50 protein-coding genes and 1 pseudogene are annotated in these 56,650 nt (G+C 61.5%); 34 read left to right on the top strand and 17 right to left on the bottom strand.

Annotation, left to right across the window (positions count from 1 at the left end; translation table 11 throughout):
- The first annotated feature begins 178 nt into the window (after positions 1–178).
- Positions 179–670: a VOC family protein gene (locus tag Q8S60_RS10515; RefSeq protein WP_305277312.1), complete on the top strand. Its 492-nt coding sequence runs from the start codon at positions 179–181 to the stop codon at positions 668–670.
- A 14-nt stretch (positions 671–684) separates the two neighbouring features.
- On the opposite strand, the gene Q8S60_RS10510 is transcribed toward Q8S60_RS10515, so the two are convergent.
- Positions 685–2,553 carry an alkaline phosphatase gene (locus Q8S60_RS10510; RefSeq protein ID WP_305277315.1) on the bottom strand — a complete coding sequence of 623 codons (1,869 nt, stop codon included), beginning with the start codon at positions 2,551–2,553 and terminating at the stop codon, positions 685–687.
- A gap of 217 nt (positions 2,554–2,770) precedes the next feature.
- Here Q8S60_RS10510 and Q8S60_RS10505 point away from each other — a divergent pair, with 217 nt between their 5' ends.
- Entirely contained in the window at positions 2,771–3,691 is a 921-nt protein-coding gene (locus tag Q8S60_RS10505) for a carbohydrate kinase family protein (protein ID WP_305277316.1), read from the top strand.
- On the opposite strand, the gene Q8S60_RS10500 is transcribed toward Q8S60_RS10505, so the two are convergent.
- The 4 genes from Q8S60_RS10500 to Q8S60_RS10485 all read right to left on the bottom strand — a co-directional run bounded on the left by Q8S60_RS10500 (position 3,663) and on the right by Q8S60_RS10485 (position 9,575).
- On the bottom strand, positions 3,663–6,065 hold the full coding sequence (locus tag Q8S60_RS10500) for an acetamidase/formamidase family protein (protein WP_305277318.1): 2,403 nt from the start codon (positions 6,063–6,065) through the stop codon (positions 3,663–3,665). The genes Q8S60_RS10505 and Q8S60_RS10500 overlap by 29 nt on opposite strands.
- A gap of 183 nt (positions 6,066–6,248) precedes the next feature.
- Positions 6,249–7,328, bottom strand: coding sequence for an acetamidase/formamidase family protein (locus Q8S60_RS10495; RefSeq protein ID WP_305277320.1), 1,080 nt, complete (start codon positions 7,326–7,328; stop codon positions 6,249–6,251).
- 221 nt (positions 7,329–7,549) lie between these two features.
- A complete protein-coding gene (ygiD, locus tag Q8S60_RS10490; RefSeq protein ID WP_305277322.1) occupies positions 7,550–8,341 on the bottom strand; it encodes a 4,5-DOPA dioxygenase extradiol in 792 nt (263 codons plus the stop codon).
- A 28-nt stretch (positions 8,342–8,369) separates the two neighbouring features.
- Positions 8,370–9,575 (bottom strand): aromatic ring-hydroxylating dioxygenase subunit alpha, encoded by a 1,206-nt coding sequence (locus tag Q8S60_RS10485; protein ID WP_305668508.1) that lies wholly within the window; start codon positions 9,573–9,575, stop codon positions 8,370–8,372.
- Positions 9,576–9,878: 303 nt separating this feature from the next.
- Between Q8S60_RS10485 and Q8S60_RS10480 the strand changes: the two genes are divergently transcribed.
- Complete coding sequence (locus tag Q8S60_RS10480; protein WP_305277326.1) at positions 9,879–10,487, top strand: NADPH-dependent FMN reductase; 609 nt, start codon at positions 9,879–9,881, stop codon at positions 10,485–10,487.
- Positions 10,488–10,621: 134 nt separating this feature from the next.
- Positions 10,622–11,437 carry a TauD/TfdA family dioxygenase gene (locus tag Q8S60_RS10475; protein WP_305277328.1) on the top strand — a complete coding sequence of 272 codons (816 nt, stop codon included), beginning with the start codon at positions 10,622–10,624 and terminating at the stop codon, positions 11,435–11,437.
- Positions 11,438–11,488: 51 nt separating this feature from the next.
- Here the strand turns inward: Q8S60_RS10475 and Q8S60_RS10470 are convergent, their stop codons facing one another.
- Together Q8S60_RS10470 and Q8S60_RS10465 are read right to left on the bottom strand one after the other, a co-directional pair.
- The gene (locus Q8S60_RS10470) at positions 11,489–12,340 is read right to left on the bottom strand and encodes an oxidoreductase (RefSeq protein ID WP_305277330.1); all 852 of its coding nucleotides are present in this window, start codon (positions 12,338–12,340) and stop codon (positions 11,489–11,491) included.
- A gap of 32 nt (positions 12,341–12,372) precedes the next feature.
- Positions 12,373–13,227 carry a TauD/TfdA family dioxygenase gene (locus tag Q8S60_RS10465; protein WP_305277332.1) on the bottom strand — a complete coding sequence of 285 codons (855 nt, stop codon included), beginning with the start codon at positions 13,225–13,227 and terminating at the stop codon, positions 12,373–12,375.
- 574 nt (positions 13,228–13,801) lie between these two features.
- Between Q8S60_RS10465 and Q8S60_RS10460 the strand changes: the two genes are divergently transcribed.
- The 16 genes from Q8S60_RS10460 to Q8S60_RS10385 all read left to right on the top strand — a co-directional run bounded on the left by Q8S60_RS10460 (position 13,802) and on the right by Q8S60_RS10385 (position 32,913).
- Positions 13,802–16,279, top strand: coding sequence for a TonB-dependent siderophore receptor (locus tag Q8S60_RS10460; RefSeq protein WP_305277335.1), 2,478 nt, complete (start codon positions 13,802–13,804; stop codon positions 16,277–16,279).
- A gap of 52 nt (positions 16,280–16,331) precedes the next feature.
- Positions 16,332–17,642 (top strand): CynX/NimT family MFS transporter, encoded by a 1,311-nt coding sequence (locus Q8S60_RS10455; RefSeq protein WP_305277337.1) that lies wholly within the window; start codon positions 16,332–16,334, stop codon positions 17,640–17,642.
- 60 nt (positions 17,643–17,702) lie between these two features.
- Complete coding sequence (locus tag Q8S60_RS10450; RefSeq protein WP_305277339.1) at positions 17,703–18,770, top strand: LLM class flavin-dependent oxidoreductase; 1,068 nt, start codon at positions 17,703–17,705, stop codon at positions 18,768–18,770.
- A complete protein-coding gene (locus tag Q8S60_RS10445) occupies positions 18,767–19,435 on the top strand; it encodes a cysteine hydrolase (protein WP_305277341.1) in 669 nt (222 codons plus the stop codon). The genes Q8S60_RS10450 and Q8S60_RS10445 overlap by 4 nt, the downstream gene beginning before the upstream one ends.
- Positions 19,428–20,798: a peptidase M20 gene (locus Q8S60_RS10440; RefSeq protein WP_305277343.1), complete on the top strand. Its 1,371-nt coding sequence runs from the start codon at positions 19,428–19,430 to the stop codon at positions 20,796–20,798. Before Q8S60_RS10445 ends, Q8S60_RS10440 begins: the two co-directional genes overlap by 8 nt.
- Before the next feature lie 16 nt (positions 20,799–20,814).
- Positions 20,815–21,339, top strand: coding sequence for a flavin reductase family protein (locus Q8S60_RS10435; RefSeq protein ID WP_305277345.1), 525 nt, complete (start codon positions 20,815–20,817; stop codon positions 21,337–21,339).
- A gap of 84 nt (positions 21,340–21,423) precedes the next feature.
- A complete protein-coding gene (locus tag Q8S60_RS10430) occupies positions 21,424–22,041 on the top strand; it encodes an energy transducer TonB (protein ID WP_305277347.1) in 618 nt (205 codons plus the stop codon).
- A 52-nt stretch (positions 22,042–22,093) separates the two neighbouring features.
- Complete coding sequence (locus Q8S60_RS10425; RefSeq protein ID WP_305277349.1) at positions 22,094–22,975, top strand: MotA/TolQ/ExbB proton channel family protein; 882 nt, start codon at positions 22,094–22,096, stop codon at positions 22,973–22,975.
- Between the two features lie 39 nt (positions 22,976–23,014).
- Positions 23,015–23,440, top strand: coding sequence for a biopolymer transporter ExbD (locus Q8S60_RS10420; RefSeq protein ID WP_305277351.1), 426 nt, complete (start codon positions 23,015–23,017; stop codon positions 23,438–23,440).
- Positions 23,441–23,454: 14 nt separating this feature from the next.
- Complete coding sequence (locus Q8S60_RS10415; protein WP_305277353.1) at positions 23,455–23,883, top strand: biopolymer transporter ExbD; 429 nt, start codon at positions 23,455–23,457, stop codon at positions 23,881–23,883.
- 552 nt (positions 23,884–24,435) lie between these two features.
- The gene (locus Q8S60_RS10410; protein ID WP_305277355.1) at positions 24,436–25,620 is read left to right on the top strand and encodes an efflux RND transporter periplasmic adaptor subunit; all 1,185 of its coding nucleotides are present in this window, start codon (positions 24,436–24,438) and stop codon (positions 25,618–25,620) included.
- 50 nt (positions 25,621–25,670) lie between these two features.
- Positions 25,671–28,808, top strand: a complete 3,138-nt coding sequence (locus Q8S60_RS10405; protein WP_305277357.1) for an efflux RND transporter permease subunit — start codon at positions 25,671–25,673, stop codon at positions 28,806–28,808.
- On the top strand, positions 28,805–30,253 hold the full coding sequence (locus Q8S60_RS10400; protein ID WP_305277359.1) for an efflux transporter outer membrane subunit: 1,449 nt from the start codon (positions 28,805–28,807) through the stop codon (positions 30,251–30,253). The genes Q8S60_RS10405 and Q8S60_RS10400 overlap by 4 nt, the downstream gene beginning before the upstream one ends.
- Positions 30,250–30,921 (top strand): TetR/AcrR family transcriptional regulator, encoded by a 672-nt coding sequence (locus tag Q8S60_RS10395; protein WP_305277361.1) that lies wholly within the window; start codon positions 30,250–30,252, stop codon positions 30,919–30,921. Before Q8S60_RS10400 ends, Q8S60_RS10395 begins: the two co-directional genes overlap by 4 nt.
- A 131-nt stretch (positions 30,922–31,052) precedes the next feature.
- The gene (dusA, locus tag Q8S60_RS10390; RefSeq protein WP_370867304.1) at positions 31,053–32,024 is read left to right on the top strand and encodes a tRNA dihydrouridine(20/20a) synthase DusA; all 972 of its coding nucleotides are present in this window, start codon (positions 31,053–31,055) and stop codon (positions 32,022–32,024) included.
- A gap of 55 nt (positions 32,025–32,079) precedes the next feature.
- A complete protein-coding gene (locus Q8S60_RS10385) occupies positions 32,080–32,913 on the top strand; it encodes a sulfite exporter TauE/SafE family protein (protein ID WP_305277365.1) in 834 nt (277 codons plus the stop codon).
- On the opposite strand, the gene Q8S60_RS10380 is transcribed toward Q8S60_RS10385, so the two are convergent.
- The 3 genes from Q8S60_RS10380 to Q8S60_RS10370 all read right to left on the bottom strand — a co-directional run bounded on the left by Q8S60_RS10380 (position 32,914) and on the right by Q8S60_RS10370 (position 36,456).
- Positions 32,914–34,011 (bottom strand): phospholipase, encoded by a 1,098-nt coding sequence (locus Q8S60_RS10380; RefSeq protein ID WP_305277367.1) that lies wholly within the window; start codon positions 34,009–34,011, stop codon positions 32,914–32,916.
- Positions 34,012–34,150: 139 nt separating this feature from the next.
- Positions 34,151–35,650, bottom strand: a complete 1,500-nt coding sequence (locus Q8S60_RS10375; protein ID WP_305277369.1) for a phosphomannomutase/phosphoglucomutase — start codon at positions 35,648–35,650, stop codon at positions 34,151–34,153.
- 110 nt (positions 35,651–35,760) lie between these two features.
- Positions 35,761–36,456 (bottom strand): TIGR02281 family clan AA aspartic protease, encoded by a 696-nt coding sequence (locus tag Q8S60_RS10370; RefSeq protein ID WP_305277371.1) that lies wholly within the window; start codon positions 36,454–36,456, stop codon positions 35,761–35,763.
- Between the two features lie 173 nt (positions 36,457–36,629).
- Between Q8S60_RS10370 and cobA the strand changes: the two genes are divergently transcribed.
- On the top strand, positions 36,630–37,487 hold the full coding sequence (cobA, locus tag Q8S60_RS10365; RefSeq protein ID WP_305278268.1) for a uroporphyrinogen-III C-methyltransferase: 858 nt from the start codon (positions 36,630–36,632) through the stop codon (positions 37,485–37,487).
- Between the two features lie 537 nt (positions 37,488–38,024).
- Positions 38,025–38,240 (top strand): alkylphosphonate utilization protein, encoded by a 216-nt coding sequence (locus Q8S60_RS10360; protein WP_305277372.1) that lies wholly within the window; start codon positions 38,025–38,027, stop codon positions 38,238–38,240.
- A 6-nt stretch (positions 38,241–38,246) separates the two neighbouring features.
- On the opposite strand, the gene Q8S60_RS10355 is transcribed toward Q8S60_RS10360, so the two are convergent.
- On the bottom strand, positions 38,247–38,486 hold the full coding sequence (locus tag Q8S60_RS10355) for a DUF1289 domain-containing protein (RefSeq protein WP_305277373.1): 240 nt from the start codon (positions 38,484–38,486) through the stop codon (positions 38,247–38,249).
- A gap of 82 nt (positions 38,487–38,568) precedes the next feature.
- On the opposite strand from Q8S60_RS10355, the gene Q8S60_RS10350 reads away from it, so the two are divergent.
- Complete coding sequence (locus tag Q8S60_RS10350) at positions 38,569–39,546, top strand: nicotinate-nucleotide--dimethylbenzimidazole phosphoribosyltransferase (protein ID WP_305277374.1); 978 nt, start codon at positions 38,569–38,571, stop codon at positions 39,544–39,546.
- Between the two features lie 3 nt (positions 39,547–39,549).
- Here Q8S60_RS10350 and Q8S60_RS10345 read toward each other — a convergent pair whose 3' ends face one another.
- A complete protein-coding gene (locus Q8S60_RS10345) occupies positions 39,550–40,104 on the bottom strand; it encodes an inner membrane-spanning protein YciB (protein ID WP_305277375.1) in 555 nt (184 codons plus the stop codon).
- Between the two features lie 353 nt (positions 40,105–40,457).
- On the opposite strand from Q8S60_RS10345, the gene Q8S60_RS10340 reads away from it, so the two are divergent.
- A complete protein-coding gene (locus Q8S60_RS10340) occupies positions 40,458–41,651 on the top strand; it encodes an acyl-CoA dehydrogenase family protein (RefSeq protein ID WP_305277376.1) in 1,194 nt (397 codons plus the stop codon).
- Between the two features lie 38 nt (positions 41,652–41,689).
- Positions 41,690–42,820: an acyl-CoA dehydrogenase family protein gene (locus Q8S60_RS10335; RefSeq protein ID WP_305254239.1), complete on the top strand. Its 1,131-nt coding sequence runs from the start codon at positions 41,690–41,692 to the stop codon at positions 42,818–42,820.
- 65 nt (positions 42,821–42,885) lie between these two features.
- Here the strand turns inward: Q8S60_RS10335 and Q8S60_RS10330 are convergent, their stop codons facing one another.
- Positions 42,886–44,391: a HAMP domain-containing sensor histidine kinase gene (locus Q8S60_RS10330; RefSeq protein ID WP_305254240.1), complete on the bottom strand. Its 1,506-nt coding sequence runs from the start codon at positions 44,389–44,391 to the stop codon at positions 42,886–42,888.
- Between the two features lie 236 nt (positions 44,392–44,627).
- Here Q8S60_RS10330 and Q8S60_RS10325 point away from each other — a divergent pair, with 236 nt between their 5' ends.
- From Q8S60_RS10325 to Q8S60_RS10315, 3 genes are all read left to right on the top strand, one after another.
- A complete protein-coding gene (locus Q8S60_RS10325; protein WP_305254241.1) occupies positions 44,628–45,428 on the top strand; it encodes a crotonase/enoyl-CoA hydratase family protein in 801 nt (266 codons plus the stop codon).
- A gap of 138 nt (positions 45,429–45,566) precedes the next feature.
- Positions 45,567–45,863: a putative quinol monooxygenase gene (locus Q8S60_RS10320; protein WP_305254242.1), complete on the top strand. Its 297-nt coding sequence runs from the start codon at positions 45,567–45,569 to the stop codon at positions 45,861–45,863.
- A 23-nt stretch (positions 45,864–45,886) separates the two neighbouring features.
- Positions 45,887–47,095: an acyl-CoA dehydrogenase family protein gene (locus Q8S60_RS10315; protein ID WP_305254243.1), complete on the top strand. Its 1,209-nt coding sequence runs from the start codon at positions 45,887–45,889 to the stop codon at positions 47,093–47,095.
- A 68-nt stretch (positions 47,096–47,163) separates the two neighbouring features.
- Here the strand turns inward: Q8S60_RS10315 and Q8S60_RS18970 are convergent, their stop codons facing one another.
- The 3 genes and pseudogenes from Q8S60_RS18970 to Q8S60_RS10305 form a co-directional block, all read right to left on the bottom strand.
- Complete coding sequence (locus Q8S60_RS18970; protein WP_305254397.1) at positions 47,164–47,973, bottom strand: proline/glycine betaine ABC transporter permease; 810 nt, start codon at positions 47,971–47,973, stop codon at positions 47,164–47,166.
- 144 nt (positions 47,974–48,117) lie between these two features.
- Positions 48,118–48,960: pseudogene (locus Q8S60_RS18965) on the bottom strand (ABC transporter substrate-binding protein); the annotation flags it as partial.
- Between the two features lie 181 nt (positions 48,961–49,141).
- Complete coding sequence (locus Q8S60_RS10305) at positions 49,142–50,047, bottom strand: SDR family oxidoreductase (protein WP_305254244.1); 906 nt, start codon at positions 50,045–50,047, stop codon at positions 49,142–49,144.
- Positions 50,048–50,268: 221 nt separating this feature from the next.
- Here Q8S60_RS10305 and Q8S60_RS10300 point away from each other — a divergent pair, with 221 nt between their 5' ends.
- The 6 genes from Q8S60_RS10300 to Q8S60_RS10275 all read left to right on the top strand — a co-directional run bounded on the left by Q8S60_RS10300 (position 50,269) and on the right by Q8S60_RS10275 (position 55,499).
- The gene (locus tag Q8S60_RS10300) at positions 50,269–51,537 is read left to right on the top strand and encodes a NupC/NupG family nucleoside CNT transporter (protein ID WP_305254245.1); all 1,269 of its coding nucleotides are present in this window, start codon (positions 50,269–50,271) and stop codon (positions 51,535–51,537) included.
- Positions 51,538–51,562: 25 nt separating this feature from the next.
- Positions 51,563–52,174 carry a glutathione S-transferase family protein gene (locus tag Q8S60_RS10295; RefSeq protein ID WP_305254246.1) on the top strand — a complete coding sequence of 204 codons (612 nt, stop codon included), beginning with the start codon at positions 51,563–51,565 and terminating at the stop codon, positions 52,172–52,174.
- A 246-nt stretch (positions 52,175–52,420) separates the two neighbouring features.
- Complete coding sequence (locus Q8S60_RS10290) at positions 52,421–53,836, top strand: MFS transporter (RefSeq protein WP_305254247.1); 1,416 nt, start codon at positions 52,421–52,423, stop codon at positions 53,834–53,836.
- Between the two features lie 59 nt (positions 53,837–53,895).
- A complete protein-coding gene (locus Q8S60_RS10285) occupies positions 53,896–54,285 on the top strand; it encodes a helix-turn-helix transcriptional regulator (RefSeq protein ID WP_305277378.1) in 390 nt (129 codons plus the stop codon).
- 32 nt (positions 54,286–54,317) lie between these two features.
- Positions 54,318–54,677, top strand: coding sequence for a DUF1428 domain-containing protein (locus Q8S60_RS10280; protein WP_305254249.1), 360 nt, complete (start codon positions 54,318–54,320; stop codon positions 54,675–54,677).
- Positions 54,678–54,746: 69 nt separating this feature from the next.
- On the top strand, positions 54,747–55,499 hold the full coding sequence (locus Q8S60_RS10275; protein WP_305254250.1) for a thioredoxin family protein: 753 nt from the start codon (positions 54,747–54,749) through the stop codon (positions 55,497–55,499).
- A 9-nt stretch (positions 55,500–55,508) separates the two neighbouring features.
- Here Q8S60_RS10275 and Q8S60_RS10270 read toward each other — a convergent pair whose 3' ends face one another.
- A complete protein-coding gene (locus tag Q8S60_RS10270; protein ID WP_305254251.1) occupies positions 55,509–56,546 on the bottom strand; it encodes an LLM class flavin-dependent oxidoreductase in 1,038 nt (345 codons plus the stop codon).
- Positions 56,547–56,650: the final 104 nt, after the last annotated feature.

Genomic DNA, 56,650 nt, shown 5'->3' with positions numbered 1-56,650 from the left:
TTGGGCTCAGCTATTCAAAGAACTGCGCACGTGCAGCGCGCGCGACGGGTTGGCATCTGAGGCACATCGCGATCCAGTAAACAAGCGCGGAGGGACAAGACGCGAGCCGCCGGTCGGACGATGCTTGGCCGATGCGATGGCCAACGATTGATCACGCACCCAGAAAAGGGAGCACGCCTTGCCCTATCCGAATACGCTCATTTTTGTCGATCTGACATCCGACGATCCCGCTGCCTGCGCCCAATTCTATGCAGAGGTTTTCGGCTGGGAAAACGATCCTCGTCCTTTCGGCGTCTATCACCGGATGGTGCCCGGTCAGAATGCGCTGAACACGGATGGATCGCAGAGCCATATCGGCAATTTCCATATCGGCATCCACGACGCGTCGAACGCACGGCCGCATCCCGATCCCGCGGGCGTCGGTCCTCGAGAGATCAGTCGCGACGGCCGCAAGGCGCGGATATGGATTCTTGTGAGCTCCGACGACAGCGAAGCGCGCATTCTGGCCGATGCGGAGAAACACGGAGCGACCATTCTGTGGCGCGATCACTACTGGAAAGAATTCAACGGCTTCAACCACGCGTTCCGCGATCCGTGGGGAAACGAGATCGTGCTCTGGGTCAAAGCCGGGCCGGAGCCGGAAATCCCCGTGCATTTCAGCCGGGAGTAATGTGACCGCACTTTTCAGACGACCTGAATTTCGGAGAGCAGCCCTTCGCTTTCGCGTTGAACCCGAAAGCGCCTGAGGCGTGTCGCCGTGTATTCCCGTGACCTGACGGTTGATACCGCCATGTAGTCCGCATGCACTGCATCTGCCTCGATTTCCAGGACGATAAAGCCGCGATGCCGCGTCTCGCAATAAACGATCTCCGGCACCTCGCGCACGAGTGTCTCCTCGGCGATGTCGTAGACGCGCGGATCGGCGGCGATATAATCGTAGCCGCCTTTTGAGCTGACGCTGCTGGTGGCAAATTCCACGCCGATGCGGCGTCCGCCGGGCGTTTCCCGCAGATCGTTTGCCCAGAAGTGATGGGTGTCGCCGGTGAGAACAACCAGATTTGCTTCTGCCGCGCGGACGGCGTCGTAGACGCGTTGACGGGCCGCTGGATACCCGTCCCATGCATCCGGATTGATCGGCAGGCGCATGGCCGTGCGATCAATCCAGCGTTTGGCATAAGGATTGTCGCGCACCGCAGGTTCGATGACATCCGGTGGAAACGCCCTCGTGTAGTCGGGTGCGTCCATCCGCGCCATGATGACCTGGTTGCCAAGTATCTGCCAGGGTGTTCCGCTGGCGCGTGATGTCTTGAGGCCATCTTCAAGCCACGCAAGCTGCGACGGGCCGAGGATCTCGCGTGACGGATCGGCAAGAACTTCGCGGCGGAAGCGATCGGTGTCCGGCCGGTAGACATAGCCTTCGGGCAACCCCTCAAGCGCCCACGCGCGCGCCAGCGCATAGTCGAGCACCGGGCTGCCATCGGCTTCCGAAAAAGGTGTTTTGAGCTTCTCGATCAGATCGACGTCGAGCGCTGCGGCGTCGGGGTTTGAAAGCGGCTTCGCGGCCTCGGGATCGGAGACATCGTAGCTGATTTCGAAGTAGGTCATCTGCGCGTCGTAGCTCACCTCTTCGCTTCGCGCCGTCAATCGCGTTTCGATGACGTGGAGGCTCGCGAGGTTGCCGAGCTGATAGGTGCGATGAAGACGGTGGAATGCTTCGCCGGGCTTCGGGTCGCGGATCGGCATCCATTCGAAATAGGCACGCAGCGCGGCATCCCTGCGCAGGGACCACGCCCCGTGGGTCTCCGGTTTGTGATTCTGTGCACCGCCGCTCCATGAATTGTTCGCCGTCTCGTGATCGTCCCAGATTGCGATGAACGGGGCGGCAGCATGGGCGGCCTGAAGATCGGGATCGAGGCGGTATTGCGAAAAGCGCTTCCGGTAATCGTCGAGGGTCATGATTTCGTGCGGCGGCTCGTGCAGGCGATCAAGCTCCGCGCCGACATCGCCGCCATAACCGTCTACGCCGGACTCGTAGATGTAGTCGCCGAGATGCACGATCGCGTCGAGGTCGGCGTCCTTCGAAAGCTCCTTGTAGACATTGTAGAAGCCGAAGCTGTAGTGGGAACAGGAAACGACTCCGAGTCGTACTTTGACTGCGTCGTCGCCCGGCAGTGTTCTCGTGCGCCCGGTCGGGGATGCTACGTCACCTGCTACAAAGCGATAGAAATATTTTTGGCCAGATTCGAGTCCGCGCGCGTCGATTTTCACGGTGTGGTCATTTGCACCTTGTGCCGTTGCGTCGCCTTCGGCAGCGATATCGAGAAAATCCAGATCATGCGCCATCTGCCAGCGGAGGGCGACGTCGCCCGATGCCGTGACGCGTGTCCAGATGATGACGGCCGTCATTTCAGGGTCGCCGCTGGCAACACCGTGAAGAAATCTGACCCCGGCCGCGGAGGGCTCCGAGCGTCCGGGCCTGGCGACCAGCGCGGCGCCGCCACCGGCGGCAAGTCCCTTGAGCGCGTCTCGCCGCGTCGGGTTTTCGGATGTCATTGCGAACCTTTGGCTACAGGAAGCGGATGGTTTCATATTGGGCGATCCGCTCGTCCGGTTCTGGTGCCTGCACGCACGGAAACTTGGCTTGCCCGGATGGAGTGAGCACAGGGCTGCATTCCGATGTACAGATCCAACTTATTGAGCGGGTTTGTCGTCGAAGCGCTGCCGGTGCCGGTCTAGGATCGGAAGAGTGCATCTGGTCGGGAGTGGGGATATGGGAGGCGGAGTTCTTTGCGTCGGGCGCAACAGCGTCGACTTTGTTTTCAATGTCGATCTCGGACGTGTAGGACCTGACAGCAAGCAGCGTACAGGCGACCCGGCGGTGCTGATCGGCGGCCAATGTGTAAATGCGGCCGTGACCCTTGCTGGGCTCGGCTGTGCGGTCTTTTACGCCGGCGTCGTCGGTGACGATGTCAACGGAACCCATGTCATGGCGTTTCTCGCCGAGCGCGGAATTGACGGTATAGGCGTGCAGCATGCGCGCGGTATGGCAAATCCGTGCGCCTACATACTTGTGGACAAGGTGACAGGTGAGCGCTGCATCGTGGAAACGGCACCGGAAGCCTATCCCCGTTTTAACGGGAAAATTTCCGAAGCAGTGTGGACGGCCGCTTCGTATGTCTATTTTGACGGGCACGAGGAAGAAGCCTCGCTCTCGATTGCACGGGAAGCTGCGCGGCGTGGGATCCCGACGCTGACGGATGCCGAAATCGCGACGGATGGCACGAGATCTTTGCTCGCGCTCGTCGATACCGCCATCGTTCCGCGGGCAACGGCAGCCGAGATTGCGGGTTCCGGCATACATGGCGACATGTTGACAGCGCTCGCGGAACTCGGCGGGCGTCGGCACGTTGTCACATTGGGTGGCGACGGAGCTGTCGGTGCACTCAAGGGAGATGTTCCCATATTTGTGCCGGCGCAACCCTGCGTCGTGGTCGACACGACAGGTGCCGGCGATGCGTTTCATGCCGGCTTTCTGTTCGCCGACATGGAAGGTGCGCCTTTCGGGAATGCAATGATATTTGCCGCGCGTGTGGCCGCCGCCGTGTGCGCCACGCCCGGCCCCAGTCTCGACAGAGGAACGCTCGCGGCGCTTGCTTCCAGTCTCAATCGAGAAACATGGCTTTACGAATGACGGCGTGCACGCCCCAGTTTCCATCCACCACCTGCGTGATGCCAAAATCGACACCAACGGACATGAGGGAGATGGCCTCATCCTCCGACAGGCCTTTGGACGTCATGAGAAAGCGGCGCGTTTTCCGGAACGCGTCGCGCATTGCCATATCGACGGATGCCTGCTTGTAGACTTCGGTCTGGGCGTTCTTGCCGAGTTCCTTCAGATAGTTCGGATGGGAAAAGCCGGTGATGACCCATTCGTCCGGCGTCTCGATCAGCGGGTAGTCGAGATCGATGAGCTTGCCGGGCAGTTCCCGTTTCTTGTGCAGGATGACCTGGAAAATGCCGGTGAGAGAGCATTCGATCGCTGTGCCGCAAAGCTCCGAGTCGCCTTGTGACGCGTGCGGATCGCCGACCGACAGCAAGCCGCCGGGGACAGAGACAGGCAGGAAGATGCAGGAGCCCGCGCCCAGGCGCCAATTGTCGATGTTGCCGCCGAAATAGGCTGGAGGCACCGAGTCCACAATGCCCCAGTGGTCGGGGGCCAGAGCGACCACCCCGAAATGAGCCCGCAACGGAATCTCGACGCTCTTCAGCACGTCGAAGTTTTTCTCGATCGTCGTGTGATCGACCGGTACGCCCGGGTAGTCGATCAGCTCATGCACCACACCGAACGGATCTGTCTGTGGCGTCCAGCGATAGTTGTAGACCGCGCGTGCGACATCGTTGCCGTGTCGCTTCTCGATCTCGTAGATCGTGATGACCTCGCGCGGTGCTGGTGGCGTGAGCAGTTCGTTGTAGTGGTAGCCCCACCATGCGGCTGCGTTGCTGCCGAAATGCCGCCCCTCGAAGCGCGCGCTGGCACTGGGGCGCGGATGAATGTCGAGGATCCGCAGTTCGACGATGTCGCCGGGCTTCGCATCGTGAATGGAGATGGGCCCGGTGCAGATATGCACGCCAAAGCCCTCGCCCGGTCCGCGACCATAGGTGGACGCATCCATCGGACCGGCGCCTCGCCGATCGACATTCTTGCCGTCCTTGGTCCAGTGGAAAACGCTTTCGGCACCCGGATCGTTCTCGATCATGCGCTCGTAATCGTCATAGGCGTGCTGCGTGAGCGTTTCGATGGTGACAAAGTCGCCCGAGTTCATCTCAAGCACAGGCGGAAGGAAACGGCTGAAATAGCCCCAATGCACGGTATTGGCGGTGACCGGCAGATAGTGATGGCGCGCGCCATCTTCGGACAGCGGCACCGAAATTGGCAGCGTTTCCGAGGGAAGTGCGGGTGTGACGACTGCCAGATCCCCGTCTTCGGGCAACGGCGCCTCATCCGCCGGCAAGTCGGACCAGGAAATCGAACGGTCGTCGCGCGGTGCGCCGAGGCGGTCGTCCGGCCGTCCGCGATTGGTGATCCATGGATGACTCTGTTGCGCGTTGGACGGTGCCGCCCGGCGGTATTCCCGGGGCGAGACGCCATATTGGTCGCGGAACGCGCGACTGAAATGCGCGGCATCGTTGAAGCCCCAACGAAAGCAGATGTCGGAAATGGACAGCTGGCCATGTATCGGGCTTTCCAGATCATAGCGGCAGCGCTCAAGGCGTCTGTAGCGGATGTAACGGATAAAGCTCTGGCCGACGGACTCAAAAAGTTTTTGCACATAGCGTGGAGAGATACCGTGGGCTTCGGCGATGTTCGCGAGCGAAAGATCCGGATCGCCAAGTTGCGCCTCGATGGTCTGGCAAACCCGATGCAGAAGCGCCGCGCGAACACCCGCTGCGCCGCCCAGCGCCCGCGTGTCTGCCTGACGGAAAATGCCCGCCATCAGAAATTCCGGCAACGCCATCTCGATGGGCCTCAACTGGTCGATGCTGAGGTCCTCGAGCGCTTCGGCGACCGAGGACAGAAAGCCGGCCAGCACATGCCCGATGCCGGCGCGGCCCGACAGGTGGATGACCTTGGTCGGCAGTGGCGTCATGAGACGAGGCTGGAATGCAAAGCGTGGGATATAAACGATGATGACGCGGCAATTGGTTTCAAGCGTCAGCGTGGTGTGTGAACCGACAGCGCCATATACAATATCGCCGGCCGTTGCCTTGATGTCGTTGCCGCCATCGTGAAAAGTCAGATGACCTTCGAGCAGAGATGTGAGCCAGATGCCGTCTTTGCCTGCTTCCTTGTTGAGCTCGTGAATGGCGCTGATATCTTGCGGGGTCGATATGAGGCGCGTGAAGCTGATGCCGGATTGCGAAACGACAGCGGACAGCATTCCATAGGCGCCGTCATCGGTTGCATGGCCCGTTGGCTTCAATGCCAGGCGCTCAAGGGCTTCCTGCCACGCCTCGTAGCGGTTGGCCTTGGGATAGGATTCGGTTGAAAATCGCCAGGCATCCATTCGATCGCACACAACTCGTTACCCGGCACCCGAAGGTCTGCCGCAAAAACAGACCTCCCGGTGCCGTAAATTTGTGCAGCTCAAACGGTTCCGCTTTTTTCACGCTCCGGAAATCAGGGGTTTGCGCCGTCGGCTGCGTCGCCGATTACGACGTCGCAAGAAGTGTGCCCACCGCAGGGGCCCCTATTTCTTTTCGGTCGGGAAGATGCTGCGCGGCATGCGGACATGCACGCCCTGACGCCCATCGACGACTTGTGTGACCGTGAAGTCCGCTGAAACGCTCATGAGCGAATAGGCGTCGTTCTTGCTGAGATTACGTTCTTCGTGAAGGAACTTCAGCATGTCCAGAGAGGCATTGCGCATGGCATTGTCGAGGTCTTCATCGAAGCCGTGAACGATCCAGTATTTGGGCGTTTCGAGAAGCGGCGAAGGGAACTCGAAGTCCTTGCGCAAAACGATTTGGAAAAGCACATCGAGCGAGGCTTCGATTGCCGTGCCGCTGATCTCGCCGTCGCCTTGCGAGATATGCGGGTCGCCAACAGAAAAGAGCGCGCCGTCCACCGCCACCGGATAGAACATCGTCGCACCGGCGCCGATGCGCCAGTTGTCGATGTTGCCGCCATGTGCCCCCGGCGGAATGGTGCTGACGCGACCCTCCACATCCGGTGCAACCCCCGCCGTACCGAGATGCGGCCTGACGGGAACACGGACGCCGTTCAAAGCTGTCTGCCGGTCGCATTCGGGGCAGTTGGTGATCTTGCCCGGTGTTTCGTACTTGCCGGGATAATCATAGGCATAGAAGGCCTCGGCTTGATGGGTCGCCCGATCGAGCCGGTAGATGGTCACGCGTTCCTTCTCGTCAAACTCCTTGTGGAGATGCCCCCAGTTTGCGGCGAGGTTGGACCCGTAGTCGAAGCGCGGCGTCATCCGCAGATAACGCACCTCCAGCATATCGCCGGGCTTTGCGCCCTCGACATAGATCGGCCCTGTCATCAAATGGACGCCGGGATTGCGATCGGCTTCGGGGATCGTGTTGTAGATGTGCCGGACAGCGTCATCCATCATGATATCGGGTGCATCGCCGGCATGATGGGTAACCGCCTCGACTTGAACGAGGTCGCCACTCTTCACTGTGAGTACCGGCGCCAGCGCCGGATCGAAATACCCCCAGTGACAGGTCTCCGGCGTTGCTCTGAGGAGGTGGAGGGCGGTGGGATGTGCGTGCGCTGTGGCCTTCGATCCCGGGATTACTGCATGCGCCATGAAACTCCTCGCGCCTTGAGACAACATTTCATCCGCGGCAATGACACTGCGGCGGACGCCGATGTTCAAAGCGGATGAGACGAGTGTCCGACGTACAAGGCGATCGATCTTGCTTTGGAGCGCAGAAGATGTTGCCCGGCGACCCATCGCACAGGGTATTGCCTCGCAAGCGGGCAGAGTGAGGAAGCATATGCCTGCTCCGGTGGCGCAGGGCTCGTCCTTCAGGCGCCGATGACCACGGTTGTCATGTCGAGAGAGCCGTATTCCACCATCGGCGTCTCGAAGCGGACGGGATCGTCCGCGCGCCGGGCGCCAACCACATAAAGCAGCGGCAGGTAGTGATCGGGATGCGGCACGGAAAGCGAGGCGTCGCGTCCCTGCGACGCATAGTCGATCAACCTGTCTGGCCGATCTGCGACGATGCTCTCGCGAATGTAGTCGCCAAACCGGCCCGCCCAATTATAGCTGCCATCCCGCATCCGCCAGTCCATCTCCGGCAGGTTGTGGACGATGTTTCCGCTGCCCATAAGCAGGCAGCCTTCGTCGCGAAACTGCCCCAGCGTCGTCCCGAGCGCGAAATGCTGGTGCGGCAGCATGGTCGCATCCATGCTTATCTGAACCATCGGGACATCGGCCTGCGGGTAGACTTTGGCAAGCACGCACCAGGAGCCGTGATCGAAGCCTCTTTCGTCGTCCAGAAGAACATCGACAGGTGCAAGCCGGCGCGCAATCTCCCCGGCAAGCCCCGGACTGCCGGGAGCGGGATAACGAAGGTCGTACATGGCCTTCGGAAAGCCGCCGAAATCATGGATTGTGCCGGGATTTGGCGCGGCGGTGACCCGAATGCCACGTGTATACCAGTGGGCGGAAACGCAGATAATACCTTTGGGCTTGCCAATCTCGCGGCCGAGATTCTCCCAGCACTGCGTGACGAAGTTGTCTTCCATCACATTGCCGGGACTGCCATGCCCGAAAAATATCGCAGGCTGGCGCCTGCCGTTTCCGTTTCGCATCGGTGGTCCTGCCTCGATGATTTCGTCGTTACGATGCCGATTTCATGCGTTGCCACGTATCCCGGTAGCGCGTAACGAGCCAGTGATTGAGGTCGCTCTGCGCGCGCTCTTGCCAAGAGTAGCGCCCACGCACCGCGAAACGCGATTTGAGCCCGATCTGGACGAGCTTGTCGACATGAAGATCCTGCTCGGTAATTTCCATCGCCGTCCGCATGTTCATGTCGAGACGTTCCTGAAAAAGCGGTTCGGACATGGCGCCGGGAGCAACCAGCCAGCCAATCGTCATGGAATGCCGACCGGCCGATTCAGCGTGGAGTATGAGGTAAATCACCATGTCGGAGGTGATGACCAGCGATAGTGTCGGCGGGATGTTGGCGAACACGGCGCGATGACGTTCCTCGGCCGTCAACTTCGGAAAGACCGGCAGGACGGCCCTCTGCAGCGGATTGAAAGCCGCGTCGGGGTGCAACGTGCCGTTGAAGCGAAGATAGCCGGCGCTCCCCTCAGGCATCTCCGGGAAAATCGCAAGTTCGCTTGGAATGAAATCGTGCAACGGGCCCTTGTGCAACCGGGTGGCATGATAGCCGTCGTTGTTGTTCTCCATCATTACCTTCCAGTTCCACGGATAGCTCTGTGGCTCATCCGGAACCGCACCTTCCGCATTGGGAAGGTCGTAGTGTGCGAGTGCGTCACTCACGGTTTTGAGTCGTGGAGCGAGCGGCAGCGCGTCATTGTCGAAATTGACGAAAACAAAACCTTCCCATATCTCGGTCTTGAGCTCAGGCAGGCCGACATCGTTGCGGTCGAAGCCGCAGGTCTTGCTCATGGCCGGTGCGCCAACCAGCCTGCCGTCGAGTCCGTAGGTCCAGTGGTGATACGGACAGACGAAAGCCTTGGTGTTGCCGCGACCTTCTGCAACGAGCATTGCCCGGTGCTGGCAGACGGCCGAGAGCGCCTTGAGTTCGCCGTCGCGTGTACGCGAGATGATGAGCGGTTCGCCGACATGCGAGGCGGTAAAATAGTCGCCGGGATTTTTCACCCAGTCTTCGCGCCCGACGCAGAGCCATTCGCGGCTGAACAACGCTTCCTTTTCGAACTTGAAAAATTCTTCGCTGGTGTAACAGTGCGGCGGCAACGTTTCTGCTTCCGTGACGTCTCCGAGAGAGCTCTCGAACGCGTTAAAAAAATCATCGGTGAGAATCGTACCGGACATTGACGCACTCCGCTCAATCATCTGCCTCCCGAAAGGGAGCGACGCAAAATTTGGGCCTCTGTTTCCAGCATCGATATTAGGCCGACAGAGACGAGAGCTCTTGTGATTGAGCGACCAAACTGTTGTTCAGGCCTCGCGTCGGTGACCGCATTGCCTAGAAAACCGGCGACGGACCGCCTGCAAAAGTGGCATTGGCAGGAACTTGTATCTACGTGGGAAAAGCAATCGAACGCAAAGAGGCAAGAACCCGGGACCTCCTGAGCCTAGCCTCAGTGCCGGTCCGGCGGGTGCTGGACATGTCAGTCGAACAGGAAGGCGAGACTCATGAAGATCAGCGTGATTGCCGGTAGCCAGCGACCGAATGCGCAATCGGCCAAGGTCGCGGCCTATCTGTTGGCACGGCTGAAGGCGCGCGATGTGGTCGTTTGCGATCCGATCGACATGGGTACTGCGCCGTTGCCTTTCTGGGATGAAACAGCCTTTTCCGCCGATCCCTCGCCGCTGAAGGATGCATGGAAGCCGATTTCGGAAGAGCTATCTTCATGCGATGGTTTTGTCGCGGTCGTTCCCGAATGGCACGGTATGGTGCCGCCAGCCTTCAAGAACATGCTGCTGCTATGCACGACGGAACTGGCCAACAAACCCGGGCTCATCGTCTCGATATCCGCAGCAGCGGGCGGGACATATCCGATCGTGGAGCTGCGAACCACAGGGTTCAAGAACAACCGGATTTGCTGGATACCGGATCATGTCATCATTCGCGGCGTTACTGGCGTGCTGAACGGGGCGCCCGCTGCCGATGTTGCGATGGAGAACATGATCAAGGGCCGCTGCGAACACAGCATCGGTATCCTGATCGAATATGCAAAAGCACTTCGCGCTGTTCGCGCCAGCGGCGCCTGCGATCTCAAAACCTATCCCTTCGGCATGTAGGGAATGAGCGGCGATCAAGTGCTTGGGCGCACACAGACAAGCCTTTGGCACGGCTTTTGTTTAGCGTTTGGGATAGGGCGTGATCGTCATGCCCTCGGTAAGAGCTCCAGTGAGCGTTTCGCAGGATCAGGGCGATGGAATACGAAGTTTTGAAGGTAAAGCCGATGACCATGCGTATCGGCGCTGAAATCGAAGGCATAAATCTCGCCGAGCCGCTGACGAACAAGGTCATTGACGAACTTCATACGGCCCTGATGGAGCATCAGGTGATCTTCTTCCGCGACCAGGATCTGGACCACGTGCGGCACAAGGAACTTGGCGGGGCTTTCGGCGAGCTTGCCATTCACAGCGGCGTCGCCGGCCTGGCGGACCACCCTGAAATCGTTGCCATCCATGCCGACGGAAACTCAAAGTTTGTCGCCGGCGAAAACTGGCACTCCGACCTGACCTGCAACGAAATACCACCGATGGGCAGCATTCTCTATCTGCCTGTTGTACCGGAGGTCGGCGGCGACACAATGTTCGCGAGCATGTATGCCGCGTACGACGCCCTCTCGCCGGGTATGAAGATTTATCTCGAGGGCCTGCACGCGGTGCATGACGGCGAGCATGTGTATCGGCCGATCGTCAACGATCCGAACAAGCGCTTTCCATGCAATACGCACCCTGTGGTGCGCACGCATCCGGTAACCGGCCGCAAGGGCATTTTCGTCAATCCATCCTATACGACTGAAATCGTGGGGCTTGGCAAAGCGGAAAGCGATGGCGTGCTGGAAATGCTCTACAAGCATTGCGCCAATCCGAATTTTCACGTTCGCTTCCGCTGGAAGCCGAAATCCGTGGCGTTCTGGGACAATCGCTGCACCTGGCATCTGGCTGTGTGGGATTACTTCCCGCAGGTGCGTTCCGGTTACCGTGTGACGGTAGCGGAAACGCGACGTCCCATCTGACGGGACCACGATCTTTCCGAGATGAAAAAGGGCGGCATGGAGCCGCCTTTTTCACGTGGTTTCGTTGAAGCCGATGGAAAGGGTGGTGGGTGCCCAGTCGGCTATCTCCGCGTGGAAGGCACCGAGTTTTCGGCCGACATAGTGCAGGGCGTCGGCACCGAGAAGGAGATGCAGCGGCGGCTCGTCGGTCAGAGCGATCTTGAGCACGGCCAGCGCGGCCTTGTCGGGATCCCCGGCCTCGCTGCCGCCGTGCCCGGACAATATGTTGCGGGCAAGGTGTGCAGTCGGTTTGTAGTCCGCGATCTCCGCCTGGCAGAGCGTGAGCGAACGCGTGGCAAAATCGGTGCGTAAACCGCCCGGAGCCACATTCGTTACTTTAATCCCGAGAGGGCGGACTTCCTCCGCTAGCGTTTGGCCGATGCATTCCAGCGCGTACTTTGTTGCGCCGTATATGCCGGTTCCCATCCAGGGAGCGAGCCCGCTTACCGATGTGATGTTGATGACGTGTCCGCGCCGGCGGCGGCGCATGGAAGGCAACACAGCTTGAATAACGCTGAGGGCGCCGAAGACGTTGACGTCGAACTGGGCCCGGATTTCCACCGGGCTGGCTTCTTCGATAGCGCCGATGAGCCCGTATCCCGCATTGTTGACGAGAACATCGACGCCGCCGGTTCGTTGTTCGATCACCGCCGCCGTTGCATGAACCACTTTGTCGTCGGTGACGTCGAGGATATAGCCCAGCGCACGATCCGGCGCTTGCGCCTCGAAATCGTCGAGATCGCTCTGGCGGCGGACAGTGCCGGCGACGATGTCGCCACAATCAAGTGCTGCCGTAGCTATTGCCTTGCCAAGACCACTGCTTACGCCGGTGATCCACCAGACTCTCGGCTTCCTCTCGGGCATACCGCCTCGTCTTTCTTGCGTTAAACGACGCGCTAGAAGGGTTTGTCACCCTTGACCCACAAACGATGCATCAGCCGTATGTACTTCGTATCGTCGAAGACAGTGCCTGTGTGCAACGTGCAGCGATTGTCCCACATGAGAATATCGCCGACTTGCCATTTGTGCCGGTAGACAAACCGTTCGTTGGTGACAAACTCCACGAGTTCATCGAGAAGCGCCAGCGCCGCGTCGTCGTCCATACCGACAATACCCTTAACGGTGCCGGTGCTGACCCACAGCGCTTTCCGTCCGTCGGCGGGATGGGAGCGGACAAGCGGGTGATAGACGTCCGGATTGGCGGCTTTCATCTCATCGCTGAGTTCCATCCGGCCAAACTGGCGGGTCGACATGAGGTGCTGATAGCTGTGATGAAGGATCAGCTTGTCGAGCTGCGCCTTTCGCTCATCGGGAAGTTCGTTATATGCAGCGCAGAGGTCTGCAAGCAGCGTGTCGCTACCTTCCGGCGGAACTTCGACTGCGTAGAGCATCGTGCACATGACCGGCTCTTCCTTGTAGGAATAGTCGGTGTGCCAGCCTACACCGTCATTGTGCGCCCCTATCGATCGACCGTCGACGATGCGGTTGGACAGAATAAATATCTTAGGATATCCGGGCAGCGTGAACTGCGTCTGCGTATGATCTTCAGGATCGCCGAAAAGATCAATGAACGACATAAGGTCGTCCGGCGTCATGTCCTGATTGCGCAAAAGTATCGCACCATTCTCATGGAAGCGATCGACGACCTGCTGTCGTGCATCAGCACCGGCGGTCTTCAGGTCGGTTTCGAAGATTTCCACGCCGAAGCCCGGCATGAGCGGGCGAGTGCGGAGCTGCAGATCGATGGTCATTCGTTACGCCACTTCTTGTATTTTGTCGGGCAAAGCTATGGCTTCTCTCCTGCGCGCGTCTTGCCCCGGTGCGCCCTATGAGTTGAGAGGATTTCCGGCGCTTCGTTCGCTCGCGCCTTGCTGACCAACAAATTGGCAATCTCACCTTGCCTGCTTCGAAAGGGGCAATTGGTGAGAGCAAGAGGCTGGCGGCCTCGGTTTTCCGGCCCGTTTGGCCTTGTTTCCGTCAGATGTGGGGGAGCCCTGCCGGCCGGAAACTGTGGCATGTGCAGCTGGGATGCGGGAGATGGGTGCTGTTGAATTGCCCTGGAGCGGCGCCAAAGCGTAGCAAGGACGAACGAATACTTGATCAAATCGCTTGGCCGGGCGGAGCGTGCCGCGATCTCGTGCAGGGTCTCGCTGATCTGCTGCGCTGCAGGATGATATTTTGTCACCCATCAACTGCATCTGCACAGAAAATCAGAAATAATCATTTGAAAACAAAGGATTAAATATCTGGCACGCGCCTTGCTAATGATATCGCATCTGCGAAGAAGCAAGCTCTTTCTTTGTACTGCGATTGGGGGCGTCAAGCATGAACAAGTCACATTATTTGAATTCCGCCTCGCGAGTGGCTCTGGGGGTCATCCTCGCGGCGTTCATCGTTCCGGTGAACGTAGTGGCGCAGGAAGCGATTGAAGAGGTTCCGGTGGTCGAAGCGACACCGGACGCGGCCGGGGACGCCAAGGTGAGGGAGATGCTTGTCATCTCCGAGCGTGACAAGGCGGGTCTGCTGGAGCAGCAGCCAAGCGATCTGCTTTTCGGCCTGAAGAAGCCGCTGCTGAAAACGCCGCGTTCGGCAACTTTCGTGAGCGACGAGACGCTCAGCGCCTACGGCGTAACGACGGTCGACGATCTCGCCGCCGTCTCGCCGGGCACCTTCACATCATCCTTCTATGGTGTGGAAGGCGCGCTCAATGTACGCGGCCTGCTGGCGGAAACCTATTTCCACGGCTTCAAGCGCATCGAAAATCGCGGTACCTACCAGACGCCGATCGGCGCGACGTCGCGCGTCGACATTCTGCGCGGCCCGCCGACCGCGAATTTCGGTCCGGGCAAGGTCGGCGGTTTGCTCAACCTCGAACCGAAGACCGCGAAGATCAGCGAAGAGGCAGGTTACATGACCGAAATGTCGGGTCAGGTGACCGGCACGCTCGGCTCTTACGACAAGAAGAATGGCAGCTTCGAGGCCGGCATTCCGCTCAACTTCGGTAACACCGCGGGCGGGGTTTTCGTCTATGGCGAGCTGGAGGATTCCGAAAGTTTCTATCACGGCATCGAGCCCCAGCATCAGCTCCTTCAGACGACCGCGCAATTCGAGACGCTAGACGGTTGGACCTATGGCGGCGGCGTCATGTACTACCAGTCGGAAGGCTACCTGCAGACGCCGGGCTGGAACCGCGTCACGCAAGACCTGATCGACAACGGTACGTACATCACCGGAAGCAATTCCGGCATCATCGACGTCAACGGCAATGGCTACATCGACAGAGGAGAGTTGCCACCCGGAGGACTTACCGGGGCTCCGCAATGTTTTGGCGGGTGCGATATCTTGCCTGTCTATCGCCAGTTGGACACCGGCGTTGGGACGACGCAGCTCAGCCGGCGCAATGTCTATACCAGCGATCTCGATTTCAATGAGTCGTCGACGCTGACGATATATGGCGACCTCATCAAAGCCTTCGGCAACGGGTCGGAACTCAAATTCCAGCTCTTCTACGACTCGCTCGATAACGAGCGCTTCGTCAGCTACGGCTTTCCTGCGGATTATAACGCCTACACGGTCGAGGGACGCGTCAGCTACAATTTCGACGTCAAGCTCCCTTCGGAAGCGCCCGTTACGGCAGCGTTCAATGTCGGGATGAGCAATCGCTATTACGACGCCAACAAAAAGGAGTCGTTTAACTATGGTGGCATCGCGCTTGATCGCCGCGACCTCTCTCAGGGGGCAACGCCGACCGATACGCTCGGATCGCCGTTCATTCCCGGGTCGGGCTACACCTGGGACTACAATACGGACTCCAAGTGGAACGATCTCGGCTTCTTCGGCATAGCCGATTTCGATTTCGAGAACCTGGTTTTCCTCACGACAACCGGCCGGTACGACATGTACTGGGTGGATTCCGTGGATAACGGCTCTCTTTGCTACTGCGTTCCGGATCGTGAGCACGATATGGACGAAGCCTTTACCTACAGCGCGATGCTGATGGTGAACGGCCCCTTCGGAATCCGCCCCTACGCGACCTATGCCGAAACCGTGGCACTTGAGTTCGGCCAGGCCGGCGACATAGCGCCCCAAAGCATCGGAAGGGGAGAATATCTTTCCGAAGGTGATCTGCTCGAAGCGGGCATAAAACTCGAAGCGTTCAACGGTGTGCTGACCGGTGCTCTCGCCGCCTATCGTCAACATCGCACGGTGCTCGACAATGTCGGCGGCGGCGTAGACGAAACGGAAGGGGAGGGCGTCGAACTCGAGCTGCGCTATCTCGCGACCGACAACCTCAGCTTCACCTTTGCCGGCAACGTACAGAAGACGAAATTCCTCGGCAGCTACGATGCCTTCTACTACTTCACACCGGCGACCTTTGGCTACGACCCGGCCGATTACTACGGCGCCGCGCTTGTCGGGTATTCCTTCAGCGGAATCGCCGGCATCACAGGCGACAGCTACTACTCCGGCGAGATCGAAGATCGGCGTATCCCCGAAAAGGTTCTCAGCCTCTTCGCGACCTATACGACCGATACCTACGACTGGGGCCATGCCGGCACCACCTGGGGCGTGCGCTACGTTTCCGAGACGGCCGGTCTTGCGTCCAATCCAGTGAAGTATCCCGACTACTTCCTCGTCCAGGCCTCCGCCTATGCGGACTTCCAGACATGGCGGCTGGCGCTCAACATCGACAACGTGTTCGACGAAGAATACTTCACGCCGCTCCAGGATCTCTACGGCGACGTGGCTGTGCTGCCCGGCAAGGGCCGCGAGTGGCGCGTGACGGCAACCTACCGCTTCTGAGTACCGAAGCGTCTATCAGTAACCGAAGTGCATGAAGTCTGGAGGCCAGCAGATGAACGACGCGAAAGAGACGATATATCCGTGGTTCGTTCTGCTGTCCTTCAGCTTCATGTTCTTTCTCGTCACGGCGGGAACCTTCACCTCGCTCGGTGTCGTCTTGCCCGACATGGTTTCCGAACTGGGTTGGGACTGGACGGCGGCCGGGCTCGGCTTCACCATTCTCGGTATTTCCTGCGGGCTTTCGAGCTATCCCCCCGCTTTCATGATCCGCAGGTTTGGCGTGCGGGCGACGATTCTCTTCGGCACCGCCATTCTCGTCGCCGGCTATCTCCTTCTCTATTTCGTGCAGAGCGTGCCGGCCTATTTTGCGGCCATGTTGCTCGCGGGCACGGGCTTCTCGTTCGTCGCCACCGTTCCCGGCACTTTCATGATCGCTCGCTCCTTCAAGAAGCAGTCGATGGCGTTCGGCATCTACTTCACGATTGGCGGCGTGGGCGGCATCGTCGGTCCGTTGATCTACTTCCTGGCCGTCGGCGTCTGGGACGAATGGAGGATGCACTGGATGATCGTCGCGGTCCTCACAGCGATTGCCGGCGTGATCACGGCCGCCTTCCTGCGCGAAGGCGAGGATGAGGATCGCCGCGCAGCCGACGTTGCCACCGCGGCCGCGGTTGAAAGCGCGTCGGGTGTGTATGTTACAAAGCAGTCTTGGACAGCTCTTCAGGCGCTTCGCACGCCGCAATTTTACATTATTGCCGCTGGCTATGTGGCGTTCCTTCTTTGCGGGATCACCGTAAACAGTCTGTCCGTCGGTCATCTGACCGAGATCGGCATTGCCATGGGCGTCGCTGGCGGTCTTCTGAGCTTCGAGGCATTCCTCAATGCAGCCTCGCGAGCGGTCAGTGGCTTCATCGGTGAATATGTCGATCCAAAGATTCTGCTGATCGTGGCGCTTGCACTTCTCGTGGCGGGCATGGTCGGGCTCGGCGTTGGTACGAACTGGTTCGCTCTCATGGTCTATGCCATCGGCATCGGCGTTGGCTATGGCATGACCTTCCTCGCCACGAGCGTCCTGCTGATGAATTACTATGGACGCAGTGCCTATCTCGAACTGTTCTCCTTCATGAACGTTGCAGCAACGCTTGCTTCCTTTGGTCCTTTCCTGGGCGGCTACATGCGCGACGTCACGGGCTCGTTCTCCTACGCCTTCTTTCTCTACACGCTGGTGCCGGCAGCGGTACTGGTCGCGGTGCTGTTCATGCGCCCGCCGCTCCGCGCGGAAGCGGAAGAGGTCGAGGAAGAGGAAATCATGACGGCGGCGATCCTCACCCGGGCGGGTGACCTCGGTCACGTCGCCGACTAACAGATCAGCGATCGGTCCGCGATCCGCTCAGTAAGGCAAGCAAGAGGTCAGTAGAAGAAAATGTCCGTCTCCGAGGCAAAGAAACAGTTCGGTGTCTTCCTTCCCATCGCCAATGGCGGCTGGATCATTTCGAAGAACACGCCCCCGCTCGATGCGTCCTACCGGCAGAACCGCGAAATCGCCATTCTGGCGGACGAGATCGGTCTCGATTTCATCATGTCGATGATGAAGTGGCGAGGCTTCGGCGGCGACACCGATCATTGGGGCACTTCGCTCGAGTCCGTCACCATGATGGCGGGCATCGCCGAGGTGACGAAGAATGCGCGCATCATCGCCACCGTTCATACGCTGCTGCAGAACCCTGCGGTTGTCGCCAAGATGATCGCGACGCTCGACCAGATTTCGGGCGGCCGCGCCGGCCTCAACATCGTCTCGGGCTCCTACAAAAGCGAGTTCGACCAGATGGGCGCCTGGCCCGAAACGCTCGACCACGATGGCCGCTATCGCTTCGCCGAGGAATGGACGACGCTCGTCAAGACGATGTGGGAGAAGGATCACGTCGACTACGACGGTGAGTTTTTCAAGTTCAAGGATTGCATTTCTCAGCCGAAGCCCGTCTCCAGTCCGCGCCCTTATCTGATCTGCGCCGGCCAGTCGGAGAGGGGCTTGCGCTTCACCGTGCAGCACACCGATGCCTGCTTCATCGGTGGCAAGACGGCTGAAGATACACTGCGGATCAGCCGGATGGCGCGGCGCGTTGCCACCGAACACGACACCACCATCAAGGTCTTCGCGATGAGCACCGTCGTTTTCGGTGAAACCGACGCCGAGGCCGAGAAGACGGTCGCATACTACAAGGAAGGTCTCGACTGGGGCGCCGCGCAGGGAATGATGCGCAGCTACGGCATGGAAGTGGACGGCAGCCCGAGCGTGATGGGAGAGAAAGCCAAGGAAACTTTCATGACCCACACCGTGGCCGGCACACCCGCCACCTGTCAGCAGAAGATCAAGGAGCAGATTGAAGGCTGCGAGCTCGATGGCGTGATGCTGATTTTCCCGGACTACGTCAAGGGATTGAAGACGATGGGCGCTGAGGTTCTGCCGGGCCTGAAGGCATACTTCTCATGACAGCCGTTCCCCTCACAAGCCGCGCTGCCGCCACCGGTCTGGCGGAATGGATCGCGCCCGGTCGTACGGCGCTTTGTGTGATCGACATCCAGGTCGACTTCGCCGCACCCGATGGTCTGCTTGCCGGATTCGGCGTCGATATGAGTGCGGTGCCTGCCGCGATCGCCAATGCCGAGAGGCTGGTTGCGGCCGCCCGCGCGGCAGGTGTGGCGGTCGTTTTTGTCGGTCTCGAGACGAGGCCAGAAACGGACTCGCCCGTCTGGACCGAACGCATGCGCCGGCGTGGTGTCGATCCTGAGGCCGAAAGCGGAGTCTGCCGTGCCGGAATGCCGGGTGCGGCGTTTTACGGGCCGCAACCCCTCCCGGGGGACCCGGTCGTGATGAAGCCAAAGTACAGCGCCTTCCACGACACGGATTTTTCCGAGGTGCTTGCGAAGCTCGGCGTCGACACGCTCATCGCCTGCGGCCTCACTACGGAATGCTGCATTGACTGCACGGTTCGCGATGCCTTCCATCGGGACTATCACGTCATCATCGCGGCGGATGCCTGTGCCGCTTATGGCGACGATGTTCACGGTGCTGCGTTGCGGATGCTGGAGCTCAACTGCGCCATTCTGAGCGCAACGGCGGAAATCGAAGCCTCCTGGGGAGGCGTCAATGGCTGACCTTCTGAAAATTGAAGGCAAGGCGCCTTATCAGGTGACCGATGAAGATCGGGCTGCGCTCGAAGCGGCGATAGACGAAGACGAGCTCTGCAACCTCGCTTTGGAACTTGGAAATATCCCGAGCCCATCGCGGAACGAGGCGGCTGCAAGCAAGTATGTCTTCGACTGGATGCAGCGCGAAGGTTTCAGTCCCCGTTCGGTCGGAGCTACGCCGGAACGTCAGAATGTAATTGGCGAGTATGGCGGCGACGCTCCCGGCGCGAATCTCCTCTTCACCGCACATCTCGACACCGAAGCGCCGACCTATGAGCCCGATCTCGACTTCGCCAAGTATCGGCCGGAGACGCTCGCCAATCGCGAATGGCTGGAGTGTTGGTTGGAAGATGGAAAACTGTTCGGTTATCCGATCGCGAATGATCGGGGCCCGATGAGCTGTTTCATGATAGCGGCGAAAGCGCTCCGCAAGGCGAACATCCCGCTTGCGGGCAAGCTCTATCTCACGGCATGTCCGGGTGAGATAGGTCCGGAGCCAATAGAGGACAGGCGCGGCGTCGATTACCTCGGCAAGGATATAGGTGCGCACTATCTGTTTCATCACGGCGGTGTGGCGCCGGATTATGCGATTGCTGCAGAGGGATGCGATTTCGGCCTGACATGGGTTGGCTGTGGGTACGTTGTGTTCCGTATACGAATATTCGGGCAAGGAATATTCACGCCAATTCTCGATTACCCGGACGACATTCTCCAGCACCCAAATCCGGTTTACCGGCTCGGTCCTATCATCGAGGCCTTGCACAAATGGGGAAAGACCTATCCTGAGCGCAACTATTATGAGAGTGCCGGCGGCATCTCGGTTCCGAAGACACAGATCGACTCCATCAAGGCCGGCGTTCCCTATTCCTTCGGCACCGGCACGGAAGTCGTTTCTATCTATTTCGAGGCGGGCCTAACGCCGAAGCAGAAAGCGGCCGATGTTCTGCACGAACTGACCGCATTGATGCGCGGGTTCGATATCGAAGGCTTTGAGATCGAGCCGATGGTTGTTCGCCACGGATTTGAAGCCGATGCAACGGATGTGGCACCTCTGGTCGCCGCCGTCGGCGCGGCAACGGAACTGACGCTTCGTGAGCCGTTGCAGCGCGCGAACCCGGTCTATTCCAGCATGTGGCGCGACCAGAATGTCTTCAACATGCACCGTATCCCGGCTGTCACGACCGGCATGCCTCGATGGCGGCCGACGCCGGCCGATCTGGCGAAAAGCGCTTTGATATATGCGCTGACGGCGTTGTCTGTCTGTGGCCGTGCGCCCGAAGGGGCATCCCGGACAGCATACAAGCCTGTCTACGGCGACAATCCATTCTGATGCGGAGGCAAGGGCTATGAGCCAGACATCCAGATACGTGCCATCCGTTGTCGACCAGGCTGAATACCGGAACGCGCTTGGCAGTTTTGCCACGGGGGTCACGGTGGTCACTACAAAAGCAGCCGGCGCTCCTGTAGGCACGACGGTTAGCGCATTTTCAGCGCTGTCACTCACGCCGCCGCTGGTCCTTGTCGCACTGGCGCTGAAAAGCGAGACGCTGGCGCACATAAAAAGGGCAGGATTTTTCTCCGTGAATATTCTTTCGGCAGGTCAGGACGACATCGCCACCTGCTTTTCGAAAGCAAACGGCAGCGCCAAGTTTGAGGGTATTTCTCACCGTGACGGACAAAACGGTGCGCCGCTCATCGATGGCGTTGCCGCCGCAATAGAATGTGACCTCGAAGACAGTCTTGCGGGCGGGGATCACGAGATTTTGGTCGGTTTGGTCAGAGCCGCGAGCGTCGATCCGAATCCGGTGCCTCTGGTCTATTACCGAAGTGCATTTGCCGAGCTGACTGTTGGCGGGCTTGAGGTTCGATGAGATGAACTGGCACCTGTTGTGCATGGACAAAACCAACGGTCCGCGATCCATGTGGCGGACCGGGTGCGTGAAAGTGACTGACAAATGAGTACGCTTGATTTCCAGGAAGGTCATCCAGCGTCGAGCCGTGTTGTCGGGCTTGGTGTGGTTATCGGCCTGCATCTTCTACTTTTGTGGGCACTCGTGAGTGGCCTTGCCCGCGATGTCGTGGAAGCCGTTCAGCAGCCGCTGCAGGTTGCGCTGATTGCGGAGCCGTCCAAGGAAGCACCGCCGCCGCCACCCGAAATCGTGAAGCCGCCTGAAGCTTATGTGCCGCCACCGGAAGTCGCAGTGAAGCCTGCACCGGCACCGCAGAAAACAATCCAGCAGGTACAGACGGTCAAACCGGATCCGGTGCCAGTTGTCCGTGAGCCGCAACCGGTCCTCCCGCGCGCGGATCCAAGTCACGGCAATACCCAGCCGCCCTATCCCGCCGCGTCGAGGCGCGCGGGAGAGGAAGGCCGTGTGATTCTCATCCTCTTCGTATCCGAGGACGGGAAAGTGACAGACGGCCGGATCGATACGTCCAGTGGCTTTCCGCGTCTCGACAAGACAGCGCTCATGCATGCCAGACGCACATGGCGCTTCACCCCGGCAACGCTGGACGGAAGGCCGGTTGGACATTGGATGAAGTTCGCCGTGACGTTCAAGCTGACCGACTGAAGCTGATGCTTTCCTAGATGACATTCCAGAAGACGAGTAAAGGACCCCAGTGATGAAGATCCGAGGCAATTTTACTTTCCCCATTCTCAGGGCAACTGCGCTTGCGCTGACCTTTGCTGTCGGGTTGGCTGTTGCTCACGCGCCGGCCCATGCTCAGGAGGAAACCGCACCTGCCGTTGCCGAAACGCCCGTCGAAGGCGAAGCGGCGGCGGAGGCGACCGGAGAGGCCACAGGCTTGCCCGAGATAGCGGAGGCCGAACCGGCATCGGCAGCTGAACAAAATCCCTATGGGCTGGGTGCTCTGTGGGAGCAGGGGGACTTCGTTTCCAAAGCGACACTGATGATCCTTGCGTTCATGTCCATGGGCTCATGGTACGTCTTGATTACCAAGCTCTTCGAACAGCGCCGAATGTTCGATCAGTTCAATCGTGTCATCAAACTCTTCGCACCCACGGATACGTTGAAGGAGGGCATTGAAGCTCTGCCAAAGCGCAACTCCTATCGTGTCGTTGCGGAGGATGGCGAAGAAGCGGTGGCGCAATTCAAGCGGGGATTGAGCAGCGAAGTCACCCTGTCGGATTGGTCAACAGCAGCGCTGAGCCGATCCGTAGAAGGGCTGACGGCGAAGCTCCAGGGCGGTCTTGCACTGTTGGCGACGGTTGGTTCAACCGCACCTTTTGTCGGTCTTTTTGGCACTGTCTGGGGCATCTATCACGCGCTCGTTGCGATCGGCGTGTCCGGCCAGGCATCCATCGACAAGGTTGCCGGTCCGGTTGGCGAAGCATTGATCATGACGGCGATCGGCCTCGCCGTGGCCGTCCCTGCGGTGCTTGGATACAACCTGCTGACGCGCCGCAACAAAGCCGTTGTTTCGCGAGCGCGCCGCTTTGCGACCGAAGTTCACCTGCGCATTCTGTCCGGAAAGGTCGCGTAGGTTCATGTCGGGTAGACGAAATCAAGCCGAGGCACGATCATGGCAATGAACGTAGCAAGCAACGGCGATGAAGATGAAGTGATGTCGGCTATCAACACGACGCCGCTTGTCGACGTAATGCTGGTGCTTCTGATCATCTTCCTGATCACCATTCCGGTTGCGATCCAGACTGTTCCGGTTGAGTTGCCAAAGGCGAGTAGCGAGATCAATCAGACAGAACCCAGGAACATCACCATCGCGGTTGATGCTGATGGGCATTACTACTGGAATGCGTCTCGTGTGGAGACCCGCGAGGAGATGCTGAAGAAACTCATCGAGGCAGCGCAGGCAGATACTCAACCTGAAATTCAGGTTCGCGGCGACCGGATGACGCGCTTTGAGTCCGTGGGCAGACTTATTCTCGATATCCAGCGGGCCGGGATTCACAAAGTGGGTTTCATCACCGAACCGGTTCAAGGCAGCTAGAAGGACATGGCCTCATGGCAATGAACGTTGGCAGCGAGGGTAGCGAAGACGATCCCATGATGGAGATCAACACCACGCCATTGATCGACGTGATGCTCGTGCTTCTCGTCATGCTCATCATCACGATCCCGCTGCAAACTCACGCGATCAAGCTCGATATGCCTCAGGCTGTCACGCTCGAAGCGCCGCCGCAGGAGCCGTCGGTCGTTCAGCTCACGGTGGATGCGGACGGTGTTGCGTATTGGAACGGTGAAAGCCTGAGCGATATTTCGGCATTGGAAGAGAAGTTTTTCGCCGCAGCCACCGCTGTTCCCGAGCCGGAGATACATCTCCGTCCTGACCGCACGGTCGAATACGATCATGTGGCAAAAGTCTTGGCCGCGGCACAGCGCCTCGGCGTTACGAAGATTGGCTTTGTCGGCAACGAGCAATATATCGATTGATTGAGGGATGCCTGCGTGGCGCTCAAACTTGGCTCCGGCGACTTGTCTTCGGAGCTTCAAGTGTGCTGCACAGCGGAGGATGGGCTGACTTCTACGGCCGCTCACGGCATCCGCGACAAATTTTTCCTGGCAGCCTTTTCGCGGAATCTCTGCGGTTGGTGAAAGTTAAGTATGTCTCTATACGGAGGGTATCGAGGTTCAGCGGCGAGACATGAGGTTCAATGTTTGGGAGAGAAGAGGAAAGCGCGATACCTCCATGGACGTTCTCCCAAAGTTTTTCATCCGAGCGGGCGCACACTGAATCAATAGCTTCAGGTGAGGTGGCGAACCTCGCCCGCGTGCGAAACGATGCACATTATTATTGCATAGCCTTCCGCGACCGGCGCGCGGGGGCTTGGCAGCCCGAGCATTACCTCTTGACAAAAATGTAATGTATCGTACATTACATGAATAGTCGTCTCGGTCGTGGCATATCCCCCCGCCATGCTCGCGCACTCCCCCTTTTCTGCGCACCGGGACGGTTCCCTTTCGTGGATACCGACAGGAGTCGAGATGCGTGGCGGAGTGATTGTAAGGCTCGCGGCTTTCCTTGTGGCGGCGGCCGTCCTGAGCGGATGCGACAGCGGTGAAGAGCAGGCCGGTCCCCCACCGACGGAAGTCAGTGTAGTAACAGTGAAGCCCGAGCAGCTTGAAGTGATCACGGAGCTTTCCGGGCGCACATCGGCCTTCCGCGTGGCGGAGATCCGGCCTCAGGTGACCGGCATCGTCCAGAAGCGTCTCTTTGAAGAGGGCACAAAGGTCGAGGAAGGGCAGCAGCTCTACCAGATCGATCCCGCGCTTTATCAGGCAAATTTCGATGCGGCGAAGGCCGCGTTAGCGAAGGCGGCAGCGAATGAGAAGGCCGAGAGGGCCCGCGCCGCCCGCTACAAGGAACTTGTCGCTGTGAACGCGGTGAGCAAGCAGGACTATGACGACGTCATGGCTACGCTCGCCCAGAGTTCTGCGGATGTCGCTACGGCGAAGGCGAACCTCGATACCGCGGAAACAAATCTCGCCTACACAAAAGTCATTGCGCCGATTTCGGGCATCATCAGCCGCTCTTCGGTGACGGAAGGAGCGCTGGTCACAGCCAACCAGGCGACGGAACTTGCCACCGTGACGCAGCTCGACCCCATCTATGTCGATCTCACGCAATCCGCGGCCGACCTGCTCCGGATGAAGCGCGCAATGGCCGAGGGCAGGATCCAGGGGGCGAAGGGCAGCAAGGCGCCCGTAACGTTGAAGCTCGAAGGCAGCGAAGAGCAGTATGGCGGCACGGGCGAGCTTCAGTTCTCGGGCGTCACAGTCGCACCGGATACCAGCATGGTTCAGTTGCGCGCAATCTTCCCCAATCCCAATGCCGAACTTCTGCCTGGCCTGTTCGTAAGGGCCATCGTGCAGCAGGGCGTACTCGAGAATGCGATCCTCGTTCCGCAGCAGGGCGTATCCCGTACACCGGATGGAAAAGCGCAGGTCTGGCTTGTGGGCGACGACGAGAAGGTGACGCAGAAAACCGTCACTGCGCTTCGTGCCGTCGGAGACAAATGGCTCATAAGCGAGGGGCTCGAATCCGGCGACCGTGTCGTGATCGCGGGTGTGCAGAAATTGCAGCCGGGTGTCGAGGTCAAGGCGGTGGAAGCAGGCGAGGGCACACAACAGCCCGCGGGCGCAGCACAGCAGCAGGGCCAGAAGCCCTGAGGCTCGGCGAGCGTAGACGCGATTCAGGTTCAACGGAGCGTTAGTTCAACATGGCGAATTTCTTTATCGACCGTCCCGTCTTCGCCTGGGTCATTGCCATTGTCATCATGCTGGCCGGCGTGCTGTCGATCATGCAGCTGCCGATCGAGCAGTATCCGCCTATCGCGCCCCCCTCGGTGACCGTCACCGGCACCTATCCGGGGGCCTCCGCGCGAACGGTCGAAAACACCGTGACGCAGGTCATCGAACAAAAGATGAGCGGCCTCGACTACCTCCGCTACATGTCCTCGACCAGCGACTCATCGGGCACCGGTACGGTCACGCTTACGTTCGAGCCGGAAGCCGATCCGGATATTGCCCAGGTCCAGGTGCAGAACAAGCTGCAAGCGGCTCTGCCCCTCTTGCCGCAGGAAGTGCAGCAGCAGGGTGTGACGGTCGCGAAATCAGCCAGAAACTTCCTCATGGTTATCGCGTTCATTTCGACGGACGGCCGGATAAACGAAACCGAAATCGCTGACTACGTCGCATCGCATATCCAGGATCCATTAAGCCGCGTAAACGGCGTAGGCGAGATTCAGCTTTTCGGGCCTCAGCATGCCATGCGCATCTGGATCGATCCGCAAAAACTGCAGAGCTACGGAGTAGCGGTATCGGATATTTCCACCGCGATAAGTGCACAGAATGCGGAAGTGTCGGCAGGACAGATCGGCGCTCGCCCGGCGGTGGCAGGCCAGCAGCTCAACGCCACAGTGACGGCACAGACGCGCCTTGAAACACCGGCCCAGTTCGAGAGCATTCTGCTCCGCGTCAACGAGGATGGATCGCAGGTGCGCCTCAAGGATGTCGCGCGTGTCGAGCTTGGTTCCGAGAGCTATCAAACGATCGGACGCTATAACGGCGATCCGGCCTCCGGCATTGCCATCCGGCTGGCAACGGGAGCGAATGCACTCGACACGGCGGAAGCGGTTCGCGCGAAACTTGCCGATCTCGAACCCTTCTTTCCCGAAGGTCTGAAGTCAGTCATCCCGTACGATACAACTCCCTTCGTCCGGCTCTCGATCAACGAGGTGATCAAGACGCTTGCCGAAGCGATCGTGCTTGTCATTCTTGTGATGTATCTGTTCCTGCAGAACGTCCGTGCGACATTCATTCCCGCCGTCGCCGTCCCTGTCGTTCTTCTCGGTACGTTCGGAATTCTCGCCGCATTCGGCTTTACGATCAACACGCTCACCATGTTCGGCATGGTGCTGGCGATCGGTCTCCTCGTCGACGACGCGATCGTAGTGGTGGAAAACGTCGAACGTGTCATGAACGAGGAGGGCTTATCGCCACGCGAGGCGACCCGAAAGTCCATGAGCCAGATTACAGGCGCGTTGATCGGCATTGGTCTCGTACTCAGTGCGGTCCTTATTCCGATGGCGTTCTTCGCTGGATCGACCGGCGCGATCTATCGCCAGTTCTCGCTGACAATCGTGTCGGCCATGGTGCTGTCGGTGATTGTCGCACTGGTGCTGACGCCCGCACTCTGTGCCACGATCCTGAAGCCGACGACAAACCACGGTGAGGAGAAACGAGGTTTCTTCGGCTGGTTCAACCGCATGTTTGACCGCGGCGGACGTTCATACGAATCGGGCGTGCGCCGCTTTCTCGCCGGGCCGGTGCGCTATATGGCCATCTACGCCGTCATTGTCGTCATCCTCGGTGCTCTCTTTCTCCGTCTCCCGGCGTCCTTCCTGCCGGACGAGGATCAGGGCTTCATGATGACTTTGATTACGACGCCGGCGGGCGCGTCTGCAGAGCGCACACGGGAATCCGTGAAGCTCGTGGAAAATTATTTCATGGAGCAGGAGAAGGATTCCGTGCAGGGCCTGTTTTCGGTCGTGGGGTTCAATTTCGCCGGCGCGGGCCAGAATTCGGCAATGGCTTTCATCAACTTGAAGCCATTCGACGAGCGCGGAACGGACGAGACAAGCGCCTTCAGCGTTGCGCAACGCGCCATGGGTTTTTTCAGCACCATGCAGGACGCCATGGCCTTCGCCATTATTCCACCATCGATCACGGAACTCGGGACGGCTTCGGGCTTCGACATGCAGCTCATCGATCGTGCTGGGATCGGTCACGATAAGCTTATGCAAGCGCGCAACCAGCTTCTCGGACTTGCTGCGCAAAATCCGAAACTCGTTGGTGTGCGGCCGAACGGACTGGACGATATGCCGGAGTTCCGCGTCGATGTGGACCAGGAGAAGGCAGCGGCGCTTGGCCTCGCGTTGTCCGACGTCAACAGCACGCTGTCGGCAGCTTGGGGATCCAGCTATATCAACGATTTCATCGACCAGGGGCGCGTCAAGAAAGTCTATCTTCAGGCAGATGCGAAGTTCCGTATGCTGCCGGAGGACGTCTATAAGCTCCATGTACGCAATGCGAACGGTGAAATGGTGCCTTTTTCCGCGTTTGCGACCACGCACTGGACATACGGTTCGCCGCGGCTCGAGCGCTTCAACGGATCATCCTCGCGCCAGATACAGGGCTCCGCTGCGCCGGGCGTGAGTTCGGGCGACGCCATGGTCGCAATGGAAGAACTGATGGATCAGCTGCCGGAAGGCGTTGGCTATGAGTGGACAGGATTGTCTTATGAGGAACGGCAGGCGGGTGCGCAAGCGCCGGCTCTTTATGCGCTTTCGCTCCTGTTCGTTTTCCTCTGTCTTGCCGCGCTTTATGAAAGCTGGTCGATCCCGATCTCGGTGATGCTCGTCGTTCCACTCGGCGTTCTCGGCGCCGTGCTTGCGGCCACCATGACTGGACTGTCCAACGACGTCTATTTCCAGGTGGGCCTGCTCGTTACGATCGGCCTTGCTGCGAAAAACGCCATTCTGATCGTCGAGTTCGCAAAAGATCTCTATCAGGGCGGTGAGAGCCTCATTGAGGCGACGATGCACGCGGCCCGATTGCGTCTGCGGCCGATCATCATGACGTCGCTCGCATTCACACTCGGCGTTATGCCGTTGGCGATCGCCTCCGGCCCCGGATCGGGCAGCCAGAATGCCATCGGCATCGGCGTCATGGGCGGCATGATCTCGGCGACCGTTCTCGCCATCTTCTTCGTGCCGCTTTTCTTCGTCGTGGTGCAGCGCTTCTTGCAGAAGCGACCAACAGCGACGCCCCTGCCGGAAACGGAAGCAGATCGATGAACAAGTTTCTTCCCCTGATCGTCCTGTCGTTGCCTCTGCTCAGCGCCTGCACATTGGCGCCGGACTATGAACGGCCCAATGCGCCTCTGCCGGCCAGGTGGCCGTCCGGCGCGGCCTACAGCGAAGTGAATATTTCCGTGAAGGGCGATGTCGATCTCGCTGCTCTCGGCTGGCGGGACTTCTTTTTGTCGGACGCGATGCAAAAGCTGATCGCGCAGGCGCTGGAAAACAATCGCGATCTGCGTGAGGCGGTGCTCAATGTGGAAGAGGCGCGCGCATTATACCGAGTGCAGCGCGCGGATTTGCTGCCGGGCATCAGCGGCGACGGTACGATGGCGCGTGAGCGGGTGCCGGGCGATCTTTCGGGCACAGGACAAGCGAGCACGGGAACGAGCTACAGCGTGCAGGCGAATGTCGCAGCTTATGAGCTGGATCTCTTTGGCCGGGTGCGTAGCCTCAACGAGCAGGCTCTTCGGGAATATTTTTCCACGGACGAAGCGCGCCGCGCCGCGCAGATCGCGTTGATCGCCGAAGTTGCCAATGCCTGGCTGACGCTCAGGGCGGACCAACGCCTGTTGCAGCTCACCGAGGAAACGCTGGCGGCGCAGGAGCGCTCCTACGATCTCGTAAAGATGACCTATGAACGAGGCATGTCGTCGAAACTTGATCTCGCACAGGCACAGACCGCTGTCGAGACGGCACGGGTGAACCGCTTCGCCTTCATCCGTCAGGTCGCACAGGACCGCAACGCCTTGACGCTGCTTGTCGGCGCGCCCGTCGACGATGCGACGCTGGACGACGCGCAGGACATCGACCGCTTCGTCGCGGACGTGCCGACAGGACTACCCTCGGACCTGCTCGCGAACCGCCCCGACATCAGGCAGGCTGAGCATTCTCTGCGGGGCGCCAACGCGAATATCGGCGCGGCGCGGGCCGCCTTCTTTCCCAGGATCACCTTGACGGCTGCAGGCGGCACGGCCAGCAGCTCGCTTTCCGGCCTGTTTGAGCCCGGCTCCGGCGCATGGAGTTTCATGCCCCAGATCAGCATTCCGATTTTTGAAGGCGGGCGGAACATCGCCAACCTCGAAGTCGCGGAGGTCCAGAAGGACATCAATATCGCGCGCTACGAAAAGAGTATTCAGACGGCCTTCCGCGAAGTGGTGGATGCTCTGGCCGGGCAGGGCACCTACGGTGGACAACTGGACGCGCAACGTGCGCTGGTGACAGCGACAGCGGAGAGCTACGCGCTCGCGGAGCGCCGATATCGCAGCGGGATCGACAGCTATCTCACTTTGCTCGATGCGCAACGCTCGCTTTACGCAGCGGAGCAGGAGCTTATTCGCACCCAGCTTGCGCAAGTGAGCAATACAGTCACTCTGTACAAGGTTCTGGGTGGGGGCGGCTTCGAACAAAGCGCCGCTGAAAATGGGGGGGGAGAACGATGAGACAGGGGCCGGGGCACAAGGAACCGACTCGCCGCGAGAAAAGACGACAGGCGATTCTCGATGCCGCACGTGATGTCTTTCTGCAGCAAGGATATGGCGCTACCAGTCTCAACGACATTGTGGGCGTATCGGGCGGATCGCTTGCAACGCTCTATGACCTCTTTGGCGGGAAGGCTGGTCTCTTTCAGGAGATGATCGAAGAAGAGTGTCAGAATTTCTTCGGGGTTCTCGCTTCGGAAGATATCGACGAGCGCCCGCTCCGTGAGGCGCTTCACGTCGTCGCCAGACAGTTTTTCGACGGCGTGATCCAGCAGCCGAAGATGTCGCTGCTCCGCCTCGTTATTGCTGAGGCGCCATATTTCCCCGAAGTCGGCGCCACCTTCTACAAAGCAGGACCCGCCAGGGGACGACAAATTGTCTCGACCTATCTTGAGAAGCAATCACTGCGCGGCTTGCTCCACATCGGCGATCCGGCGCGCGCGGCCGACGTTTTCATCGCGCTTGTACTCGGTGAGTACCAGATGAAGGTGCTTTGTGGTGAAGACGTGAGGCTCGCGCCGGAGGAAATAGATCGATATCTTGACGGCGCGCTCGATGATTTCCTGAGGATTTATGGCCCTGAGCATTTGAAGTTCTCAACACAAGATGCCGATGCTTGCGATGCCTGAAAGGCAGGCGGAATTTTCATGTGCCATCAGGCGCATCGGCGGGTACAACAGCGTAAACTAGGCCGCTTGAATGCTCCCGAGGTCCGGGTAAACTCTTGAATACGCTGACAAATAAAATCTCCGTCGCCCCCATGATGGACTGGACCGATCGTCATGACCGGTTCTTCCTGCGCCTCATTACGCGCCGGGCACTCCTCTATACGGAGATGGTGACGACGGGCGCCGTGCTGCATGGGGATCGCGCGCGCCTGCTTGGTTTCGATCCGTCGGAACACCCTGTGGCGGTGCAGCTCGGCGGTTCGGAGCCGGCGGATCTTGCCGAGAGTGCCCGGATCGCGGCGGATTTCGGCTACGATGAAATCAATCTCAACGTCGGCTGCCCGTCCGACCGCGTGCAGTCCGGCCGCTTTGGCGCCTGTCTGATGCGTGAGCCGGATCTTGTCGGGCGCTGCGTCGACGCGATGAAGGAAGCGGTCTCCATTCCAGTCACCGTGAAATGCCGCATCGGCGTCGACGAACAAGAGCCGGAGGCGGCGCTGCCCGCCATGGCCAGGGCCGTGCGCGGGGCCGGCTGCGAAACGCTCATCGTCCATGCGCGCAAGGCCTGGCTCGAAGGCCTGTCGCCGAAGGAAAACCGCGACGTGCCCCCGCTCGACTATCCGCTGGTCTACCGCCTCAAGCAGACGATGCCGGACATGGAAATCATCATCAATGGCGGCATCGAAACGCTCGACGAGGCGGAAGCGCACTTGGCCCATGTCGATGGCGCGATGCTCGGCCGCGCCGCCTATCAGCATCCCTATATTCTCGCCGAAGCCGACCGCCGCTTCTACGGCGACGGCCGCGAGATACCCAGCCGCCACGACGTGCTGGATGCCTTCATGCCCTATGTGCAAAGAGAATTGGCGCATGGAACGCATCTCCATGCGATGACGCGGCATATACTGGGCCTCTTCCAGGGCTGCCCCGGCGCGCGCGCCTTCCGCCGCCATTTGTCGGAAAACGCGCCCCGTCCCGGCGCGGGCGCGGAAGTGATCCGCGAGGCGATGGCGCTGGTGCGCGATCCGGACGAAACTGCTCTTCCTCTCGCCGTGGCGCGCTAGCGGGCGGCACCGGCGACCGTTCCCTGTCGTCGGGTCAATCGAAAGTAAGAAGCGTATGAATATCGAAGCGATGACGCTGATGGAACTCGCGCCCTTTGCGGCGGGCCTCGTGGTTACGGGTCTCGTCGCCGGCGTTCTCGCCGGTCTCCTCGGCGTCGGTGGCGGGATCGTCATCGTGCCCGTGCTCTATCACGTCTTCACGCTGCTCGGCATCGACGAAGCGGTGCGCATGCATCTCGCCGTCGGCACATCGCTCGGCACCATCATCCTCACTTCCATCCGTTCCGTCCGCGCGCACGCGAAAAAAGGCGCGGTCGACTGGGACATGCTGAAAAGCTGGGCCTTGCCGATACTTGTCGGCGTCGCCAGCGGCACGCTGATCGCCGCTTATGTTGGCGGCGACGTACTGACGGCCGTCTTCGCCACCATCGCGCTTGTCGTTGCCGCCAATCTCGCCTTCGGCAAGGAAAGCTGGCGCCTCGGCACCGAACTGCCGGGCAAGCCCGCGCAATATTCCGTTGCAGGCGTCATCGGCATGCTCTCCGCGCTCATGGGCATCGGCGGCGGCACATTCGCGGTGAGCTTCATGACGCTCTACGGCAAAAATCCGCGCGAGGCGGTTGCCACCTCGTCCGGCCTCGGTGTGCTGATTGCGGTCCCGGCCGTCATTGGTTTCATCTGGGCCGGCTGGAACGATCCGCTCCTCCCGCCATTCAGCCTCGGCTATGTGAACCTGATCGGCATGGCGCTCATCGCTCCGCTCTCCGTGCTCGCGGCCCCCTGGGGCGCCGCGCTCGCGCATGCCATCAGCCCGAAGGCACTCATCCGCGCCTTCGCGCTCTTCCTCGCCCTCACCTCGCTGCAGATGTTCTACCGGCTGTTCGGCTGATCAGGATAGAAACCAGTCCATGATCCGCGCATTCTCCTCGCGCGGATAGGTATGCGACAGGTCTGCGATTTCCCGGTAGGTGACGTCTGCGCCCGCCGCCGAAAGTTCGGCGTGAGCCAGCCGCGCCATGTCTGCGGCGAACATCCAGTCGAGCGCGCCATGCGTGATGTAGACGGTCAGGGCGGCGAGCCGCGCCGGCGCCGCCATCGTCAGCAGCATCGGATGCCACGCGGCCGATACCGGCGCGAGATGCGTGAAGGGTCCGCCCGCCAGCCCCGCGAGATAGGTGAAGGTGCCGCCGTCGCTCATGCCGGTGAGCAGGATACGGCTCGCATCGACGTTCCAGCGCTCGCCCACATGCGCCATCATGCGAGCCAGCGAGGCGCGGTCCTGCTCCGGCTCCATCAGGGACCATGTCGCGTCGAGCGATGTCGGGCTGATGAGGATGGCCCCGCGCGAGCGCGCATTCATGAGCCACGTCCAGAGAAAACCGCGCCCGTGTCCGCTCCCGCCATGACACGCAACGATCAGCGGATGTGCGCGGGCCGCGTCATAGGTCTCCGGCACGTAAAGCGAGAAGCCGCCGCGTTGCCCCTTCTCATTGCCGAAATGGTGGATGCCGGTATCCTCGCGCGCCATGCCCTCGGCAAGCGATGCCAGCAGCGTCTCGTCGTCCCGCGCACCGCCTTCGAGGAAGAACCGGCTCACCGGCGGCAGCATTGCGCTCACCGGGTAAAGCGCCTCCATCGCGCGCGGCCCGTGCCGCATCGCCCGGTAGGTGCCGAAGATCGCGCCGCCCGCCGCCGACGGATCGTCCCCCGCCGCGCGCAGCCCGGCGAATGTCCTCTCCGTCTCGTCCGCCGCCTCGCGCACATGGTCGCGAAACGCGCACAGATGCTCCGGCCATTCCGCCTCGTCGAACGCCAGCCGCGCCTCGGCCAGCCGCGCCGCGACGGGCTCCATCTGTTCGACCAGATTGCCGATCAGCGGCGGATGCAGGTGCCGCCCGATAAACGCCACCGCCTCCATCGCCTGCAGCAGCGCGGGCAACAGCGCATCGACGGCGTCGATCAGTTCGTCGCTTGATGTCTCGCCCATCGCTCTGCGCCTCCGCCTTTTCTCGTTCGGACGAGAGTGACCGGGAGGGCAGGCAAGAGCAAGCGCGACGCCTGTTCAAATCACACAGAGGCCTGAACCTCATTGAGAGCGGCGATGATCTCCGATCGATGCCATGCGGCTAGATCTTCTGGTCGTACTCGCCCACTTCCGGCTGCGCCGAAAGATGCCCGTCGATCTCGGCGAACATGGCGCGCATGTTCGCTTCCGATGCCGGGCTTTCCACCACGACCACGAGTCCCGGCTTGTTCGATGAGGCGCGGACAAGGCCCCACGTCCCGTCTTCCGTCGTCACGCGCACGCCGTTCACCGTCACCACGTCGCGGATTTTCTGGCCGAGAAGTTTTTCGCCCTTGTCGGCCATGCCGGAAAAGAGCTTCACCATCCGTTCCACGACTTCGTATTTCTTTTCGTCCGGGCAATGCGGCGACATGGTGGGCGAGCCCCAAGTCTTCGGCAGGTCTTCGCGCAGCTCCGACATCTTCTTCGCCGGGTTCCGGTCCAGCATATCGCAGATCGCGATGGCGGAGACGAGCCCGTCGTCATAGCCGCGCCCGATCGGCGGATTGAAGAAATAGTGGCCCGACTTCTCGAAGCCGACGAGAGCGTTCAGTTCATGCGCGCGCCGCTTGATATAAGAGTGGCCCGTCTTCCAGTAATCCGTCTTCGCGCCGTTCGCGATCAGCACCGGATCGGTGAGGAAGAGCCCGGTCGATTTCACGTCGACTACGAACTGCGCATTCGGATATTGCGCCGACAGGTCGCGCGCGAGCATCACGCCCACCTTGTCGGCGAAGATTTCCTCGCCCGTATCGTCCACCACGCCACAGCGGTCGCCGTCGCCGTCGAAGCCGAGACCCACATCCGCGCCCGTCTCCAGCACCTTGTCGCGCAGCGCATGGAGCATCTCCATGTCTTCCGGGTTCGGATTATATCGCGGAAAGGTCCAGTCCAGCTCGCAATCGAGCGGGATCACCTCGACGCCGATCCCTTCGAGCACGCGCGGCGCGAAGGCGCCCGCCGTACCGTTGCCGCAGGCCGCCACCACGCGCAGCTTCCGTTTGATCTTCGGCCGGTCTGTGAGGTCGGCGATATAGCGTTCCCGCATGTCTTCGACGCGGATATAGCGCCCGCCGGCGCGCTCCTCGCCGCCGCCCGAAAGCACGATCTCCTTCAGCCGCGTCATCTCGTCGGGCCCGAAGGTGAGCGGCCGCTGCGCGCCCATCTTCACACCCGTCCAGCCATTCTCGTTGTGGCTCGCCGTCACCATCGCGACGCAGGGCACATCGAGTTCGAACTGCGAAAAATAGGCGACGGGCGAAAGCGCCAGCCCGATATCGTGCACCTCGCAGCCGGCATTCATCAGGCCGATGATGAGCGCCTGCTTGATCGAAGCGGAGTAGGAGCGGAAGTCGTGCCCGACCGCGATGCGCGGCGCCACGCCCATCTCGTGGATCAGCGTGCCGAGCCCCAGCCCCAGCGCCTGCACGCCGACGAGATTGATTTCCTTCTCGAACAGCCACCGCGCGTCATACTCGCGAAACCCGTTGGGGGAGACGAGGGGCAGGTTCTCGAATTCGAGCGTATTGGGCTTCAGGTCGGCGCGGGGCTTCAGGGGCATGGTCTCTCCATGGATCGAACGGACCGGCGGCTTGTAGCGGCAATCCGCCGGGAGGGGGGCAAGTATCTGGTTCGTATTGAAGCGGAGAATAAGGCGGGAGAATGGCGTTTCTATTCGCGCAGGACAAGCCGTTCGCCCCGCACCTCCACGGCGGCGAGCCGGCCGAGAAAGCTCATGCCGAGAAGCGACGTGTCGAGCCCCTCCCGCGAGATCGAGGCCGTCACGTCGCGGAGCGCGATGTCGCCGACCTTGACCTCCTTGAGCTTCACCCGCGCGGCGAAGATCGTGCCGTTGGCCGTCCGGTAGGGAACGGTGTAGTGAAGCGCCGAAAGGTCGATGCCGATGCGCTGCGCGTCCGCCGCGCTCAGCGCCACGTCGCTGGCCCCGGTATCGACGAGGAAGCGCACATGCGTACCCTCCACCAGCGCGTCGGCATGAAAATGCCCGGTCATGTCGCGCGAGAGATAGGCCGTCCCCGGTTCCATCGCCACGGGCGAGGAGGGTACGAGCGCCGACCGCAGCCGCCCGCCCGTCTCCCGGAAGACGTCGCTGTAGGAATAGCCGATGACGAGGGAAAGGCCGATGGCGATCCATATCAGGGCCTGCTTCAGTGCGAGGCCCGCCCGCTCCCGCCATCCCAGCGCCAGGCTGCCGCCCACCAGCGCCAGCAGCAGAACGGCATGCACCAGCCGCATCTGCGCGTCCTCGCTGTCGAGCGCGCCCGGAAAGCGGTTTGCCAGGAAGGCCAGCAATGCGACGAAGCCCAGAAGAAGGAGCGCCGCCCAGGTCCAGTTGTTCTGCCTCATATAAGAAGTCTATCCCGCTGGAGTGATAAATTCGTAACCCCGCTTGGCAGGGGAGCGACGGTACCTTATTTACATGGTAAGATGCAGTCGGATAACAATTCACTTTAATAGATAGTGAAAAACGCGTGACAGACAAGAAGGTCATAGCCCTCGGAGGCCGCCGGACGGCGTCGGTGCCGGAGATCGCGGAAGACGCCGCCTCGCGTCTCGCGCTGCCGGTCTTCGAGCCCGGCTGGGTCTGGCTCGTGGGCGCCGGTCCGGGCGACCCTGGCCTGTTGACGCTGCACGCGCTCAACGCGCTGCGCCAGGCCGATGTCGTCGTCTACGACGCGCTGGTGGACGAGACCGTCCTTGAGTTCGCGAACCCTCATGCAAAGCTCGAATATTCCGGCAAGCGCGGCGGCAAGCCGAGCCCGAAGCAACGCGACATTTCCGCGAAGCTTGTGGAGCTTGCCCGTTCCGGTAAGCGTGTGCTGCGGTTGAAGGGCGGCGACCCCTTCGTCTTCGGCCGTGGCGGTGAAGAGGCGCTGGCGCTGGTCGATGCGGGCATTCCCTTCCGCCTCGTGCCTGGTGTCACTGCGGGCGTCGGCGGTCTCGGCTATGCCGGCATTCCGGTCACGCATCGCGACGTGAACCACGCCGTCACCTTCGTCACCGGCCACATGGCGGGCGGCGCGGTGCCGGAAAATCTCGACTGGCCGTCCATCGCCAAGGGCTCGCCCGTCATCGTCCTCTATATGGCGCTCTCCCATCTCGGCGCGATCTCGGCCCTCCTGATCGAAAACGGCCGTCGCGCCGATGAACCGGTGGCGCTGGTGCGCAACGCGACGCTGAAGGATCAGTCGGTCCTCGAAACGACGCTCGGCACAGCCGCCGTCGATGTCGCCCGCGCCGACTTCAAGGCCCCCGCCATCATCGTCATCGGCGATGTGGTGAAGCTCCGCGAAGGCCTCGACTGGCTCGGCGCCCTCGAAGGCCGCATCCTGAAGCGCGATCCGCTCGACATGCGCTCGAAGAAGGACGCGGGCTAGCCGCCTTCCAAATCCTCCTTGAGAGATAGAAACAAAGCCATCCCCGTGAAGCCTGGCTTCCGGGGTTTCGGTACGCGACGTGCGGGCCTTCGACAAAAGAAGGTGCGCGGGGCATTGGAACTCGAACCGCACATGTATCTCGCATGTGACATGTGGCACATGTAAGGGCGGTCTTCGTTCCGCCCCGCGCGCTACGATTTTGGGTCCATAGGAGTGTCTTTCAAAACAGCCGCTCGCCTTTTATTCGACGTCGGCTCGTCCCGGGTCGTAGTGCCCGGCTCCCGGCTGAACCTCCCGGGGGCATGGTCTGGTTCCATGGGCCGCGGAACAGCAGCTTTCCCTCTCCACGCATTCGGCCAGTCCGGACGCGCCCTTCGGTGGAGCGAGATGGATTTAATATGGGTGCGGAGGAAAGGACGGGGATAAGTTTATTTTGACGTTCGTCCATAGGCCGGGCCTGTGACGATGAGCGCGGTTGCGCCGCCGGCATCCGGTCTCTACAGAGGATACCTCGATCTCTCCCGCAGGCCGGAAAACATGACAGACGTAAAAGACAGCAACGGCAACAAGCTCGCCGACGGCGATTCCGTTCAGGTCATCAAGGATCTGAAAGTGAAGGGCACCTCCGTCACCCTGAAGCGCGGCACCGTGGTCAAGAATATCCGCCTGACCGACGATCCGGGCCTGATCGAATGCAACGCCGAAAAGGTGAAGGGGCTCGTCCTCAAGACCGAGTTTCTGAAGAAGGTCTGAGCGGCATCACGCCCCCAGCGCGGCCCCGATCTTCGCCAGCGCCTCTTCCGGCGCCTGCGCCTTCTCGCCCAGCGCCTCGATGCGGGCGGGCAGCTCGCGCAGCACCGCGTCGCGCTCCCCGTCGCTCATCGCGCTCCAGCCGGCGATCTCCTTCAGCCGCCGCCCGCAGCCCGTGCAGACATTGGCGCGTCCGTCGACGGCGCAAACGCTGAGGCAGGGGCTCTTGATCGGCTTCGTATAAGTCACGGGATTTTTCCGGGTTCTCGGCTGTCGTGCAACGGAGTATAGAGCGAAGCACCTCGAATCCCACGTCATGCCGGAGACGTCAATGACCCGCGCCGTAACCGGCTTGCCTTTCGACGACATCCGCAACCTGCTGGCAGGCTTGCCGGAGGCGGATGAACGGTCCCGCTCCGAAGCGGCGGCACACACGGCGGCGCTTGCCGCGCCGTCCGGTTCGCTTGGCCGCCTCGCAGGGATCGCCGAATGGATGGCCGCCTGGCAGGGCCTCCCGAAGCCCGCCGTGACGCGCCCCCTCGTTGCGATCTTCGCCGCCACCCACGGTCTCGCGAAACACGCGCCGAATGCCGCGCCCGCCGGCGCCACCCAGCAGCTCGTCGAGCTTTACGCGGCGGGCGGCGCGGCGGTGAACCAGATCGCCCTGCAATCGGATGCGGGTCTCAAGGTCTTCGATCTCGCGCTCGACCTCCCCACGCCCGACATTCGCGAAGACGCGGCGCTGTCGGAAGCGGCCTGCGCCGCCACCATGGCCTTCGGCATGGAAGCGATAGCGGGCGGCGCGGACCTGCTCTGCGTCGGCGCGGCGGGAGCAGGCAACCGTACCGTCGCGGCGGCACTCGCTTGCGCTCTCCTCGGCGGCAAGCCTGAAGACTGGGCGGACGGCTGGGGCGCAGAAGCGGTATCCGCCGCCCTCGCACAACATGAAGGCCATCTGATCGACCCGCTGGAAGCCCTTCGCCGCGTCGGCGGCCGAGAATTCGCGGCGATTGCGGGCGCCATCCTCGCGGCCCGCTACCAGCGCATCCCCGTCCTGCTCGACGGCTTCGTCTCCTGCGCGGCGGCGGCGGTCCTCTACAAACTGGAACCCTCGGCCCTCGACCACTGCATGGCGGCCCACGTCTCCGGCGACCCGGCCCACGCCCGGCTCCTCGGCGCCATCGGCAAGCGTCCGCTGCTTGAAACCGGCATTGCGCTCGAGGAAGGGGCGGGCGCCGCCCTCGCCATCGGCCTCGTCAAATCCGCCCTTGCCGCGCATCGGGGCATGGCCACGCGGGATATGCTCTGACGGTCAGCTGGCGGCTACGCTGCCATTGGCCGCGAGACGGCGGATCACGGCTTGCCGGAAGACCACGTACTGGATGCCGAACATGGCAAGCTTGATCCCCACCAGCACCACGCCGGCGAAAAAGCCCCAGACCTCGGGCGAAGCGGTCAGGGCGACCGCAATGTTGGAAACGCCAAGCACGATCATCAGCGCGGACCAGCCATAGCCCCAGCCGCTGACCATCCGCTGCGACAGGTTATCCTTCGCGATCGGCGGCAGGTACCGTCCGATCCAGCCCGGCCGGAGCATGACCGCGGCAATGGCGAAATGGATGATGCTCGGCTTCACCATCATGAAGCGCGGGTCGTCGAGGTAAAGGGTCGCGCTTCCGAACACGATAACGAGACCCAGACTCATCCAGAGCATGGCGTCGACCGGGCGGTGCGTCAGCCTGAAATAGACGACCTGTGCGATCCCCGCCGCGATGGCGCATCCCGTCGCGATGTAGATATCCCCAAGCGTCAGGTAGAGCGCTATGAAAACAAGTGTGGAAAGCAGGTCGTTCAGAAACTCGCGCATGGATGGGACTCCCCGAAAAGCCGCTCCACCGGCGGTATGGTGTATCGGCGGATATGCCGGTTCCCATTCGCCGGATCGGCCTTGGTGAAATCTGCCGGGGATATGACCCGGGGGCAATGGATTCCCGGACATTCTCCCGTTCATTTTCGAACAGCCCCCGGTTCGCCCCTTACTGAACCCTTGGCTTGCAACGGGGGGCGGGGCGACTATTATCACCGCAAAATAAGGCCCGGCACGCGGGATCGGCGAGGTCACCCCTCGCATGGGCGGCACCGGACCCGGCACAAGCAGAAAACGGCGTGAAGCGCGGCGGGCAACGACCGGCTGCGCGCTGCCCTTATGGAGGTTGACGCATGGATATGAGTTTTTCGCCCGAGGAACTCGCGTTCCGCGACGAGGTTCGCGAGTTCATCGCGAACAACTACCCGCAGGAACTCAAAGGCGGCCGCCGCACGCGCGGTGAGATGTCGAAGGAAGACATCCTGAAGTGGCACCGCATTCTCTACAAGAAGGGCTGGGTCGTGCCCCATTGGCCGGTTGAATATGGCGGCACCGGCTGGACGATCACCCAGCGCTACATCTGGAACGAAGAGAACGCGCGCGCCGAAACCTCGCCGCTGCTCCCCTTCGGTCTCTCCATGGTCGGCCCGGTCATCTATACCTTCGGCAATGAAGAGCAGAAGAAGCGCTTCCTGCCCGGCATTCTCTCCGCCGACGATTGGTGGTGCCAGGGCTATTCCGAGCCCGGCGCCGGTTCCGACCTCGCCAGCCTCCGCACCAAGGCCGTCCGCGAGGGCGACCACTACATCGTCAATGGCGGCAAGACCTGGACGACGCTCGCCCAGTTCGCCGACTGGATGTTCTGCCTCGTCCGCACCGATCCGAATGCCAAGGCGCAGGAAGGCATCTCCTTCCTGCTGATCGACATGAAGACCCCCGGCATCACCGTGCGCCCGATCATCACGATGGACGGCTCGCACGAAGTGAACGAAGTCTTCCTCGAAGACGTGAAGGTGCCGGCGGAAAACCTGATCGGCGAGGAAAACAAGGGCTGGACCTACGCCAAGTTCCTGCTCGGCAACGAGCGCTCCGGCATCGCCGGCGTCGCCCGCTCCAAGAAGGCCATCGAACGGCTGAAGAAGATTGCCGCTGCCGAACTCGTCGACGGCGAGCCGCTGATGAAGACGGACGAGTTCGCCCGCAAGGTCGCCGAACTCGAGATCGACCTCTCCGCCCTCGAAGTGACCGAGCTTCGCACGCTGGCCGCCGAGAGCAGGGGGCGCGGTCCCGGCCCCGAAGCCTCGATCCTCAAGATCAAGGGCACGGAAATCCAGCAGCGCATCACCGAGCTGACCATGGAAGCCGTGGGCAACTACGCCTTCGTGCAGGCGCCGCGCATGGAAGTCACCGGCAACGAATTCACGCCGGGTCCCGACTACGCGCCGGGCGTCTCGCAGGATTACTTCAACATGCGCAAGACCTCGATCTATGGCGGGTCGAACGAGATCCAGCACAACATCATCGCAAAAATGGTGCTCGGCCTCTAAGCCGCGGCGCCGCAGAAACATCAAGGGGAAGGTCAGAGATGGATTTTTCGTTCACCGAGGAGCAGACGCTGCTCCGCAATACCGTACAGAGCCTGCTCGCCGACAAATATGATTTCGACACGCGCCGCAAGGTCGTGAAGACGGCCGATGGCTGGCGTCCCGAGATGTGGGCGCAGTTCGCCGAACTCGGCCTCCTCGCCGCGCCGTTCTCCGAAGAGCTCGGCGGCCTCGGCGGCGGTGCCATCGAAAACATGATCGTCATGGAAGAGTTCGGCCGTCATCTGGTGGTCGAGCCCTACATCGAAACGGTCGTGATCGCCGGCGGGTTCCTGCGCGAGGGCGGCTCGAAAGAGCAGCAGGAAGCGCATATCCCCGGCATCGTCGGCGGCGAAACGGTCTGGGCCTTCGCCTATGCCGAGCCGCAGGGCCGCTACAACCTCGCCGACCTCAAGACGACGGCGAAGAAGGACGGCGCGGGCTACACGATCAACGGCTACAAGGCCGTGGTTCTCGGCGCACCCTGGGCGCAGAAGCTTATCGTGACGGCGCGCAGTGCCGGCGGTCAGCGTGACCGCGACGGCGTTTCCGTGTTCATCGTCGACAAGTCGGCGGCGGGTGTCTCGACCCGCGACTATCCGACGGTCGACGGCCGCCGCGCTTCGGAGATCACCTTTGAAAACGTCAAGGTTGGCGCGGATGCGCTGATCGGCGTGGAAGGCAAGGGCCTGCCCCTCGTCGAGAAGATCACGGACGAGGCGATTGCCGCCCTCTCCGCCGAAGCCATCGGCTGCATGAAGGAACTCAACGCCGCCACCGTCGAATACTGCAAGACGCGCAAGCAGTTCGGCGTGCCGATCGGCAAGTTCCAGGTCCTGCAGCACCGCATGGTCGACATGTTCATGGCGTATGAGCAGTCCGTCTCCATGACCTACATGGTGAACCTCAAGCTCGGCGAGAGCGATGTGGAGCGCACCAAGGCCGCCGCCGGCGCCAAGGTGCAGATCGGCAAGGCCGGGCGCTTCGTGGGCCAGCAGGCCGTGCAGCTTCACGGCGGCATGGGCATGACCGACGAACTCAATGTCGGCCACTACTTCAAGCGTCTCACCATGATCGACACGCAGTTCGGCAATGTCGACCACCAGTTGAAGCGCTACTCCGAAGCCGCCTGAGTGGCACCGGACCGGATAGACGAAGGGGCCGCGCGAGCGGCCCCTTTTTTATACGACGGTATGGATCAGGCGCGGCGCGGGATCGGGGCCGGTGCCCGCAGGCGCTGGGGCGGCAGCGTGCATTCGGCCTGCGTTCCGACACCGAGCTTGCTCTTCAGTTCGAAGCGTCCGCCGTGAACCGCGAGCAGGCCCTTGACGATGGAAAGGCCGAGGCCGGAGCCCTTGCCCGGCTGCGCAAGCCCCGTTGCGCCTTGCGTGAAGGCGTGCAGCACCTTGTCGATTTCCGATTCCGCAATGCCGGGTCCGTTGTCGTGGACGCCGAAGCGCATCTCGCCCGAAGCCTCCATGCGCGCGAACATCTTGACCTCGGAGTCGGGCGGCGAAAACTTGATCGCATTGGTCAGCAGGTTGATCCAGGTCTGCCGCAGGGCACGGGCATCGCCATAGACGATCGGCAGGCCGGCCGCGAAGTCCTCGGTGATCGAAACGCGTTGCGCCTGCGCGCGGATTTCGAGGATGCGACGGCAATCGGCTGCCAGTTGAACGATGTCGACCTCTTCTTCGGTGATCTGGAAGCGGCCGGCCTCGATGCGGGAGAGGTCGAGCACGTCGTTGATGAGGCCGAGCAGATGTTGCCCCGACCGGTTGATGTCGTTCGCATACTCCTTGTAGGTCGGCACGGAATGCTTGCCGAAAATCTCCGACGCCATGACCTCCGAGAAGCCGATGATCGCGTTGAGCGGCGTACGAAGTTCGTGGCTCATATTCGCGAGAAAGTGCGATTTGGCGCGATTGGCCTCTTCGGCGCGGGCCCGGGCGGCGTCGGAATCGCGTTTCGCCTTGAAGAGCTGCTCGATGAGGCCGTTTTTATCCTCGCGCAGCGTAATGGCGCGCAGCATGACCCCGTTCACCTGCGCGGCGAGGCGGATGAGGAGCGCGGTAAAGACGATCAGCACCGCCACCATGGCGAAATGCTGGACTCCGCCGAACAGGATCAGCCGCAGCGCCAACGCGAGGGTGGTCGGCAGCACCGTCCAGTAGAACACCGGAAAGTAGAAGATCGTCACCAGCGTCATCGGCACCAGCGCGATGGTGACGGAGGAAATCAGGTAGGTCTGATGAATAAGGTCGTCCGGCACCCAGAACAGGAAGAGCAGCGAGGAAAAGCTGATCGAGAAGAGGGCCGTAAGGCCCTCGAAGCGCCACCGCCAGCGATCGACATCCTCCGGCTCGACGTCCGTCGCGAGAAATCTCTTGGCGTTGACATAGGTGAGCAGGTGCAGTGCCAGCATTGCACCGAGCCACACCGCGATATTCTGCCAAGCTACGATTCCGTGATGGCTGAAGGCATAAACAGTCATCAGCAGGGGGAAGGCGAGGGGAACGCTCGTCTGCGATTCCGCGAGCGTGCGCATTTGTTCGATCCGCGCGGCAGGCGTAAGCGGAGGCCCCCCCGCTTTCAGGGCATCGATATAGACGTGCAGCGCCCTGCGCCAGCGCGCCGGAGCACCAAAAAGGCTCTCGCGTGCGCCAACCCTGGCGGCGCCATGAGGCGCATCTTCCCACGTCATGCCGGTGCCCTTTTGCCCACTGTCGAAACGAAGTCGCCCGCGCCACTTTCCGATCGCAGGCGATTCCTGATTTTCGAGCTCCAGCCTCCGCTAAAAGTCTTAATAAGGTTTTCCGAGGCATGGTTAAGACGGCATAATCCGGCCGAGCGCCGCGCCCTTTTTGATTGGAAGAATGGGCTCGTCAGCAGAATCTGTCTCACAGGCAGACACAATGAACAGGAAAGAGGCAGTCCGCGATGAGCGATCCCCTGATTTTCGAAAAAGCCGGCCCCGTCGTCACCTTGACCATCAATCGGCCCGAGAGCCGTAACCCGCTCGGCGCCCCTGAGGATGCAGAGAACTTCTCCAGCGCCGCCGCGCGGATCAACGCCGACCGGGAAGTTCGTTGCGTGATCCTGACGGGAGCCGGCAAGGCTTTCTCCGCGGGCGGCAACGTGAAGGCGATGCGCGAGGGCGGCGACGGCTTCGGCGGTCCCGGCGTTCATATCCGCGAGCGCTACCGGAACGGCATCCACCGCATCGTGAAATCCGTCTGGGGCATCGAGGTGCCGGTCATCGCCGCCGTGAACGGTCCCGCCATCGGCCTCGGCAACGACGTCGCCTGCCTGGCGGATACGCGCATCGCGGCCGACAGCGCAATCTTCGGCGCGACCTTCCTCAAGATCGGCCTCATCCCGGGCGACGGCGGTGCCTGGCTGCTCCCGCGCATTATCGGCATGGCCCGCGCCTCCGAGCTTCTCTACACCGGCGACACCATCGACGCGGCGACGGCGATGGACTGGGGCCTCGTCTCCGAAGTGGTTCCCGCCGACAAGCTGATGGACCGGGCCCGGGAGGTCGCCGGAAAGATCTGCAACCAGGCGCCGGACGTCCTTCGCATGACCAAGCAGCTCCTGCGCCAGGGCATGCTCACCTCCTTCGACAATGTGATGGAGCTTTCGGCCTCCATGCAGGCGTTGGCCCACCACACCAGCGACCACAAGGAAGCGCTGGACGCCTTCTTCGAAAAGCGCGCGCCGAACTACAAGGGCGCCTGAGAACCGTTCGAAACTGAACAGGGCCGCCGCAGCGGGCGAACAGCCCGCGGCGGCCCGCGCATTGAAGCGGGGGAGCTTTGCCCCTAAAGTCCCCGGCAACAGAACACGGGCGTCAGGCCCAGCAAACGGGAGCGAAACATGAGTGTCATCGGTGTAGTGGCGACCCTTAAGGTCCAGCCGGGCAAGGAAGCGGAATTCGAGAAGGTCTTCGGCGAACTGCGCTCGAAGGTGAAGGCGAACGAGAAGGGCTGCCTCCAGTACGATTTCTTCAAGTCGAAGTCGGAACCCTCCACCTTCGTCGTCATGGAGCAATATGCCTCGCAGGCCGACCTCGACGCGCATGGCAAGACGGAATATTTCCGTGCGGCCGGCCCCGCCCTCGGCGCGGTCCTCGGCGGAGCGCCGACACTTCTTTTCCTCGACAAGGTCGAATGAACGGCTAACCGGGAAAGCGCATCATGGATCTCGCATTCAGCAAGGAAGACGAAGCCTTCCGTCAGGAAGTTCGTCAGTTTATCGAAGAGAGCTACACGCCGGAGATGCGCGCGAAGCACGCGCGCTCGAAGCACGGCTACATGGACAAGGAAAACCATGTGAAGTGGCAGAAGGCACTGGCGAAGAAGGGCTGGCTTGCGCCCAACTGGCCGACGGAATATGGCGGGCCGGGTTTCACCGCCTCGCAGAAATATATCTTCGACGTGGAGATGGGCCGCGCCGGCGTGCCGCACACCATTCCCTTCGGCCCGACCATGGTGGCCCCCGTCATCATGAAGTTTGGCACACCCGAACAGAAGAAGCGCTTCCTGCCGGACATTCTCGAAACCAACGTCCTCTGGTGTCAGGGCTATTCGGAGCCGGGCGCCGGTTCCGACCTCGCCTCGCTGCAGACCAAGGCCGAGAACAAGGGCGACCACTACCTCGTCAACGGTTCCAAGATCTGGACCTCGGTGGCGCAGTGGGCTGACTGGATTTTCTGCCTCGTCCGCACTTCGAAAGAAGGGAAGCCCCAGGAAGGCATTTCCTTCCTTCTGATCGACATGAAGACGCCGGGCGTGAAGGTGGAGCCGCTGGTGCTGCTCGACGGCACGCCGGGCCCCCACCAGGAAGTGAACCAGGTCTTCTTCACCGACGTGAAGGTGCCGATGGAAAATCGTATCGGCGAGGAGAACAAGGGCTGGACCTACGCCAAGTACCTGCTCGAATTCGAACGCGGCAATCCCTACTCGGCCGGCCTCTACCGCGCCGTCGCCAAGACGAAAAAGATGGCGAAGGAAACCATGGTCGATGGCGGCACGCTCGCCGACGACCCGGAATTCAAGGCCCGCGTCGCCGATCTCGAGTCGCAGATACTGGCGATGGAGTTCACGGAATTGCGCATCTTCTCTGCGCTCTCGACCGGCGGAAATGTCGGCCCGGAATCCTCGCTGCTGAAGTGCCGCGGCACGGAAATCCAGCAGGCGGTTTCGCAGCTCGCGGTCGAAGTGCTCGGTCACTACACCATCCCCTTCGTCGAGGATGGCATGATCGAGACCAACGAGCCCGACATCGGCCCCAAGAATGCCTTCACCGTTGCGCCTTATTACTTCTCGCTGCGCAAGGCGTCGATCTATGCCGGCTCCAATGAGGTCCAGCGCAACATCATGGCGAAGGCCGTGCTCGGGCTTTGAGCATCGCCAGATGATTATCTGACAGTCCGGGGGCGGAAGAAATTCCGCCCCCGTTTTCTTCTCGTGAGCTAGCGCGGCAGTGGCGCATCTTTGCGCTTCACGCGTCCATAGGCCTGCGTGATCCGGTCGAACACGATGGCGAGCGCGACGATCGCGATGCCCGCCGCCAGCCCGCGCCCGATATCGAGGCGCTGGATGCCGAGCAGCACTTCCTCGCCGAGCCCGCGCGCCCCGATCATCGAGGCAATGACGACCATGGAGAGCGCCATCATCGTCGTCTGGTTGACCCCCGCCATGATGCTCGGCAGCGACAGCGGCAGTTTGATGTCGATGAGTTGCCGCCACTTGTCGGCGCCGAGATCGGCGGCCATCTCCACCAGCTGCCGGTCCACTGTTCTCAAGCCGAGATCGACCAGCCGGATCAGCGGTGGCGTTGCATAGATGAGCGTCGCAAAGAGCGCAGGCACCTTGCCGAGCCCGAACAGCATCAGCGCCGGAATGAGATAGACGAAGCTCGGCAGCGTCTGCATCGCATCGAGCACGGGCAACACGATCCGCCGTGCGAGGTCGCTGGCCGCGATCGCGATCCCCGAAGGCAGACCTATCAGCACCGCGAAGAAGACCGACACGAGCATCAGCGCCAGCGTCTGTATCGCAAGATCCCAGAGCCCCAGCGCGCCGATCAGGAACAACAGCGCCGCCAGTGCGACGGGCAGCACGATCCGCCGCGAGGCGTGCCAGGCCGCCCCGGCAACCGCGAGGATGATAAGCCACCAGGGCAGGGCGCCGAGGCCCGCCTCGAGCGCCACGATGAGCGCGAGCAACCAGCCACTCGCCGCATGGAAAGCGTTGCCATAGTCCGCGACAAAATTCTTCATCGCGCGATTGACCCATGCCTCGACGGGAAATTCGAGCGCCAACGGAAAGCTTCGCGCTTCCGCCTCCCGTTCGCCGGTCACCCGCGCCGCGATCTCGGGCGTCACCCATTGCCGCCAGATGTCCGGCCGCGTCTCGATGAAGTGCAGCGCCGCATCCCGCGCCGACGCGTCCCTGTTCGCTTGCATATAGGCGAGCGCTTCGCTCACCATCTGCCCCGTCGTCTCGTAGGCGCGCAGAAAGGCCGCGACCTCCGGCGCCCTCTCCGCGAACCTTGCATTCGCGCCGATGATGACCTCGACGGTCGGAAAGGCGACGGGCGGGTTCCGCTTCGGGTCGGCGTTGAAGGCGTTCCACGCCTCTTCCGACCAGGCCGGCTCTTCGAGCTTCACGAGGTCGAATGCGCCGAGAACCCATGTCGGTCCCCAGTAATAGGCGACGACGGGTTCGCCGCGCTCATAGGCGGAAGCGATGGCGGCGGCGAGTGCCGCTCCGGTTCCGGGCCGGAAGTTCGTATAGAAGCGGTCGAGCCCATACCCTTCGAGCTTGCGTGTGCTCTGCTCCTCGCAGCTCCAGCCGAGAATGCAATTGTAGAAGCGTCCCTTGCCCGGCTGCTCAGGATCGCGAAACAGGGCAGCGTACTGTTTGAGATCGGAGACGGACCGGAGATCTGGCGCCATCGGCTCGATGCCGCGCGCCGCGTCGCCCTCCACCACATAGCGCGGCACATACCAGCCCTGCACCGCATCCGGAAAATTTGTGCCGAGCGAAACCACGGTCCCGGCTTCCAGCGCTTCGTTCCACGGCTCCGTGACATTGTCGCGCCAGATTTCCATCAGCACGTCGATATCGCCCTGTCCGAGCCCCGTCACGAGCGGCAGCGTCGAGCCCGGCAGCACATCCGTCTCGCAGCCATAGCCGCGTTCGAGAATGACGCGCGCGAGTTCGGTGTGGAAGGCGTTGGAATCCCAGTCGAGCCCGCCGAACATCACCGGCCGGTCGACCTCGAATGACGGCGTGGCTGCGGCGCCGGAAGGGAAGCCGCAGATCGAAAGGAAAAGCGCCGCAAGAGCGAAGAGAGCCCGGTTCAGCATCGCAGCACTATAGGCGCCGCCAAAGAAAAAGGGGAACCCGGAAGGTTCCCCTTTGTCGTCCGTCCGGCGGAGAGGCTTACTTGCCGCCCGTCGCCAGCTTGAAGAACTTGCCGGTCTGCTCGCCGCCCATGAAGAAGGGGGTGGCGTTCGAGAAGTCGGAAATCTTGCCCCAGTTCTCGGCGACCTTTTCGGCCGTGAGGCCTTCGCGGCCGAGGAAAATGCCTTCGGCTTCTTCCATGCGCGCGGCGGCGAACACGCCGGCACCCGCGCAGAGGATCATGCCGGTCGGCGCGTCTTCCGAGACGAGGAACATGACACCCGGCGACACGGCGTCTGGCGTCAGCATCTCTTCGGCTTCCGGCGGCATCAGGTCGGAGGTCATCCGCGTATAGGCGACGGGCGCCAGCGCGTTGCAGTGAATGTTGTTCTTCTGGCCTTCCAGCTTCAGCGTGTTGATGAAGCCCACAACCGCGAGCTTTGCCGCGCCGTAGTTTGTCTGGCCGAAATTGCCGTAGAGGCCGGTCGAGGAGGCGGTCACGACGATGCGGCCGTAATTCTGCTCCTTCATGATTTCCCACACCGCCTTGGTCGGCTTTACGGTGCCCATGAGGTGCACATCGACGACGAGCTGGAAGTCTGCGATTTCCATCTTCGAAAACGACTTGTCGCGCAGGATGCCGGCATTGTTGATGAGGATGTCGATGCGGCCGAACTTGTCCATGGTCTGCTTGACCATGTTCTGGACGCCCTCGTCGTCCGTCACCGACGAACCGTTGGCGATCGCCTCGCCGCCCAGCGCCTTGATTTCCTCGACCACCTTGTTGGCCGCGTCGGAAGAGCCGCCGGCGCCGGTCCGGTCGCCGCCGAGGTCGTTCACGACAACCTTGGCGCCGCGCCGCGCGAGTTCCAGCGCGTGGGAACGGCCGAGGCCGCCGCCTGCGCCCGTCACGATGGCGACCTTGCCGTCAAAACGAATGCTCATGGGTCTTTTCTCCAGTTGAACAGGTGGGGCGGGGCCGCCGGAATGCCCGCTTTCGGGGCTTGGGGCGTGGCCCATGGGAAACTTGCGGGGACTTTGTGCATGAGAGCCGTGCGAGGGTCAAGGGAAGCCCTGCCGGGCGGTTCCATTGCGCTCTGCGACCGGCCCCCTATGATGTCGGCACCCGCCAAAAGCCGCGAATCCCTGCCGGAAAGCTCCCTTTTATGACCCTTTTGTCTCTCCAGAGCGCCCTCGGGCTCGCGGCCATTATCGGCCTTGCCTGGGTGCTGAGCGAGAACCGCCGCGCCTCCCGCCGCTACCTGGCGGTCGATGTCGCCATCGCTCTCGCTCTCCAGATCGGCGTGGCGCTGATCCTGCTGAAGCTGCCGCTGGCGCGCGACGCGCTGGTCGGCCTCAACGGCGTCGTGGAAGCGCTGATGGCGGCGACCTCCGCCGGCACCGGCTTCGTCTTCGGCTATGTCGGCGGCGGTGCCGCGCCCTTCGAGGTTGCGCACCCGCAAAACAGCTTCGTCCTCGCCTTCCAGGCCTTGCCTCTCGTCCTCTTCATGTCGGCGCTCTCCGCGCTCCTCTGGTACTGGCGGGTCCTGCCGGTCGTCACGCGGGGCTTCGCGGTTCTGCTGCGCAAGACCATGGGCATCGGCGGCGCGGTCGGCCTTGCCTCTGCCGCCAATGTCTTTGTCGGCATGGTGGAAGCGCCGCTCCTCATCAAGCCCTATCTGGAGCGTCTCTCCCGTTCCGAACTCTTTGCCGTCATGACGGTCGGCCTTGCCACCGTCGCGGGCACCGTTCTCTTCCTCTATGCCAGCATCATCGCGCCCGTCGTGCCGGGATCGCTCGGCCAGATCGTCACGGCCTCGCTCATCTCGCTCCCCGCCGCCCTGCTGATCGCACGCCTGATGGTGCCGGAGGAGGCGGGACGCACGCCCACCGGCGTCGGCGACGATGTGCCCGTGGTCGACTATGAAAACAGCATGGACGCCCTCACGCGCGGCACCTTCGAGGGGCTTCATCTGCTGCTCAACATTATCGCCATGCTGCTGGTGATGGTCGCCTTCGTCGCGCTCCTCAATGTTCTGCTGGCACTGCTGCCCGATGTCGGCGAGGCGCCGCTCACGCTCCAGCGCCTCTTCGGCTGGGCCTTCGCACCGCTCGTCTGGCTGATGGGCGTACCGTGGACGGAGGCGCCCGCAGCCGGGCAGATCATGGGCGTCAAGACGATCCTGAACGAACTTCTCGCCTATATCGCGCTGGCGGGAGAAGCCGGCGCGGGCCTGAGCGAACGCTCGCGCCTCATCATAGTCTACGCGCTGTGCGGCTTCGCCAATCCGGCAAGCGTCGGCATCATGATCGGCGGCCTCACTGCCATCGCGCCCTCGCGCCGCTCCGAGATCGTGGCGCTTGCGCCGCGTGCCCTCATCTCCGGCACCCTCGCGACCTCGATGACCGGCGCGGTGATCGGCCTCATCGTTTAACAGAAAAACAAGGGGAGGAACTGTCGTGAAGCTTTACAACTCGGCCATGCCCGCGCCCAATCCGCGCCGCGTCCGCATATTCGCCGCCGAAAAAGGCATCGACCTGCCGCTTGAGGAGGTCGCGCTGGCAAAGCGTGAGCACAAGTCGGACGCCTTTCGCGAGAAAAATTCGCTCGGCCAGACGCCGGTCCTTGAACTCGATGACGGCACGACCATTTCCGAAAGCGTCTCGATCTGCCGCTACCTGGAGGAGACGTACCCGGAGAAACCTCTCTTCGGCCGTACTGCCCTCGAACGCGCGCAGGTCGACATGTGGCTCCGCCGCGTCGAATTCGCGCTGATGGGGCCGATAGGGAATTTCTGGCGCCACGCGCACCCTTACACGGCGAAGGTTGTGAAGCAGTTCAACGACTTCGGCGAGTCGAACCGCGAAGCCGCCACTGCGGCCTTCCGCTGGCTCGACCGCGAGCTTGCGGGGCGCGAATTTCTCGCCGGAGACTATTTCTCCGCCGCTGACATCACTGCGCTCTGTACGGTCGACTTTGCGGATTTTGCAGGGCTGAAAATGCCGGAAGACGCGCCGAACCTGCGGGCCTGGCACGCGCGGGTCTCGCAAAGGCCCAGCGCTGCGGCGTAAAAATAAAGGCGGCGTCCACGGGGTACGGAATGGACGCCGCCAATACGTTCCCATCCGCACCCGATTAAAGTCCCGGCTGGAAACATCACCGATGAACTCTCGACCCATCGGTTGATGCGATAATCGCGTTTTGAAGCTGAACGCAGCCTGAACCGAAATAGGTCGCAATATGGCGGACGGACATTGCGTCCTGCGGCAGAGATAGTAAGCTATCTTTATTAGTTGCGCTTTGGGAGGAGTGGCACGATGACGGAGGAGAAGGGCCAAGCGCGCCTGACGACATGGCAGCTCATCGCCTATGGCCAGCTCGTCGTACCGCTCGCGGTCATCGGCTTGCCCGTTGCGGTCTATCTCCCGCCTTTCTATTCGAGCACGCTCGGTCTCGACCTCGCCGCCGTGGGCATCATCCTGATGCTGGCGCGTATTTCCGACGTGGTGACGGATCCGCTGATCGGCCGTCTTTCCGATCGCACCCGCTCGCGCTTTGGGCGCAGGCGCCCTTGGATTATCGCGGGCGTGCCCGTCATGGTCGTCTCCGCCCTGATGCTCTTCGTACCGCAGGGCGAAGTATCGAACCTCTATCTGCTCATCTGGATATCGGCGATCTATCTCGGCTACACGCTGATCACAATTCCCTATGGCGCGTGGGGCGCCGAACTTTCGGGCGACTACAGCGAGCGCAACCGCATCACCGGCAGCCGCGAGATGTTTCTGCTGGCCGGCCTTCTGATCGCCATCACCGCGCCCATCGTCGGCGCTTATTGGAGCGGTACCTCGGCGGAGGAGGGCGCGGCCAGCCGTTCGGCAGTCGGTGTGCTCGGCTGGCTGACGGCCTTCATGCTGCCGATCTGTGCCCTGATCGTCTTCGCGTCGGTGCCTGAGCCGCGCATCCACGAGACGAAAACAATTCCCTTCCGCCGCGGCCTTCGCGTCGCGATGAAGAACGGCCCGTTCCGTATCATCCTGCTTAGCTCGATCTTCGGCGCGCTTGCCGGCTCCATCAATATCGGTGTCGTGATCTTCTTCTACGATCACGTCGCTGAAATAGGACAGGCGGGCACCGTTCTGATCTTCGTGCTTTTCGTTGCCGGCGTCATCGGCTCGCCCTTCTGGGTCTGGCTCGGCAGCCGCATGGGCAAGCACAAGGCGATTGCTTCCGCGGGCATCGCCTCCATGTTCGTCTTCGCCCTCGTTCCGGCCGTCATCTATCTGGTGAAGCCGGTGGCGCCTGAAGCCGTCATATGGTGCCTCCTCTTCATCACGGTGATCCAGGGGCTTGCGCTCGGCGCGGCCCCTATCCTCGGCCCCTCCATCATGGCGGACGTCGTCGATCTCGACACGATCAAGAGCGGAGAGCCGCGCGCGGCTTTCATGTTTGCGTTCCTCGGTATGGTCCGCAAGATTTTCGAGGCGGTCGGCGTCGGTCTCGCCCTGCCGATCCTTGCCTGGGCGGGTTTCAGCGCCCAGTCCCGCGAGAATTCGCCCGAGGCGCTTTTCGCGCTCCTCGCCATGTATTGCATGGTGCCGCTGGTCCTCTGGCTCATTTCCATCGCAATCATCCTCCGCTACCCGATCACGCGGGAGCGTCAGACAAGGCTGCGCGCGGCGCTGGAACGCCGGATCGCACGCCACACGGCGCTCCGCCGCATGATGGCGGACTGACGGCCGGTCCATGACGGCAAGCCTTGACAGGGCCGCCGCTTGCCTTCAAACTTTACCACATGGTTAAGTATCAAGACCGGCATCTCGACCGGACCTTCGCCGCCCTTGCCGATCCGACGCGGCGCGCCTTGCTTGCGCGGCTCGAAGCGGGCGAAGACCTTTCCGTCAGCGAACTTGCTCGCCCGTTCGCGATGTCGCTGCCTGCGGTGATGAAGCATCTCGATGTGCTGAGCGACGCCGGCCTCATCGAAAAGCGAAAGACCGGCCGCACCGTTTCCTGCTCGCTCAACGCCGAACCCATGAGGGAAGCGATGGAGTGGCTGAACCGCTATCGCCGTTTCTGGGCCGCCAATCTGGACCGGCTCGCGGCCTTTCTGGAAACGGATGACAAAAGAAAAGCCGCGCGCCGGAAAGATACAGCCAAGCCGAAGCCGGACAGGAAGAAATAGCGTCGACAAAGATCAATCGGAGGAGAGTTCAAATGGCATATGTAGACGGATTTGTGTTGCCGGTTCCGAAGAAGAATATCGACGCCTACAAGCGCATGGCGCGCAAGGCCGGGAAAATCTGGATGGAATATGGCGCGCTCGATTTCAAGGAATGCGTCGGCGACGATCTCAACATCAAGGGCATGTTGAGCTTCACGAAAGGCATCAAGGTGAAGCCGGGCGAAACCGTCATGTTCTCCTGGATCACCTACAAGTCGCGCGCTCACCGCGACAAGGTGAACGCAAAAGTGATGGCCGACCCGCGCCTCGGCAAGATGCCTTCCTCCATGCCCTTCGATCCGAAGCGCATGATGTATGGCGGCTTCAAGACGCTGGTCGATCTCGGAAAATAACCGGAGAGGCGAGGGCGGAACCTGTTGTGCGGCTCGCTCTCGAACCCTGTCGAACGGAAGGAGGCTGCCATGAGCAATCTCGCTGAAAAGAAGCAATTCGCGCAGAAGCGCGTCGTTTCGCGCGATGAATGGTTGAAGGCGCGCAAGGCGCTGCTGGCGGAAGAAAAAGCGCTGACCCGCGCGCGCGACCGGCTCTCCGCCGCGCGCCGCGAGTTGCCTTGGGTGAAACTCGAAAAGGACTATGTCTTTGAAGGCTCTGGGGGCAGCGTGACGCTCGCCGATCTTTTCGACGGCCGCAGCCAGCTCATCGTCCAGCATTTCATGCTGACGCCCGGCTCCGATCACATTTGCCCCGGGTGTGCCTTCGGTGCAGATCATGTCGATGCCGCGCGAATGCATTTCGAAAACGCGGACCTCTCCTTCGCGGCGATTTCACGCGCACCGCTCTCGCAGATCGAGCCGGTCAGGAAGCGCATGGGCTGGAAGTTCAACTGGGTCTCGTCGCGCGGCAACAGCTTCAATTACGATTTCGGCGTCTCTTTCACGCCGGAACAGGTGGCGAGCGGCGATGTCGGCTACAATTTTGGAACCACACCCTATGCCGCGGAAGAGCTGCACGGCATGAGCGTCTTCGCGAAAGATGAGGCAGGCGACATCTTCCACACCTATTCGACTTACGCGCGCGGCACGGAGATGACCGTCGCCGCCTTCGCATTTCTCGACATGGCGCCGAAAGGCCGCAACGAGAACGGCATCATGAACTGGGTAAGGCTGCACGACGAATACGAGCGGAAAGGGCAGGAAGGATCCTGCTGCCACTGACGCAGGGCGTCAGGCGCCCTTCAGCCCCATCGCCTCGGCCAGAAGTTCGTAGGACCGAACGCGGTCCTTCTGGTCGTAGGTGATGGTAAGAATGACGAAGTCGTCCACGCCATGAGCCTCACCCAGGGCAAGGAGCCGTCCGCGTACCTGCTCCGGCGAACCCGTGATGCCGCGCTTTTCGATGGTACGCAGCATTATGCGGTCTTCATCCGTATAGGGATAGTCGAGCGCCTCCTCGATTGAGGGAAAGGCGCCCGCGCGGTTTTGCAGGAGATGCATCACCCAGAGATTGCGCGATGCGGAAATGCGCTTCGCTTCTTCTTCCGTCTCCGCGACAGTCACGGAGACGGCAAGCGATCCTCGCGGGCTGGGAAGCCCACGCGACGGACGGAAATTCCGCCGGTAAAGCTCCAGCGGCTGCGTACCCGCATCCTGGTTGATGAAATGGGCGAAGCAATAGGCCATGCCGAATTGCGCCGCGATGACCGCGCCGTCGCCACCCGAACCCAGCATCCACAAATCCGGCATGCCCGGTCCGCGCGGCGTCGCATGGAGGCCCTGATAGGGATGACCGGCTGGAAAGCCGCCTGCCTCGCCGGCAAGGCCCTGCGCGTCCTCGAGAAATTGAGTGAGCAGTTCGACCTGCTGCGGAAAGACGCCCACATCGTAAGCCTGTGGCCCCGGTTGCAGCGCGCGCGACGTTCTCATGTCGCCGCCGGGCGCGCGGCCGAGCCCGAGGTCGATCCGTCCCGGATAGAGCGTTTCGAGCACGCGGAAACACTCCGCCACCTTGAGTGGACTGTAATGCGGCAACATCACGCCGCCCGAGCCGACGCGAATGTGCGATGTCGCCGCCGCCACCGCGCCGATCAGAACTTCCGGCGCCGAACCCGCGAAGGACGAGGTGTTGTGATGTTCCGCAAGCCAGTAGCGGCTGTAACCGAAACCTTCGGCCCGCCGCGCGAGGTCGATCGTGTTGGCGATGGCTTCCGCCGAGGTGCCGCCCTTGTGGATCGGTGACTGGTCGAGAACGCTCAATGTGACCATGGGGCTCCGGCTTTCCTGGGCTGCGGTTCCGTCCGATATGTGGCCTCGTCCCTTACTTTTCGAGAGGCCTCTTCTTCACGCGCTTCACGATGCCCGAAAAGTTG

Origin of the sequence: Parvibaculum sp. (assembly GCF_030694575.1) — a bacterium.
In the GTDB taxonomy this organism is placed as follows: Bacteria; Pseudomonadota; Alphaproteobacteria; order Parvibaculales; family Parvibaculaceae; genus Parvibaculum.
Note: the sequence above shows the minus strand (reverse complement) of the source record. Positions and strands in the feature narration are given on the sequence as shown.

Coding starts and splice junctions, on each gene's coding strand:
- dusA (WP_370867304.1), top strand. CDS start 31,053: ATGATGGACTGGACCGATCGTCATGACCGGTTCTTCCTGCGCCTCATT.
- Q8S60_RS10300 (WP_305254245.1), top strand. CDS start 50,269: ATGACCCTTTTGTCTCTCCAGAGCGCCCTCGGGCTCGCGGCCATTATC.
- Q8S60_RS10400 (WP_305277359.1), top strand. CDS start 28,805: ATGAACAAGTTTCTTCCCCTGATCGTCCTGTCGTTGCCTCTGCTCAGC.
- Q8S60_RS10325 (WP_305254241.1), top strand. CDS start 44,628: ATGAGCGATCCCCTGATTTTCGAAAAAGCCGGCCCCGTCGTCACCTTG.
- Q8S60_RS10480 (WP_305277326.1), top strand. CDS start 9,879: ATGAAGATCAGCGTGATTGCCGGTAGCCAGCGACCGAATGCGCAATCG.
- Q8S60_RS10510 (WP_305277315.1), bottom strand. CDS start 2,553: ATGACATCCGAAAACCCGACGCGGCGAGACGCGCTCAAGGGACTTGCC.
- Q8S60_RS10455 (WP_305277337.1), top strand. CDS start 16,332: ATGAACGACGCGAAAGAGACGATATATCCGTGGTTCGTTCTGCTGTCC.
- Q8S60_RS10465 (WP_305277332.1), bottom strand. CDS start 13,227: ATGACCATCGATCTGCAGCTCCGCACTCGCCCGCTCATGCCGGGCTTC.
- Q8S60_RS10430 (WP_305277347.1), top strand. CDS start 21,424: ATGAGTACGCTTGATTTCCAGGAAGGTCATCCAGCGTCGAGCCGTGTT.
- Q8S60_RS10385 (WP_305277365.1), top strand. CDS start 32,080: ATGAATATCGAAGCGATGACGCTGATGGAACTCGCGCCCTTTGCGGCG.
- Q8S60_RS10380 (WP_305277367.1), bottom strand. CDS start 34,011: ATGGGCGAGACATCAAGCGACGAACTGATCGACGCCGTCGATGCGCTG.
- Q8S60_RS10330 (WP_305254240.1), bottom strand. CDS start 44,391: ATGACGTGGGAAGATGCGCCTCATGGCGCCGCCAGGGTTGGCGCACGC.
- Q8S60_RS10460 (WP_305277335.1), top strand. CDS start 13,802: ATGAACAAGTCACATTATTTGAATTCCGCCTCGCGAGTGGCTCTGGGG.
- Q8S60_RS10350 (WP_305277374.1), top strand. CDS start 38,569: ATGACCCGCGCCGTAACCGGCTTGCCTTTCGACGACATCCGCAACCTG.
- ygiD (WP_305277322.1), bottom strand. CDS start 8,341: ATGCGAAACGGAAACGGCAGGCGCCAGCCTGCGATATTTTTCGGGCAT.
- Q8S60_RS10410 (WP_305277355.1), top strand. CDS start 24,436: ATGCGTGGCGGAGTGATTGTAAGGCTCGCGGCTTTCCTTGTGGCGGCG.
- Q8S60_RS10425 (WP_305277349.1), top strand. CDS start 22,094: ATGAAGATCCGAGGCAATTTTACTTTCCCCATTCTCAGGGCAACTGCG.
- Q8S60_RS10290 (WP_305254247.1), top strand. CDS start 52,421: ATGACGGAGGAGAAGGGCCAAGCGCGCCTGACGACATGGCAGCTCATC.
- Q8S60_RS10500 (WP_305277318.1), bottom strand. CDS start 6,065: ATGGATGCCTGGCGATTTTCAACCGAATCCTATCCCAAGGCCAACCGC.
- Q8S60_RS10280 (WP_305254249.1), top strand. CDS start 54,318: ATGGCATATGTAGACGGATTTGTGTTGCCGGTTCCGAAGAAGAATATC.
- Q8S60_RS10445 (WP_305277341.1), top strand. CDS start 18,767: ATGACAGCCGTTCCCCTCACAAGCCGCGCTGCCGCCACCGGTCTGGCG.
- Q8S60_RS10435 (WP_305277345.1), top strand. CDS start 20,815: ATGAGCCAGACATCCAGATACGTGCCATCCGTTGTCGACCAGGCTGAA.
- Q8S60_RS10420 (WP_305277351.1), top strand. CDS start 23,015: ATGGCAATGAACGTAGCAAGCAACGGCGATGAAGATGAAGTGATGTCG.
- Q8S60_RS10470 (WP_305277330.1), bottom strand. CDS start 12,340: ATGCCCGAGAGGAAGCCGAGAGTCTGGTGGATCACCGGCGTAAGCAGT.
- Q8S60_RS10320 (WP_305254242.1), top strand. CDS start 45,567: ATGAGTGTCATCGGTGTAGTGGCGACCCTTAAGGTCCAGCCGGGCAAG.
- Q8S60_RS10275 (WP_305254250.1), top strand. CDS start 54,747: ATGAGCAATCTCGCTGAAAAGAAGCAATTCGCGCAGAAGCGCGTCGTT.
- Q8S60_RS10305 (WP_305254244.1), bottom strand. CDS start 50,047: ATGAGCATTCGTTTTGACGGCAAGGTCGCCATCGTGACGGGCGCAGGC.
- Q8S60_RS10345 (WP_305277375.1), bottom strand. CDS start 40,104: ATGCGCGAGTTTCTGAACGACCTGCTTTCCACACTTGTTTTCATAGCG.
- Q8S60_RS10335 (WP_305254239.1), top strand. CDS start 41,690: ATGGATTTTTCGTTCACCGAGGAGCAGACGCTGCTCCGCAATACCGTA.
- Q8S60_RS10485 (WP_305668508.1), bottom strand. CDS start 9,575: ATGATTGAGCGGAGTGCGTCAATGTCCGGTACGATTCTCACCGATGAT.
- Q8S60_RS10370 (WP_305277371.1), bottom strand. CDS start 36,456: ATGAGGCAGAACAACTGGACCTGGGCGGCGCTCCTTCTTCTGGGCTTC.
- Q8S60_RS10415 (WP_305277353.1), top strand. CDS start 23,455: ATGGCAATGAACGTTGGCAGCGAGGGTAGCGAAGACGATCCCATGATG.
- Q8S60_RS10405 (WP_305277357.1), top strand. CDS start 25,671: ATGGCGAATTTCTTTATCGACCGTCCCGTCTTCGCCTGGGTCATTGCC.
- Q8S60_RS10495 (WP_305277320.1), bottom strand. CDS start 7,328: ATGGCGCATGCAGTAATCCCGGGATCGAAGGCCACAGCGCACGCACAT.
- Q8S60_RS10375 (WP_305277369.1), bottom strand. CDS start 35,650: ATGCCCCTGAAGCCCCGCGCCGACCTGAAGCCCAATACGCTCGAATTC.
- Q8S60_RS10440 (WP_305277343.1), top strand. CDS start 19,428: ATGGCTGACCTTCTGAAAATTGAAGGCAAGGCGCCTTATCAGGTGACC.
- Q8S60_RS10315 (WP_305254243.1), top strand. CDS start 45,887: ATGGATCTCGCATTCAGCAAGGAAGACGAAGCCTTCCGTCAGGAAGTT.
- Q8S60_RS10270 (WP_305254251.1), bottom strand. CDS start 56,546: ATGGTCACATTGAGCGTTCTCGACCAGTCACCGATCCACAAGGGCGGC.
- Q8S60_RS10475 (WP_305277328.1), top strand. CDS start 10,622: ATGGAATACGAAGTTTTGAAGGTAAAGCCGATGACCATGCGTATCGGC.
- Q8S60_RS10450 (WP_305277339.1), top strand. CDS start 17,703: ATGTCCGTCTCCGAGGCAAAGAAACAGTTCGGTGTCTTCCTTCCCATC.
- Q8S60_RS10285 (WP_305277378.1), top strand. CDS start 53,896: ATGGTTAAGTATCAAGACCGGCATCTCGACCGGACCTTCGCCGCCCTT.
- Q8S60_RS18970 (WP_305254397.1), bottom strand. CDS start 47,973: ATGAAGAATTTTGTCGCGGACTATGGCAACGCTTTCCATGCGGCGAGT.
- Q8S60_RS10505 (WP_305277316.1), top strand. CDS start 2,771: ATGGGAGGCGGAGTTCTTTGCGTCGGGCGCAACAGCGTCGACTTTGTT.
- Q8S60_RS10395 (WP_305277361.1), top strand. CDS start 30,250: ATGAGACAGGGGCCGGGGCACAAGGAACCGACTCGCCGCGAGAAAAGA.
- Q8S60_RS10360 (WP_305277372.1), top strand. CDS start 38,025: ATGACAGACGTAAAAGACAGCAACGGCAACAAGCTCGCCGACGGCGAT.
- Q8S60_RS10340 (WP_305277376.1), top strand. CDS start 40,458: ATGGATATGAGTTTTTCGCCCGAGGAACTCGCGTTCCGCGACGAGGTT.